This is a genomic window from Arthrobacter sp. PTI12, assembly GCF_056679915.1.
In genome coordinates this window covers 283,202-338,085 of record NZ_CM155256.1, presented here as the reverse complement: position 1 = coordinate 338,085, position 54,884 = coordinate 283,202, and the positions used below count along the sequence as shown (strand labels likewise).

At 63.0% G+C, this 54,884-nt stretch carries 58 protein-coding genes, 1 pseudogene and 1 riboswitch (2 of these 60 running past the window's edge); of the genes and pseudogenes, 31 read left to right on the top strand and 28 right to left on the bottom strand.

Features of this window, described 5'->3' with window-relative positions:
• A protein-coding gene (locus tag AC1MBU_RS01660) for a response regulator (RefSeq protein ID WP_277358970.1) crosses the window boundary here: on the top strand, positions 1 to 164 show its 3' end. It extends 565 nt beyond the left edge of the window; only the last 164 of its 729 coding nucleotides appear in the window; its start codon lies off the left edge, out of view; it ends in the stop codon at positions 162 to 164.
• Here the strand turns inward: AC1MBU_RS01660 and AC1MBU_RS01655 are convergent.
• Positions 161 to 559: pseudogene (locus AC1MBU_RS01655) on the bottom strand (AAA family ATPase); the annotation flags it as partial. The gene AC1MBU_RS01660 and the pseudogene AC1MBU_RS01655 sit on opposite strands and share 4 nt — an antisense overlap.
• A gap of 272 nt (positions 560 to 831) precedes the next feature.
• Here AC1MBU_RS01655 and AC1MBU_RS01650 point away from each other — a divergent pair.
• Genes AC1MBU_RS01650 through AC1MBU_RS01640 form a run of 3 tightly spaced genes read left to right on the top strand, consistent with a single transcriptional unit; the run spans position 832 to position 2,510 of the window.
• The gene (locus AC1MBU_RS01650; protein WP_277358969.1) at positions 832 to 1,077 is read left to right on the top strand and encodes a hypothetical protein; all 246 of its coding nucleotides are present in this window, start codon (positions 832 to 834) and stop codon (positions 1,075 to 1,077) included.
• Positions 1,078 to 1,080: 3 nt separating this feature from the next.
• Entirely contained in the window at positions 1,081 to 1,983 is a 903-nt protein-coding gene (locus AC1MBU_RS01645; protein WP_479788281.1) for an FHA domain-containing protein, read from the top strand.
• An 11-nt stretch (positions 1,984 to 1,994) separates the two neighbouring features.
• Positions 1,995 to 2,510: a 2'-5' RNA ligase family protein gene (locus AC1MBU_RS01640; RefSeq protein WP_479788280.1), complete on the top strand. Its 516-nt coding sequence runs from the start codon at positions 1,995 to 1,997 to the stop codon at positions 2,508 to 2,510.
• On the opposite strand, the gene purB is transcribed toward AC1MBU_RS01640, so the two are convergent.
• Positions 2,507 to 3,946: an adenylosuccinate lyase gene (gene purB, locus AC1MBU_RS01635; protein WP_346027746.1), complete on the bottom strand. Its 1,440-nt coding sequence runs from the start codon at positions 3,944 to 3,946 to the stop codon at positions 2,507 to 2,509. The genes AC1MBU_RS01640 and purB overlap by 4 nt on opposite strands.
• 170 nt (positions 3,947 to 4,116) lie before the next feature.
• Here purB and AC1MBU_RS01630 point away from each other — a divergent pair, with 170 nt between their 5' ends.
• Together AC1MBU_RS01630 and AC1MBU_RS01625 are read left to right on the top strand one after the other, a co-directional pair.
• The gene (locus tag AC1MBU_RS01630; protein WP_277358965.1) at positions 4,117 to 4,416 is read left to right on the top strand and encodes a hypothetical protein; all 300 of its coding nucleotides are present in this window, start codon (positions 4,117 to 4,119) and stop codon (positions 4,414 to 4,416) included.
• Positions 4,413 to 5,687: a hypothetical protein gene (locus AC1MBU_RS01625; RefSeq protein WP_479788279.1), complete on the top strand. Its 1,275-nt coding sequence runs from the start codon at positions 4,413 to 4,415 to the stop codon at positions 5,685 to 5,687. Before AC1MBU_RS01630 ends, AC1MBU_RS01625 begins: the two co-directional genes overlap by 4 nt.
• Here AC1MBU_RS01625 and AC1MBU_RS01620 read toward each other — a convergent pair.
• On the bottom strand, positions 5,649 to 6,053 hold the full coding sequence (locus AC1MBU_RS01620; RefSeq protein WP_471672583.1) for a phage holin family protein: 405 nt from the start codon (positions 6,051 to 6,053) through the stop codon (positions 5,649 to 5,651). The two genes, AC1MBU_RS01625 and AC1MBU_RS01620, sit on opposite strands and share 39 nt — an antisense overlap.
• 104 nt (positions 6,054 to 6,157) lie before the next feature.
• Between AC1MBU_RS01620 and AC1MBU_RS01615 the strand changes: the two genes are divergently transcribed.
• From AC1MBU_RS01615 to AC1MBU_RS01600, 4 genes are all read left to right on the top strand, one after another.
• Positions 6,158 to 7,297 (top strand): histidinol-phosphate transaminase, encoded by a 1,140-nt coding sequence (locus tag AC1MBU_RS01615; RefSeq protein WP_277358962.1) that lies wholly within the window; start codon positions 6,158 to 6,160, stop codon positions 7,295 to 7,297.
• 123 nt (positions 7,298 to 7,420) lie between these two features.
• Positions 7,421 to 8,593, top strand: coding sequence for a thiamine pyrophosphate-dependent dehydrogenase E1 component subunit alpha (locus AC1MBU_RS01610; RefSeq protein WP_479788278.1), 1,173 nt, complete (start codon positions 7,421 to 7,423; stop codon positions 8,591 to 8,593).
• The gene (locus tag AC1MBU_RS01605; RefSeq protein ID WP_346027741.1) at positions 8,593 to 9,567 is read left to right on the top strand and encodes an alpha-ketoacid dehydrogenase subunit beta; all 975 of its coding nucleotides are present in this window, start codon (positions 8,593 to 8,595) and stop codon (positions 9,565 to 9,567) included. Before AC1MBU_RS01610 ends, AC1MBU_RS01605 begins: the two co-directional genes overlap by 1 nt.
• Before the next feature lie 10 nt (positions 9,568 to 9,577).
• Positions 9,578 to 10,993, top strand: a complete 1,416-nt coding sequence (locus tag AC1MBU_RS01600; RefSeq protein ID WP_479788277.1) for a dihydrolipoamide acetyltransferase family protein — start codon at positions 9,578 to 9,580, stop codon at positions 10,991 to 10,993.
• A gap of 52 nt (positions 10,994 to 11,045) precedes the next feature.
• On the opposite strand, the gene AC1MBU_RS01595 is transcribed toward AC1MBU_RS01600, so the two are convergent.
• Positions 11,046 to 12,347 (bottom strand): aminotransferase-like domain-containing protein, encoded by a 1,302-nt coding sequence (locus tag AC1MBU_RS01595; protein WP_479788276.1) that lies wholly within the window; start codon positions 12,345 to 12,347, stop codon positions 11,046 to 11,048.
• A gap of 46 nt (positions 12,348 to 12,393) precedes the next feature.
• A complete protein-coding gene (locus tag AC1MBU_RS01590) occupies positions 12,394 to 13,362 on the bottom strand; it encodes a helix-turn-helix transcriptional regulator (RefSeq protein WP_277357585.1) in 969 nt (322 codons plus the stop codon).
• Positions 13,363 to 13,978: 616 nt separating this feature from the next.
• Between AC1MBU_RS01590 and AC1MBU_RS01585 the strand changes: the two genes are divergently transcribed.
• Entirely contained in the window at positions 13,979 to 14,941 is a 963-nt protein-coding gene (locus AC1MBU_RS01585; RefSeq protein ID WP_277357584.1) for a lantibiotic dehydratase C-terminal domain-containing protein, read from the top strand.
• Between the two features lie 53 nt (positions 14,942 to 14,994).
• Positions 14,995 to 15,186: a hypothetical protein gene (locus tag AC1MBU_RS01580; RefSeq protein WP_056545370.1), complete on the top strand. Its 192-nt coding sequence runs from the start codon at positions 14,995 to 14,997 to the stop codon at positions 15,184 to 15,186.
• Between the two features lie 37 nt (positions 15,187 to 15,223).
• Here the strand turns inward: AC1MBU_RS01580 and AC1MBU_RS01575 are convergent, their stop codons facing one another.
• Complete coding sequence (locus tag AC1MBU_RS01575; RefSeq protein WP_479788275.1) at positions 15,224 to 15,724, bottom strand: hypothetical protein; 501 nt, start codon at positions 15,722 to 15,724, stop codon at positions 15,224 to 15,226.
• Positions 15,725 to 15,862: 138 nt separating this feature from the next.
• Here AC1MBU_RS01575 and AC1MBU_RS01570 point away from each other — a divergent pair, with 138 nt between their 5' ends.
• Positions 15,863 to 16,885: a Gfo/Idh/MocA family protein gene (locus tag AC1MBU_RS01570; RefSeq protein ID WP_056545367.1), complete on the top strand. Its 1,023-nt coding sequence runs from the start codon at positions 15,863 to 15,865 to the stop codon at positions 16,883 to 16,885.
• Here AC1MBU_RS01570 and ald read toward each other — a convergent pair.
• The gene (gene ald, locus AC1MBU_RS01565) at positions 16,882 to 17,994 is read right to left on the bottom strand and encodes an alanine dehydrogenase (protein WP_277357581.1); all 1,113 of its coding nucleotides are present in this window, start codon (positions 17,992 to 17,994) and stop codon (positions 16,882 to 16,884) included. The genes AC1MBU_RS01570 and ald overlap by 4 nt on opposite strands.
• 307 nt (positions 17,995 to 18,301) lie before the next feature.
• Here ald and AC1MBU_RS01560 point away from each other — a divergent pair, with 307 nt between their 5' ends.
• Positions 18,302 to 19,513 (top strand): PucR family transcriptional regulator, encoded by a 1,212-nt coding sequence (locus AC1MBU_RS01560; RefSeq protein WP_479788274.1) that lies wholly within the window; start codon positions 18,302 to 18,304, stop codon positions 19,511 to 19,513.
• Here the strand turns inward: AC1MBU_RS01560 and AC1MBU_RS01555 are convergent.
• The gene (locus AC1MBU_RS01555) at positions 19,493 to 19,876 is read right to left on the bottom strand and encodes a helix-turn-helix domain-containing protein (RefSeq protein WP_056545362.1); all 384 of its coding nucleotides are present in this window, start codon (positions 19,874 to 19,876) and stop codon (positions 19,493 to 19,495) included. The two genes, AC1MBU_RS01560 and AC1MBU_RS01555, sit on opposite strands and share 21 nt — an antisense overlap.
• A 493-nt stretch (positions 19,877 to 20,369) precedes the next feature.
• The gene (locus tag AC1MBU_RS01550) at positions 20,370 to 21,134 is read right to left on the bottom strand and encodes an SDR family oxidoreductase (protein WP_479788273.1); all 765 of its coding nucleotides are present in this window, start codon (positions 21,132 to 21,134) and stop codon (positions 20,370 to 20,372) included.
• 203 nt (positions 21,135 to 21,337) lie between these two features.
• Here AC1MBU_RS01550 and aceE point away from each other — a divergent pair, with 203 nt between their 5' ends.
• Positions 21,338 to 24,037: a pyruvate dehydrogenase (acetyl-transferring), homodimeric type gene (aceE, locus tag AC1MBU_RS01545; protein WP_479788272.1), complete on the top strand. Its 2,700-nt coding sequence runs from the start codon at positions 21,338 to 21,340 to the stop codon at positions 24,035 to 24,037.
• A gap of 136 nt (positions 24,038 to 24,173) precedes the next feature.
• Positions 24,174 to 24,289: riboswitch (SAM riboswitch) on the top strand.
• A gap of 43 nt (positions 24,290 to 24,332) precedes the next feature.
• Positions 24,333 to 25,658, top strand: a complete 1,326-nt coding sequence (locus tag AC1MBU_RS01540; protein WP_479788271.1) for a bifunctional o-acetylhomoserine/o-acetylserine sulfhydrylase — start codon at positions 24,333 to 24,335, stop codon at positions 25,656 to 25,658.
• A gap of 16 nt (positions 25,659 to 25,674) precedes the next feature.
• On the opposite strand, the gene AC1MBU_RS01535 is transcribed toward AC1MBU_RS01540, so the two are convergent.
• Positions 25,675 to 26,694: a PHP domain-containing protein gene (locus AC1MBU_RS01535; RefSeq protein WP_479788270.1), complete on the bottom strand. Its 1,020-nt coding sequence runs from the start codon at positions 26,692 to 26,694 to the stop codon at positions 25,675 to 25,677.
• 255 nt (positions 26,695 to 26,949) lie between these two features.
• On the opposite strand from AC1MBU_RS01535, the gene uraD reads away from it, so the two are divergent.
• From uraD to AC1MBU_RS01505, 6 genes are all read left to right on the top strand, one after another.
• A complete protein-coding gene (gene uraD, locus AC1MBU_RS01530) occupies positions 26,950 to 27,444 on the top strand; it encodes a 2-oxo-4-hydroxy-4-carboxy-5-ureidoimidazoline decarboxylase (protein WP_479788269.1) in 495 nt (164 codons plus the stop codon).
• On the top strand, positions 27,441 to 27,782 hold the full coding sequence (uraH, locus tag AC1MBU_RS01525; RefSeq protein ID WP_277357574.1) for a hydroxyisourate hydrolase: 342 nt from the start codon (positions 27,441 to 27,443) through the stop codon (positions 27,780 to 27,782). Before uraD ends, uraH begins: the two co-directional genes overlap by 4 nt.
• Positions 27,783 to 27,784: 2 nt before the next feature.
• On the top strand, positions 27,785 to 28,738 hold the full coding sequence (gene pucL, locus AC1MBU_RS01520; protein ID WP_277357573.1) for a factor-independent urate hydroxylase: 954 nt from the start codon (positions 27,785 to 27,787) through the stop codon (positions 28,736 to 28,738).
• 132 nt (positions 28,739 to 28,870) lie between these two features.
• The gene (locus AC1MBU_RS01515; RefSeq protein WP_479788268.1) at positions 28,871 to 30,442 is read left to right on the top strand and encodes a nucleobase:cation symporter-2 family protein; all 1,572 of its coding nucleotides are present in this window, start codon (positions 28,871 to 28,873) and stop codon (positions 30,440 to 30,442) included.
• A 171-nt stretch (positions 30,443 to 30,613) separates the two neighbouring features.
• A complete protein-coding gene (locus AC1MBU_RS01510) occupies positions 30,614 to 31,960 on the top strand; it encodes an 8-oxoguanine deaminase (RefSeq protein ID WP_479788267.1) in 1,347 nt (448 codons plus the stop codon).
• Between the two features lie 187 nt (positions 31,961 to 32,147).
• Positions 32,148 to 33,344, top strand: a complete 1,197-nt coding sequence (locus AC1MBU_RS01505; protein WP_479788266.1) for an ATP-grasp domain-containing protein — start codon at positions 32,148 to 32,150, stop codon at positions 33,342 to 33,344.
• A 45-nt stretch (positions 33,345 to 33,389) separates the two neighbouring features.
• On the opposite strand, the gene murJ is transcribed toward AC1MBU_RS01505, so the two are convergent.
• From murJ to AC1MBU_RS01490, 3 genes are all read right to left on the bottom strand, one after another.
• Positions 33,390 to 34,922 (bottom strand): murein biosynthesis integral membrane protein MurJ, encoded by a 1,533-nt coding sequence (gene murJ / locus AC1MBU_RS01500; RefSeq protein WP_479788265.1) that lies wholly within the window; start codon positions 34,920 to 34,922, stop codon positions 33,390 to 33,392.
• Between the two features lie 214 nt (positions 34,923 to 35,136).
• Positions 35,137 to 35,724: a DinB family protein gene (locus tag AC1MBU_RS01495; protein ID WP_479788264.1), complete on the bottom strand. Its 588-nt coding sequence runs from the start codon at positions 35,722 to 35,724 to the stop codon at positions 35,137 to 35,139.
• A 23-nt stretch (positions 35,725 to 35,747) separates the two neighbouring features.
• On the bottom strand, positions 35,748 to 36,509 hold the full coding sequence (locus AC1MBU_RS01490) for an IclR family transcriptional regulator (RefSeq protein ID WP_277357567.1): 762 nt from the start codon (positions 36,507 to 36,509) through the stop codon (positions 35,748 to 35,750).
• Between the two features lie 270 nt (positions 36,510 to 36,779).
• On the opposite strand from AC1MBU_RS01490, the gene AC1MBU_RS01485 reads away from it, so the two are divergent.
• From AC1MBU_RS01485 to AC1MBU_RS01465, 5 genes are all read left to right on the top strand, one after another.
• A complete protein-coding gene (locus AC1MBU_RS01485; RefSeq protein ID WP_277357566.1) occupies positions 36,780 to 38,195 on the top strand; it encodes an NAD-dependent malic enzyme in 1,416 nt (471 codons plus the stop codon).
• A 9-nt stretch (positions 38,196 to 38,204) separates the two neighbouring features.
• A complete protein-coding gene (gene aceB, locus AC1MBU_RS01480) occupies positions 38,205 to 39,803 on the top strand; it encodes a malate synthase A (RefSeq protein WP_479788263.1) in 1,599 nt (532 codons plus the stop codon).
• A complete protein-coding gene (locus AC1MBU_RS01475) occupies positions 39,804 to 41,069 on the top strand; it encodes a DUF6986 family protein (RefSeq protein WP_479788262.1) in 1,266 nt (421 codons plus the stop codon). It abuts the gene before it with no gap.
• 10 nt (positions 41,070 to 41,079) lie between these two features.
• The gene (locus AC1MBU_RS01470) at positions 41,080 to 41,892 is read left to right on the top strand and encodes a bifunctional allantoicase/(S)-ureidoglycine aminohydrolase (protein ID WP_277357563.1); all 813 of its coding nucleotides are present in this window, start codon (positions 41,080 to 41,082) and stop codon (positions 41,890 to 41,892) included.
• 72 nt (positions 41,893 to 41,964) lie between these two features.
• A complete protein-coding gene (locus tag AC1MBU_RS01465; RefSeq protein WP_471672564.1) occupies positions 41,965 to 42,180 on the top strand; it encodes an AsnC family protein in 216 nt (71 codons plus the stop codon).
• On the opposite strand, the gene AC1MBU_RS01460 is transcribed toward AC1MBU_RS01465, so the two are convergent.
• Together AC1MBU_RS01460 and AC1MBU_RS01455 are read right to left on the bottom strand one after the other, a co-directional pair.
• A complete protein-coding gene (locus AC1MBU_RS01460; RefSeq protein WP_277357561.1) occupies positions 42,177 to 42,311 on the bottom strand; it encodes a hypothetical protein in 135 nt (44 codons plus the stop codon). The two genes, AC1MBU_RS01465 and AC1MBU_RS01460, sit on opposite strands and share 4 nt — an antisense overlap.
• Positions 42,263 to 42,703, bottom strand: a complete 441-nt coding sequence (locus AC1MBU_RS01455; protein WP_479788261.1) for a VOC family protein — start codon at positions 42,701 to 42,703, stop codon at positions 42,263 to 42,265. The genes AC1MBU_RS01460 and AC1MBU_RS01455 overlap by 49 nt, the downstream gene beginning before the upstream one ends.
• Positions 42,704 to 42,956: 253 nt before the next feature.
• Between AC1MBU_RS01455 and AC1MBU_RS01450 the strand changes: the two genes are divergently transcribed.
• Entirely contained in the window at positions 42,957 to 43,169 is a 213-nt protein-coding gene (locus AC1MBU_RS01450; RefSeq protein ID WP_479788260.1) for a TetR/AcrR family transcriptional regulator C-terminal ligand-binding domain-containing protein, read from the top strand.
• Between the two features lie 253 nt (positions 43,170 to 43,422).
• Here the strand turns inward: AC1MBU_RS01450 and AC1MBU_RS01445 are convergent, their stop codons facing one another.
• A complete protein-coding gene (locus AC1MBU_RS01445) occupies positions 43,423 to 43,932 on the bottom strand; it encodes a hypothetical protein (protein ID WP_479788259.1) in 510 nt (169 codons plus the stop codon).
• A 30-nt stretch (positions 43,933 to 43,962) separates the two neighbouring features.
• Between AC1MBU_RS01445 and AC1MBU_RS01440 the strand changes: the two genes are divergently transcribed.
• Positions 43,963 to 44,421, top strand: a complete 459-nt coding sequence (locus tag AC1MBU_RS01440) for a hypothetical protein (RefSeq protein ID WP_277357560.1) — start codon at positions 43,963 to 43,965, stop codon at positions 44,419 to 44,421.
• Positions 44,402 to 44,722, top strand: a complete 321-nt coding sequence (locus AC1MBU_RS01435) for a transcriptional regulator (protein WP_277357559.1) — start codon at positions 44,402 to 44,404, stop codon at positions 44,720 to 44,722. Before AC1MBU_RS01440 ends, AC1MBU_RS01435 begins: the two co-directional genes overlap by 20 nt.
• Here AC1MBU_RS01435 and AC1MBU_RS01430 read toward each other — a convergent pair.
• The 4 genes from AC1MBU_RS01430 to AC1MBU_RS01415 form a co-directional block, all read right to left on the bottom strand.
• Positions 44,719 to 45,477 (bottom strand): class I SAM-dependent DNA methyltransferase, encoded by a 759-nt coding sequence (locus AC1MBU_RS01430; RefSeq protein ID WP_479788258.1) that lies wholly within the window; start codon positions 45,475 to 45,477, stop codon positions 44,719 to 44,721. The genes AC1MBU_RS01435 and AC1MBU_RS01430 overlap by 4 nt on opposite strands.
• Positions 45,478 to 45,517: 40 nt before the next feature.
• Positions 45,518 to 46,078: a hypothetical protein gene (locus AC1MBU_RS01425; RefSeq protein ID WP_479788257.1), complete on the bottom strand. Its 561-nt coding sequence runs from the start codon at positions 46,076 to 46,078 to the stop codon at positions 45,518 to 45,520.
• On the bottom strand, positions 46,075 to 47,679 hold the full coding sequence (locus AC1MBU_RS01420; RefSeq protein ID WP_479788256.1) for an alpha/beta fold hydrolase: 1,605 nt from the start codon (positions 47,677 to 47,679) through the stop codon (positions 46,075 to 46,077). Before AC1MBU_RS01420 ends, AC1MBU_RS01425 begins: the two co-directional genes overlap by 4 nt.
• A gap of 567 nt (positions 47,680 to 48,246) precedes the next feature.
• On the bottom strand, positions 48,247 to 48,411 hold the full coding sequence (locus tag AC1MBU_RS01415) for a hypothetical protein (protein WP_277357555.1): 165 nt from the start codon (positions 48,409 to 48,411) through the stop codon (positions 48,247 to 48,249).
• 387 nt (positions 48,412 to 48,798) lie between these two features.
• Here AC1MBU_RS01415 and AC1MBU_RS01410 point away from each other — a divergent pair, with 387 nt between their 5' ends.
• A complete protein-coding gene (locus AC1MBU_RS01410; RefSeq protein WP_479788255.1) occupies positions 48,799 to 49,170 on the top strand; it encodes a thiol-disulfide oxidoreductase DCC family protein in 372 nt (123 codons plus the stop codon).
• Between the two features lie 172 nt (positions 49,171 to 49,342).
• Here the strand turns inward: AC1MBU_RS01410 and AC1MBU_RS01405 are convergent, their stop codons facing one another.
• The 8 genes from AC1MBU_RS01405 to lipA all read right to left on the bottom strand — a co-directional run.
• Positions 49,343 to 49,549, bottom strand: coding sequence for a hypothetical protein (locus AC1MBU_RS01405; RefSeq protein ID WP_479788254.1), 207 nt, complete (start codon positions 49,547 to 49,549; stop codon positions 49,343 to 49,345).
• A complete protein-coding gene (locus AC1MBU_RS01400) occupies positions 49,549 to 50,334 on the bottom strand; it encodes an NAD(P)/FAD-dependent oxidoreductase (RefSeq protein WP_479788253.1) in 786 nt (261 codons plus the stop codon). Before AC1MBU_RS01400 ends, AC1MBU_RS01405 begins: the two co-directional genes overlap by 1 nt.
• Before the next feature lie 318 nt (positions 50,335 to 50,652).
• Positions 50,653 to 51,726, bottom strand: coding sequence for an alkene reductase (locus AC1MBU_RS01395; RefSeq protein WP_479788252.1), 1,074 nt, complete (start codon positions 51,724 to 51,726; stop codon positions 50,653 to 50,655).
• 101 nt (positions 51,727 to 51,827) lie between these two features.
• A complete protein-coding gene (locus tag AC1MBU_RS01390) occupies positions 51,828 to 52,133 on the bottom strand; it encodes a winged helix-turn-helix domain-containing protein (protein ID WP_479788251.1) in 306 nt (101 codons plus the stop codon).
• Entirely contained in the window at positions 52,130 to 52,594 is a 465-nt protein-coding gene (locus tag AC1MBU_RS01385; RefSeq protein ID WP_471672458.1) for a hypothetical protein, read from the bottom strand. The genes AC1MBU_RS01390 and AC1MBU_RS01385 overlap by 4 nt, the downstream gene beginning before the upstream one ends.
• A 58-nt stretch (positions 52,595 to 52,652) precedes the next feature.
• Entirely contained in the window at positions 52,653 to 53,585 is a 933-nt protein-coding gene (purU, locus tag AC1MBU_RS01380; RefSeq protein WP_479788250.1) for a formyltetrahydrofolate deformylase, read from the bottom strand.
• Positions 53,548 to 54,357, bottom strand: a complete 810-nt coding sequence (locus AC1MBU_RS01375; protein WP_346027716.1) for a methylenetetrahydrofolate reductase — start codon at positions 54,355 to 54,357, stop codon at positions 53,548 to 53,550. Before AC1MBU_RS01375 ends, purU begins: the two co-directional genes overlap by 38 nt.
• 37 nt (positions 54,358 to 54,394) lie before the next feature.
• Positions 54,395 to 54,884, bottom strand: partial view of a lipoyl synthase gene (gene lipA, locus AC1MBU_RS01370; protein WP_479788249.1) — the 3' portion only. 518 nt of this gene lie beyond the right edge of the window; the window shows 490 of its 1,008 coding nt (coding positions 519-1,008); its start codon lies beyond the right edge, outside the window; its stop codon occupies positions 54,395 to 54,397.

The window sequence follows — 54,884 nt, the reverse complement described above, 5'->3', positions numbered from 1 at the left end:
GCTTCTCTGCGTCCGAGGTTGCCGCCCAGCTCGGTCTCGCAAGGGTGAGCGCGCGGAGGTACCTTGAGTACCTCGTGACGAAGGGCAGCGCGCGCATTGTGCCGAAGTACGGTGCGGCGGGCAGGCCGGAGAAGTTCTATGTGTGGACGGGTGCCCAGCGCTAGACATGGCGCAGGTACCGGTCAGGCGCCTTCAGGAATTCACGCCAGTTGTCCACGAGCGCCAGGTCCTCCCATTCCCGCTCCCGCAGCCCCCATTCGCCCACCTCGAGAATCTGCGCCTCCGGCAGGGCGGCGAGAAGCGGGGAGTGGGTCGACAGGAGCACTTGGGACTTGCCGTCCGCGAGCAGCTGCTTGAGCACCCCCACCAGCGCCAGGCATCCGGAGAAGGACAGCGCTGATTCCGGCTCATCCAGCACCCATAGGCCGGCTCCGCGGAAACGGTCGACGACCAGTTCCAGGAAGGATTCCCCATGGGACATGTCGTGGAACGCTGCATCCCCACGGCTACTGGGGTTTTTCTCCAGGTAGGTGAAGAATCCGTGCATGGTCTCCGCTCGAGGTCCAGCCCTTCCTGCAGAACCTGCGCAACCGGCGCCAGCGTGGCTGGCCATACAGTGCGTGCCAAGGTCTTGTCCCGGGCCTCCTCCACGCGCCGGACGGGGTACCGGTCGAATGCCATGGCCCCATTCTGGCAGTCCGCACTGACAGCTTCTGCCAGTCTGTGGATGAAGGGTTCACTTGTGGGCCGGCGCGGGTTAGGCTCGGACTTGTCAGGTCAGGCGGGTAGAGGGCGCCGGACAGAACCGAAAGTACGCAAGGAAAATTCGCCATGTCTGAAAACACCTCTGTTGATAACAACCGCAGCATCCGGGACTGGGCAGACCTCGCCGAGGAAATGTGGTCCTACCTCACCGGTAAGGGCGCTGCCGTCAATTACAGCTTCATCGACATGACCGTCGAAGTGCCGCGGGACATCGGCCCGGACGCACCCCGCGCAACCTGGAAGCTGAACGGAACCGTACGGGTCACCACCAGCGACAACGACGCCGCGGGCTCCGACACCCACCGGAGCTGACCCGTGTCACAGCGGGTACGCCTCGACATCGATCTCGCCTTCTCATTCTCGGAGAACGACGACGGCGGATCCACCCGCGCCACAAGCGGCACCGTCAGCGCGGCCGGGTCCGAGGTGACCATCTACTGCGAGGATCCAGCGGTAGCAGGCTTCGGGGGTATGCCCTCTCTGGAGAGTGTCCGCGAGCTCGCAGCGAACCTGGCCACCAAGGGCCTCACCGTGACCATCGCCGGTCCTGCCGGAACCCTGGTAAGCATCGGCAAGGTGGAAACGTCCATGGCCCAGCGCCTGATGACGCGGTCAGCGCACATCCGTGCGGGCTCAATCACGGCACTGGCTCCTCTGATCCGGGGCGGCAGCCGCAAATCCAGCGTGCCGCTACTGCCGCCGTCGACCCCGTTTCCCCTCGTTCCCACGGTGAACCGCCGCATCCGTCGCCAGGTGACCACCACCCACCACACGAGGGGCAGCGGGCGTCCGCGCCTCATCTTCGTGCAGGATTCCGAGACCTGGAACGGGCAGGTCCCTCGTGAAGTGAATCTGGTTGGGGAGAAGCTGGTGATAGGAAGCTCGCCGGACGCCGACCTGGTGCTCGACGGCCTGCTTCCCGTGCATGCCACAGTAGAGCACAACGCCGACGACGAGTACGTGCTCATACCGCATGGACCCGTTCGGGGAAGTGTGCGGTCGGACGGACCGTCCATCCTGCGGACCGGCGCACGTGTCCAGCTCGGTGACTGGTGCCTCGCATACTTCCGCGAGGAATATGCCGACCACGGGCGTCCATTCGGCGGCCGCAGCGGCGGCGAGATGGCGTACCAGCGGCCGCAATACGATCCAAGATCAGGCACGGTCGAGGAAGACGGCTCCTTCGGCATCGGAGACTACCGGCAGAATCCGCGCTGACGATGGACAGTGTGGAACTCCTCCTCGAAGCAACCGGGGAGGAGCTTCTGCGCTCAGATTGGGACATCCTCAAGCGGGCCGGCTTACCTTCCCAGGCACGGCATACCGCGGCTTCGAACCGCGCTCATATCACCCTGCTGGCTGCGCCACGGATTCCGGCTGAGTATGACAGCACTCTTGCGGCGCTCGCCGAGGCGCTGCCGTTTCCCATCCACACGGCGGGTCTGGTGCTGTTCAGGACCGGCCGGGGCCAGGTGCTGGCGCGCCTCGGCGTCGTCAGTAGAGCACTTCTTGACTTTCATCAAACCGTGCACCAAGCTCTCGACGGCGTGCCGGGTGTCACCGGGAACTGCGTCCCTGACCGCTGGGTACCGCACATCACGCTCGCCCGCGGCATGACGCCGGGGCAGGTGGCTGAGGCATTGGACTTGCTGCCCGGCGATCACGGCCAGCTCATTCTCCCCACCCTGCGGCGCTGGGACAGCCATGAAAAAACGACGACGGCGCTTGGCAGCACGACCGGTTAGCGGAGGTGGTCCACAAGATGTTCCGCAATGCCCGTGTAGGTTGCTGGAGTGAGAGCGAGCAGCCGTTCCTCGGCCTCCGCTGAGAGCCCCAGTTCGAGAACGAATTCACGCATTCGAGCTGCGTCAACGCGGTGTCCACGGGTGAGGTCCTTCAGCCGCTCGTAGGGGTCTTCCATGCCCGGAGTTCCAGCGATCGCCTCGGCACGCATCACCATCTGGACGGCTTCCCCAAGGACCTCCCAGTTGGTGTCCAGGTCAGCAGCCAGCACGGACTCCGCGACATCCAGGCGATCGAGCCCCTTGGAGACGTTGGAGATGGCCAGCAGTGAATGCCCGAAAGCCACACCGATGTTGCGCTGGGAGGAGGAGTCGGTCAGATCGCGCTGCCACCGTGAGGTCACCAGGGTGGAGGCCAGGACATCCAGGAGCGAGCAGGAGATCTCAAGGTTGGCCTCTGCGTTCTCGAATCGGATGGGATTGACCTTGTGCGGCATGGTCGAGGAACCGGTTGCTCCCGCTACCGGCACCTGCGCGAAGTAACCGATCGAGATGTAGCTCCATACGTCCGTGCAGAAGTTATGCAGGATGCGGTTGAAGCGGGCAACGTCGGCGTACAGTTCGGCCTGCCAGTCGTGGGATTCAATCTGCGTGGTCAGCGGGTTCCACGTCAGGCCCAGCCCTTCCACAAATTCCCTGGCGATGCTCTGCCATTCCGCGCCCGGCACGGAGGCGACGTGGGCGGCAAAGGTGCCGGTTGCCCCGTTGATCTTCCCCAGGTACTCCGTACGGCGGACGCGTTCGAGCTGCCGGGACAGGCGGTGCGCAACGACGGCGAGCTCCTTGCCCAGCGTGGTGGGCGTGGCGGGCTGTCCATGGGTCCGCGACAACATGGGGACGGCCCGGGATTCTTTGGCCATTGCCTTGACCTGGTTCACGAGCGCCTCCGCCGCAGGAAGCCAGACATTCTCCACTGCGCCCTTCACTCCGAGAGCGTAGGACAGGTTGTTGATGTCCTCTGAGGTGCAGCCGAAGTGGACGAGGGGTTTCAGACGGCTGATGCCGATGCCTTCAAGCCGGCTTCCAATGAAGTATTCAACGGCCTTGACGTCATGCACGGTGACCCGCTCAATTTCGCCAAGCTCGCTGACGGCGCTGCCGTCGAACGTGCTGACAATCTCCCGGAGCGCTGCTTCCTGCACGTCTGTGAGCGGAGCCGTTCCAGGCAGGACACTCTTGCCGGTGAGGTGGATGAGCCACTCCACTTCAACGTGAACGCGATCCCGGTTGAGTGCAGCTTCAGACAGGTAATCGACCAGCGGAGCAACTGCTGGACGGTATCTCCCGTCGAGGGGCCCAAGGGCGATCGGCACCTGGCTGTCACCCTGGTGAATCGATACGGACGCAAGGTTGACCCGGGAGGAAGGAGTGTGCGGCATGTGACCAATCATTCCATGACCGGCGGTATACCTCCCATGCGTGACAACTCCTCCACAGGCACAGGATTCCTGCGGGATATCAACATACGCCCCGCCTGCCGAGCTCCGGACCTTCGTCGGCGCCTAGCGTCATGGGCAGATACAACAGCGAGGTGAGGAGAGTGCGGAGCATGTATCTCAGTATGTCGTCGGGCTTAATTTGCGAGCAGGAGCCTAGCGAGGCAGCACGCGACTTCGCCAGACAACTGCGTCTACAGGCCGATGTTGTCGACGCCGTGCGCGAGCGGCTCGGTGTCGCTCGGAGTATCGGCTGGGAATCTCCGGCAGGACGCAATTTCCGCGCATATCTGATCGAGAGGGAAACCGGCCTTCGCAGCGCATCAGTTCTCTTGCGTGAGGCCGCTGTATCAATGGAGGGGTATGGGGTTGCACTGCGTATGGGCGAAACAACAAACGGCTCGCAAATATGAGCACCGAGCATGACCTGACACCCGTGCACACGTCACCGGACGTCGACGGCGTCGCAAGGGTTATTGGCGGCGTCGGAGGCATCCGCTTCCAATGGGATGAGCTGGACAGGGGAGCGCAGATTGTTGCAGACGCTGGGCAAGAACTAAGCAGTGTGGCCGAGACCGTTGCCGCTGTGGACGCCCGATTGTCGACGCTCCAGTTGATGGCAGCAGGCAACGCAGTTGCTACCGCCGCGTCGTTCTCAACTGGCGCAGCGGCCGCAGAAGCGATCAACCTGGCGCGCCGAAGGCTCCTTGACAGCAGTTCTGAGCTCCGGAGCACCGCGGACAAGATCCGGTTGAGCCGCTTTGCGTATGAGGCGGCTGATGTCGTGGTTCGTGGGCTCATCGGTGACACGCGAACTGCTGGAGATCCTTTTGGTTCGCTCCCACTGGTGGCTGCTCCGTTGACCGTCGAGCACACACGATCGGAGACCGCACGCCTGGATGGAACCGTCGACAACTTGTTGGCGCAGGTCTCCCACGCCAGCGCAGAGCCAGGAAGCGCCTTCGAGATCCTTGAAGTGGCGGGCGAATCAGAATCTACCTATGTTGTGGTGATTCCAGGCTCGGAAGGGAGTAGTTGGGAAGAACCTTTCAGTTTCCATGGCGTGGCAGAGGCGCGAGAAATGAACAGTGCGTACGTCGGCGATGCTGTGGCTCGCGCTTTGGAAGGCGTAGATGCCGAAGAGGGCGCCACAGTGGTTCTCGTTGGCTACAGCCAGGGCGGCATGCATGCGATGAACCTCGCCAACAGCGGCCCTGTGTCTGAGAAGTACTCCATCGCTCACGTTGTGACGGCGGGATCGCCGGTGGAACTGGAGGAAACCCCCGATGAGACCACATTCCTCCATCTTGCCCATACCTGGGACATCGTGCCCCATGTAGACCTCCTTCCGCGTGAAGACCAGCCCAACCAGGTTTCCGTGGTCCTCGACCACCACGCCAAACTGGCGGAAGGAGAAGAATTTGGTTTAGGCCCGGCGCACAAGATCGACAGTTACCGAGAAGGCGCACAAGCCGTGGACCTGAGCACGCACCCTTCAATTGCACCGGTTACTGCGGCGCTCGGCGCGGCTGTTACGGGAGCCTCGGCCAAGCGTCACGTTTTCCAGATCACCCGTCCTTCGTTGCTGGGCCCGCAGCCGGCGCCGCCCAACGCACCACGCAGCGAACGGAAGCTGGGCCCGGTGCTAACGCCTGGTTCCGGTGATCGAACCCGCAACAAGTGAGACAAGGCTGATGATGATCGCTCCCAGGATCGCCGTCCAGAAGAAGTCGTCAACCACGAAGCCGATAGGCGTGAAGGAGGTCAGCCAGGAGGTCAGCATCAGCATGCCTGCGTTGATGATGATCGTGAAGAGCCCGAGGGTAAGGATAGTCAGGGGCAGTGAGAGCAGGGACACGACGGGCCTGACCAGCGCGTTGACAATCCCGAATACCAGACCAACGAAGAGGTACGAGAGCACGCTTGCGACGGTTTCATTGGTGGACACTTCAGCAGCGGCTTCCGACCCCACCTCGATGCCGGGCAGCAGCCATGCTGCCACCCAGAGGGCAAGAGCATTGATGAGTACCCTCACTATGAACCTGAGCATGCACCAATGCTGTCACATCTCCGGTTGCGGTTCATCGATCCGGCAGAAGTTCCGGTGTTCCGCCGACGCCCGACGTGCATCCCCTGCCCAGTACGCTTGTGCACATGAGTGCACCCGAACACCACACCGATGCTGCTGCGGAAGAGGTCACCCGCATCCACCCGCGCAGCGTACTTGGCCGCCTACCCCGTTACGCCGCCGGGAAACCCCCGGTAGTGATCGAGGGCCTACAAAGCTTCAAGCTTTCTTCAAACGAGAATCCGCTTCCACCGCTCCCGGCAGTACTGCAGGCGATTGGCAGTCAGACGGCAGTCAACCGCTACCCGGATCCCATGACTACAACACTGCGCACCGAACTCGCGGCTTTTCTGGGAGTGCCTCCCGAGGACATCGTCACCGGCGCCGGAAGCCTCGGAGCGCTGAATCAGATCCTCGCCGCGTTCGCAGGTCAGAACGATTACGACGCACCCGACGAGGTCATCTACCCCTGGCGGTCTTTCGAGGCATACCCGATCTGCGTCGGACTGGCCGGAGCCATGAGCGTGCAGGTCCCACTGCTTCCGGATTCGACCCATGACCTCGACGCGATGGCATCAGCAATCACCGACCGCACCCGGGTGATCCTCCTATGCACACCGAACAACCCGACCGGCCCGGCGTTGGCAGAGCAGGAAGTGCGCGGTTTCCTCGCCAAGGTGCCGAGAAACATCGTTGTGGTGCTGGATGAAGCGTACGTGGAGTTTGTTCGGAAAGAAGAGGCCGTCGAGGGCCTTCAGCTATACCGCGATTACCCCAACGTCATTGTCCTTCGCACTTTCTCCAAGGCTCATGGCCTCGCCGGGCTGCGGGTCGGGTACTCCATCTCCCGGCCGGCACTCACCGAGCACCTTCGTGTCAGTGCAACCCCTTTCGCGGTGTCCCAGATTGCCGAGCATGCGGCAGTCACCTCCCTGCAGCACATTGACGAGGTTCGGGAACGGGTTCAGACGATCGTTGACGAACGCAACCGCGTGGTCGACGGGCTGAAGCACCTCGGCTGGGAGGTGCCGGAGGCCGAGGGTAACTTCATCTGGCTCGCGCTCGGAGAAAACACGCCGGAATTCGCAGCATTGGCGGAACAGCAGGCTCTCTCCGTCCGGCCCTTCGGCGTAGAAGGCATCAGGGTGAGTATCGGCGAACCCGAGGCAAACTCACGGTTCCTCGAGCTTTGTGCAACGTACACAAAGGGTCCGGGAGTTTCCTAGCACTTCACAAATAGGACGTGGGCGCCGTCGTCGTTACTCTTGTAGGATTGCGCATGCACTGCAGTGCATGAACGGTCGAATAGATATAACGCCCACGGAATATTACCTGCGAGGATCCACAGTATGGCCACATCCCGCCTGCCTGCGGCCGAGTTTGATGCAGAGGAGCAGCTCGACGCCCGGCACCTGCCGGAGTTCCCTCGGGACCCGTCCGGCATGGTGCAGATGCTCTCTCCTGAAGGGGAGCTCAAGAGCTCGGCCTTCAGGGGCTATCTCCCCGCGGAGGATGAGCTGGCCGCGCTGTATCGGGACATGTACCTGATCAGGCGCTTCGATCAGGAAGCTACCGCACTTCAGCGTCAGGGAGAGCTTGCGCTGTGGGTGCCGATGCGCGGCCAGGAGGCAGCGCAGATCGGCTCCGCACGCGCCATGCAGGTCCAGGACTACGCGTTTCCCACGTACCGCGAGCATGGCGTCGCGGTGGCGCGCGGAGTCGCCCACGCGGACCTGCTCAAGCTGTTCCGGGGCGTCACCAACGGTGGATGGAACCCCAAGGACACCAACTTCCATCTGTACACACTGGTACTCGCGGCCCAGTGTCTGCACGCCGTCGGTTACGCCATGGGCATGCAGCGGGATCAGTTCGCGGAGCCATCGTTGCCAAAAGCCGCGACGGTGGCCTACTTCGGAGACGGCGCCAGTTCCGAGGGCGACGTCCATGAATCGATGGTCTTCGCCGCGTCCTTCAACGCGCCCGCGGTCTTCTTCTGCCAGAACAACCACTGGGCCATTTCGGTACCCACGGAAGTCCAGTCCCGGGTTCCCCTGGCGCACCGCGCTCAGGGGTACGGTTTCCCCGGGATCCGTGTTGATGGCAACGACGTCCTCGCCGTGCAGGCCGTCACACGCTGGGCGTTGGATCGCGCGCGAAACGGCGGGGGACCTGTGCTCATCGAAGCCTTCACCTACCGGATGAGTGCACACACCACTGCCGATGACCCCACGAAGTACCGCCTCGCCACCGAGGAGGAGCAGTGGGTCGCCCGGGATCCACTCACCCGTGTAGAACGTCACCTGCGCGCAGCCGGCACCGGTGACTATTTCTTTCAGCAACTGGAGGAGGAGGCGGTGGGGCTCGCCAAGGACCTGCGCACCGCCGTCCTGTCCATGAGCGCGCCCGGGCTTGAGCACCGCTTCGCCACAACGTACGCGGAGGCCCATCCACTCATCCAGGAGGAGCTGAAAGCCTGGAGAGACTATGAAGCGGGCTTCGACGTCGAGGGAGGTGCCCGCTAATGGCAGTGATGACCATAGCCAAGGCAATCAACGAGGGCCTCAGGGCCGCGCTCGGCGCGCACCCTAGTGCCCTCCTCATGGGCGAGGACATCGGGGATCTCGGAGGTGTCTACCGGGTCACGGAGGGGCTCAAGGCACAGTTCGGGGCGGAACGCGTGGTGGACACCCCGCTGGCCGAGTCCGGGATCATCGGCACTGCCATCGGTCTTGCCCTGCGGGGGTACCTCCCCATCTGCGAAATCCAGTTTGACGGGTTCGTGTTTCCTGGGTTCAACCAGATCACCACTCAGCTGGCAAAGATTCACGCCCGCAGCGACGGACTGTTGACCGCGCCGGTTGTCATTCGTATTCCCTACGGCGGCGGGATCGGGAGCGTGGAGCACCATTCAGAGTCGCCCGAAGCGCTCTTCGCCCACACCGCAGGCCTGCGGATCATCACCCCGTCCAATCCGCATGACGCGTACTGGATGATTCAGCAGGCGGTGGCCTGCGCGGATCCGGTGATCGTTTTTGAGCCGAAACGCCGCTACTGGCTGAAGGGGGAAGTGGACGTATCGGCGGTGCCCGCCAGCCCGTTCCAGGCAGAGGTGCTCCGCGAAGGCACCGATGCCACCATTGTGGCGTACGGGCCGCTGGTACCGGTGGCTCTCGCCGCAGCGAACGCGGCCGCTGAAGACGGCACAAGCGTCGAGGTCATCGATCTGCGGTCCATTTCACCGATCGACTTCGACACCGTCACGGAGTCGGTACTCAAGACCGGCCGCCTGGTGATTGCGCATGAAGCTCCCACTTTCGGCGGCATCGGCGGCGAAATCGCAGCCCGCATCACCGAGCGCGCGTTCCTGTCACTTGAGGCGCCGGTCACCCGGGTCGGCGGGTTCCACCTGCCGTACCCCACTGCCCGAACCGAGGAACACTACCTGCCGGACCTCGACCGCATCCTGCACTCACTCGACACGGTGCTCGCCTACTAGAAGGACTCCCATGACGCTGAACACCTTCAATCTCCCTGACGTGGGCGAGGGTCTCACGGAGGCCGAGATCGTCCGGTGGCAGGTTCAACCCGGCTCAACCGTCGCCGTCAACGACGTGATCGTCGAGATCGAAACAGCCAAATCGCTTGTTGAGTTGCCGTCTCCCTACGCCGGTGTGGTTGCCGAACTCCTTGTCCGGGAGGGCGAGACGGTCGAGGTGGGCACCCCGATCATCTCCGTTTCGGACTCTGCACTCGCCGAGCCCGGCGCCACAGACGATGCCCCGGCCGCGGCCCACGTCCCCGGTGAACTTGTCACTCCACCTGCAGCGCCAGCAACAACGGCTGCGGACGCCAACGCACCCCTGGTCGGAACCGGACCCAAGGCCGATTCCTCCCGCCGCAGGCCGCGCAGCAACCGTCCCGCCGGCACGCAGGCAACCCCCATGACGACGACGGCGCCCGCACCCCCGGCGGCGCACGTCACCGATGTGCAATCCCCCGCGACGCCGACTTCCCGCACGGCCGCAGCAATATCCGGGGCAGTGCGGCGCGCCCTCGCGAAGCCGCCCGTACGGAAGGCCGCCCGTGATCTTGGCATCGACCTGGCCGACGTTCCCGCTACCGGCGGCTCAGGTGAGGTGACCAAACAGGACCTGCTGAGCTACCAGGCCCAGCGGGACGCTGAGCAGGACCACGCGCCGTCGTTCTGGGGTGCAGCCACCCGTCCGCAGGGGGAGCGGATCGAGCGCATCCCCGTCAAGGGTGTCCGTAAGGCCACCGCGCGGGCGATGGTGGAGAGCGCCTTCTCAGCACCGCATGTGAGTATCTTCGTCGATGTTGATGCCTCCCGGACCATGGAGTTCGTGAAGCGGCTCAAAGCCTCCCGCGACTTCGAGGGCATCAAGGTGTCACCGCTGCTCATTCTCGCGAAGGCCGTCATCTGGGCGGCGGCGCGCAACCCGTCGGTCAACGCAACCTGGACGGACCGGGAAATCCTGGTCAAGCACTTCATGAATCTGGGAATTGCAGCGGCGACGCCGCGCGGACTCATGGTGCCGAACATCAAGGACGCACAGGATCTTTCCCTGAAGGAACTGGCGGTGGCGCTGAATGATCTGGCGGCCCGTGCGCGGGCCGGCAAGACCCAGCCGGCGGAGATGCAGGGCGGAACCCTGACGGTTACCAACATCGGTGCGCTCGGTATCGATACCGGAACACCCATCATCAATCCCGGTGAAGTCGCGATTGTGGCCTTTGGAACCATCAAGCAAAAGCCGTGGGTGCTTGACGGCGAGGTGATTCCCCGCTGGATCACCACCCTCGGCGGATCGTTCGATCATCGCGTCGTCGACGGCGATCTCAGCGCCCGCTTCATGGCCGACGTCGCGTCGATCCTGGAAGAACCCGCTCTACTCCTGGATTAAGTTTCCCGGACTGGATCCCTGGGCGTTCGGGGCGATACGGCCTCGCAGTGTTTTATGCGCGAGCCGCGTTTTCCTCGATCGCGGTCCTCAGGATCGGGGCGAGTCGACGGATGCCCTCTTCGATGTCTTCGGGTGAGACGGCGCTGAAGGCGAGGCGCAGCTTGTTCGACGGCTCGTCGGACGGAGTGAAGGCGGCACCGGGAATGAAGACCACTCCCGCGTCGATGGCCTGGTAGAGCAGCGGGTAGGTGTCCAAGCCGTCCGGCAGCGTGACCCACACGAAGAAACCGCCGTCCGGCGTTGTCCAGCTGACGCCCTCGGGGAGGTGCTCGGCAAGCCCCTTCAACATGGTGGAACACCGCTCGCTGTACAGCGACCGGGTGTTGGCGAGGTGGCCCTGCCAGTCGTAGTCGCTCAGATACGCCGACACCAGCATCTGGGTTAATGGCGATGGACACAGCACCACTGCCTCGCACGCAAGGTAGAACCGGCGGTGCAGATGCCGGGGCACAAGCGCCCAGCCCAGACGGACTCCGGGCGCGAAGATTTTCGAGAATGATCCGAGGTAGATGACGTCATCAGGATTTTCCGCCCGCATCGGCGGCAGCGGGTGACCGTCGAAGCGAAGCAGACCGTAGGGGTTGTCTTCAAGAATCAGGATGTTGTGCGCACGGCAGATGTCGACAATCCGTTGGCGACGGTCAGCTGCCAGTGTGATGCCGCTGGGGTTGTTGAAACTGGGAATCGTGTAGAGCAGCTTGATGCGGCGGCCCTCGGCGAGCAGGTCCGCGATCCGCTGTTCAAGAAGCTCCGGAACCAGCCCCTGCTCGTCCATCTCGATGGCTTGAACGTCCACCTGGTAAGCCTCGAAGGTGTTGAGTGCACCGACATAGGTTGGGTCTTCGCACAGGATCACATCACCCGGGTCACAAAACACCTTGGCTGCTACATCCTGAGCTGACTGCGAGCCTGTGGTCACGACGATGTCCGCGGGATCCGCATCAGTGATGCCTTCGGCGGCCATTACGTCGCAGATCTGCCGGCGCAGCTGTTCCATGCCCTGACCGCCGCCGTACTGCAGGGCCTCCAGCCCGTGTTCGGCGATGATCCGCTCGGCGGTCTTGCCGAGGTCCTGCATGGGGAGGGATTTCAGATAGGGGCTGCCGCCGGCCAGCGAGACGAGCCCTGGCCGGATGGAGATGTCGAAGACATCGCGAACGGCTGACTGCTTGATGTTTGCGGCTCGCTCGGAGAACAGATTCTCGTGCCGGTGAGCTGAATCCACGGCCCGTTCGAGGGCCACTTCAGTTTCGGCGGGCAGCAGCGTTGAGTTCAGTTCATCCTGGGAGGTCACGCGATGAGTCTAGAGGACGCGTTCACTCATAGGCAACGGAAGTTTTCTAGATCCACCCAGCCTGGTGTGCCTTGATACCTGCCTGGAACCGGCTGTCAGCGTGGAGAGTCTCGAGCATCCACGCAATGTGGCGGCGGCAAGTCCTGACGTTGATGTCCAGGCGCCGGGCGATGACCTCATCGGAATAGCCCGCTGCGAGACCTTTGAGGATAGCCTGCTGCGTGCTGTTGAGAGGGGAGACGGTCGGCTCGTCGATCAGGAAGGGCTCGCTGAGTTCCCAGGCGAACTCGAACAGCTGGGTAAAAATGTGGATTAGATGCGGGTCTCGAACCACTAGTGCGGCCTTGTCGTCATGTCCCAGCTGACGGGCTACGAGGGCGAGTTTCCGGTCGAAGATCAGCATCCGTAGCGGGACTCGCGGCAGGGCACCGAAACGCCCGCCTCCGGCGGTGATGGCAGCAACTGCCTTGCGCGTCGGAACGTGGTCACGGGTGCTTACGTCATACAACGTTTTGCGCTCCACCCCCAGTCTCAGCAGTTCCAGGTCCTTACGAACGTTTTCTTCCTGCACATCGGCCGTGGATCCCTGCCCGGGCTGGGCAATCAGCACCTTTTCCGTGACATCCCTGCCATAGTCGATCAGGACGCGATGGATCAGATGAGGATCTTCCAGCGTCTCCACCGAGGAGCTGGTGATAACACTCTTGCGGGCCTCAAGATAGGTGGGCACGAGGGTGGAGAGTTCCCGCCGGCGGGCAGCTATCCTCGCCCGCAGATCCTGCACAGCGCGCTCATCGGCGTCAACAAGATCAGCCAGAGCAACGTCCGGAGAAACGGCGATGTACGCGTGTGCGGAGGCGCCCTGCTCGCTGAGCAGCCGGCGCTCCACGAGCACTTCCATCGCCGAGTCAATCTCCCGTAGGGTGTACCCAAGCGCCTCGGAGGCCTCGGATTTCATCCATCCCGGGTGGCCAACGGCATACCGGTAGAGCTCAATGGATATGCCGTCGAGCATCCCGGTTTCCCTTTCCGACTGTCGCGTTTCTCTAGGGGTAGCCTACAGACCTCGGGGCTGGGCTCGCCGTGCCCGTCCCGAAGTTGGCCGCTGAACGCCAAAATCGGTGCTGTAAAAACATGACATGTCAGGTTAATGACATCGTCCTGTCTGCAAGCCGGTGCAGGAATGAAATGGAACGCAAACCGCGGTATTACCGGGCGGACGGGCTCGCCTTGGACAGTCCGCCGGGAACGTCTGAGACGGCATTTGTCCTCATCAGGCCATGTCCTGAATAGGGCGCCTTCTCAGCTGGACAACCCGCAACCGCCACGCACATGCTGGTTTTACCGGCTCGACGGCGAGCCGGATCGCGTCACATGCAACCTGACGAAAGGGAACGTCCAGTGAAGAAGATTATCGGCGCAGCCGCAGGGATCCTTGTCGCAGCAGCGGTTCTTGCACCGGCAACCCCGGCAGTTGGAGCAGCTAGCTGGGACTGGCCAAAGACGGTAACCGCAAGCTGGGACTGGCCGAAATAAGACCAACCACACAGCGATTCAGGTCTTCGTCGCGAAGCTGAAACGCCCAAAGACTCGCCCCAGCGGGGGTAACCATTAGCCCGAAGGAGGATGCCATGAGTCAGCTGACCGCAGTTCGAACCGCCTCACGAACCGCACTCAGCACTCAATGGTGGCATCTTTCCACTCATGCAGGCGGCTTCGATGTAGCGGACGGCATCATTGGAGACCTGGTTACCCCGCTGGCGGCGCAGGCCCACGTACTGCGGGCCGAAAGATGGTTCTATACGCGGAGTGTAGAACCATCGTCATCTGTTCAGGTACGGCTGCACATTCTGGCGCAGCCCGCCACCATCGAACGGTTGCAAACAGTCCATCAAGTACTTCTGAAGCGCAATGGCGGCGCTCTGGCCGCGGCGCCCTCCCGGCAATCTATCTCAACTCCCGCTACGCATGGGTACTATCTGCGCGGGGCGGAAGACGCGGATCCCCAGCTTGAGTCTGAGCTCTTCAAGTATGGCGGCGTTGAAGGCCTGCAGCTGGCAGAGGAAGTTTTCGAACTCTCCTCCGAGCTCGCTGCCTGGGGCACACAGCGCTTCACCAAGATGCACAGTCGGTCCGCTTTCGCCGCGCTGGTTCTCTTCGACTCTGCACGCAGCATGATGAAGGGCTCGCGATCAGCCAGTTGGGCTGATCGGCGCCGAATTTCCTGGGATTACTACTGGGACAGCCATCTCAGGACCTGCACGCCGGATCTCGGTGCCCGCGGCCCCGCCGTCCGGGAGGCCATGGCCAACCAGGTGAGCGCCAAGACGCCCGCATTCCAAAGTCTGATGGCCGCTACCGCCGCCGAGTCAGCGGTCCACAATTGGAGACGCCGGTGGTTCCGCACACTGGACGCCTATCTGTATCGCGCGGACAGGGTCCGCGTCAGCCGCAGCGCCCAGCACCTGACGGTCCATCACGCGCATATGACACTGAACCGCCTGGGTTTCAGTCCCCGTGAGGAAGCAGTACTCGGTTTGTATGCCCGTACCTGGAGCGTTGAACGGGAACGCGCCCTGTTCAGCCGGAACTGACCTTCGTCCTGCTCGATCGTCGCCACCCCAGACGAGAAAGGAAAAGTGCACGCATGGCCTACAACGAAGACGTCATCCTCGCCGCAGACGCACACGACCTGAGCGAGGCCCTGGGATGTTCCCCCGATACGGTCGAGGACCTTCGGGGCATGGGTGTGATCGCCTCCCAGGGAGAGCTCTGGGACGTGGGAGCGGCCCGCGACTATCTGCGCGATGCTGCGTGGGCAGGCAGTCTCTGGCACTAGCCGAGCAGGGCCCTCTCCGGAAGGACCGACGCTCAAGCTACTTCGGGTCGAGTACTCCGCCGTCGCGAAGACGGCTGATCAATGAGCCGAGTTCCATGCGCAGTGTTGTGCTCTTCTCGGCGAACAGATCATCCTCGAGATCACGTGCCTCGGTGAGCGCGCGGCGGCCGGCGGCGGTCATCGAATACCTGGCGTTCTCCGCCTTCACGAACTCCAATTGGCTGAGTTCGGCGAGGGAGCGTGCGGTGATCTCCTCTGACAGGAGGCACTGCGCTGCAACATCGGGGATGGAGGCTGCAGACAACTCCGCCAGACCGCTCAGGACCGACAGGTCAACCGGAGTCAGCCGGAGTTCGGCCAGCTGGGAATGCAGGTGCTCCTGGACAAAATGTGCTGCCGTGGTCAGCATGAGCCGCGTTGAATGCGTGTGCAGCGGCGCGCCGTCGTTTTCGTTGATTTCAGCAGTGCTGAAGGGATCGGGCAGGTCGATGCCAGGATCAGAAGGTGTGTGCATGCCGGGGTCCGAAGCGGTGGCCATAGGGTCCCTTAAGGTGAGAGATTCAATAGCCACTGCTTGACCGATAGATGATCATAGTATGGCTTCACCCGTCCGCAAATTCGGACCGGTGAAACAAATCCTGGTGCTCAAGTCCCGCCGTGGCCCTAGGGTTGGGCCATGGAGAAAATCAGGACTGCCCTCATCGGATTCGGCCTTGGTGGGCGGGTATTTCACGCGCCCTTCATCAGCACCAACAGCCGGTATTCACTCGATGTTGTCGTGACATCCAACGGGGACCGTATTGCGCAGGTTGAAGCCCGCTATCCGGACACGCGGACCCTTTCCACCGTCGATGAGCTGTGGCAGCAGCTGGACCTGCTGGATCTCGTTGTCGTGAGTACGCCTCCGGCCACTCACGCCCAGCTGGCCGAGCGGGCGCTGAGGGGAGGCGCCGCCGTCGTCGTGGATAAGCCCTTTGTCGTTGATTCAGCGGACGGTGAGCGGCTCATCGCGCTGGCACAGGCGGAGGGGCAGTTGCTGACGGTCTTCCAGAACAGGCGCTGGGACGGCGATTTCCTGACCGTGAGAAAGCTGCTCGAGGCGGGCAAGCTGGGCCAGGTGCGGCGGTTCGAATCCCGGATGGAAACCTATAAGCCGCTGGTCACCAAACCCTGGAAAGCAACCAGCGGAGCCGAGGAGGGCGGCGGTATCCTTTATGACCTCGGCCCGCACCTGATCGATCAGGCATTGCAGCTCTTCGGAGATGCTGAGCTCATTCATGCGGAACGTGCGGCCCACCGCGAAGCCGAAGGGCCGGACGATGACGTCTTTGTGGCCCTGAAGCATTCCTCAGGCGTGATCAGTCACCTCTGGATGAACGCACTCGCGCCGCAGGCGGCCCCGCGGTTCCGGGTCACGGGCTCCGGGTCCGCGTACACCAAGTGGGGAGTGGACGTTCAGGAAGCAGCCGTTGATGCAGGCATGCTGCCCTCCGATCCCGGCTACGGTGTGGAGGACAAACTCGCCTGGGGCCTGCTCGGATTCGACCACGAGGCAACGCGGCATCCCACGGAGGACGGCAATTACCCCGCGTTCTATGACCTTCTCGCGGCTGCGCTGCAGGACGGCGGGCTCGTCCCGGTTGATCCGGCGGACAGTCTGCGTGCCCACCGGATCATCGAAGCGGCTCACGCCGTCTAGACGAGCTGGCGCCAGTCCTCGGTGAGTTCGAGGCCGTGTGCCTCGGACACTGAGGAGTGCGCCACCGCACCGCCCGCAACGTTGAGCCCGTATGCCAGGGCAGGAATAGCCTCGAAGGCACCCCGCACTCCGCGATCAGCCAGCGCCACGGCATACCGGAGGGTCACGTTGGTCAGCGCGTAGGTGGACGTGTTGGGCACGGCGCCGGGCATGTTACCTACGCAGTAGAAGAGCGACTGGTGCACGGTGAACGTGGGTTCCTCATGCGTGGTCACGTGTGAATCCTCGAAGCAGCCGCCCTGATCCACGGCAATATCCACGAGGACGCTGCCCGGTTTCATCCGCGACACCATGTCATTGGTGACGAGCTTCGGCGCCTTGGCGCCCGGGATAAGCACCGAGCCGATCACCAGGTCTGCCTCCAGCACCGCCCGCTCGATCTCGAAGGCGTTGGACGCGATGGTCCGGACGCGGCCCGCATACTGGGCGTCGAGCTCCCGGAGCCGGGCGATATTGATGTCCAGAACGGTGACGTCCGCTCCGGTGCCCACAGCCATGGCGGTGGCGTTGGTTCCGGCAACACCTGCACCCAGCACCACAACCTTTGCCGGCCGCACGCCGGGCACGCCGCCCAGCAGCAGGCCCGGACCACCCGAGGGCGCGGTCATGACCTGCGCTCCAACCTGAACCGACAACCGCCCGGCCACCTCGGACATGGGGGCCAGCAGCGGAAGTGCCCGACCATCCTGGACGGTTTCATAGGCAATTGCCGTGACGCCGGCTTCGATCAGAGCATGGGTCAACTTCGGTTCAGCGGCGAGGTGAAGATAGGTGAAGAGGATGAGGCCCTCCCGGAAGCGGTGGTACTCCTCCGCGATCGGCTCCTTGACCTTCATGACCATGTCAGCCCGCGCCCACACATCATCGGCATCGTCGACGATCTCCGCGCCAGCGGCCACATATTCATCATCGGTGATGTTGGACCCCACACCGGCCGACCGCTCCACCAGGACCGTATGGCCATGGGTGCGGAACTCGTGCACGCCTGAGGCCGTAATGGCTACGCGAAACTCGTTGTTCTTCACTTCTTTGGGGACGCCGATGATCACGGGATTCTCCGTCTGCTCTCGAATTGACTGAAGTTGACCATGGAACCTGATCAGCAGGCTTGTGGCCTGTTTCCTCAAGGATACGAGCGGTTCCCTCCGCCGGACAGGGCGCCTGCCGCTCACTGAAGGAGGGCGAGCACGACGACGCCGGGTGCCGCCGTCGTCGTTTGTCTTGCCTTCCGCGCAGGGAAGCGGAAGGCGGACCGCTGTGACTGGCATCACTAACACGGACCCGTCATCCGTTCCAGTCGACAGTTGTCGAGTTGTGGAGCGCCAAGTGTCGCCGTCGCGGTCCTAGGATGAGTCAGTGCAGACAACACAGGTGGAGCTCGAGGTGGAGCGGATTGCCGCACGCCTCGGCCGCGGCCTCTCCCTGGAGGACCTCGACGGCGTCCTCCTCGCCTACAGCAGCCACCAATCCTCCGCAGACCGCGTGCGGGTCAACTTCCTGCTCAGCAAGAAGGTCCCGGCGGACGTGAGCGCCTGGCAGGTGCAGCACGGAATAACGACGGCGGTGCGCCCGGTCGCGGTTCCGGCCAATCCCGGACTCGGGATGCTTGGGCGGGTATGCGTACCGCTGCTGGTGCGCGGCTTCCGCGTCGGCTACCTGTGGGTGCAGCAGGACGCCGGCGAAGACAGTGCCGCTCATATTCTCAAGCAGCTGCCCGGGGTACGCGAGGACGTCGAGCTGCTTGCGGCCCTGCTGTTGGAGGACAACACGGCCGGTTCCGAGCACCGCACGCGCCGGGAGCGGGTCTTCCTCGCTGCCGCCACGGGTGAAGGTCAGGCACTGGAGGAGTGTGCGGGCTGGCCGGAATTTGACGGCACTTCGCCGTGGCACGTCGAGGTGCTGCTCGATCGTTCGACGGCACACCGGGAGGAGGGCACCGATGATGGGACGCTGGCACGGCGTACCGCAGCTTTACAGGCCACCGTCGGGGCCGACGTCGTTGTCTTCAGTGCCGGTGAGGCCTCCCATTCGGTCCTGCTGGTCCGTCATGATGCGGGTCAGGCGGAGCTGGCCGCGATCCGGCGCCGGTATGGTGAGCGGCTGGCCGCTGTCGCGGGTGCAGCAGGCTTTCCGTTGACGAGCGGGGCCAGCGAGCCGTTCACTGCCCCTGATGGCCTGGCGGGTGGATACCAACAGGCGCGATCGGCGGCGCAGGCAGCCGCGGTCGATCCCTTGCTGGGCGATTCCGTGCGCTACCGCTCGATCGGCGTGTACCAGTTTCTGGCGGGCGGCGGGTGGCAGGCTTCCTCGCCGCGGTCGGTCTACTTCGAAGAACTTGAGGATTATGACCGCAACAATGAGCTGCTGCCCGTTCTGGAGCTGTTGTTCGACAAGAACGGTTCAGTGCAGGACGTAGCGGGCCAACTCCACCTGCATCGCAGTAGCGTGTACAACCGGTTGTCCCGCGTCCGTTCCGTGATCGGCGCTGATCCGCTCAGCGGGCCGGTCCGCCTTGAGCTGCACCTTGCTTTGAAGGCGCGGCGATGGTCACGGCGTCCCCGCATCTGATTTCTTCTGGGCGGCGAGCCACGCGTCGATGGCTTCCCGCCTGATGCGCCGGTGAGTTCCACGGTATTCCACCGGGATCACGCCGGCGTCGGTCAGGTTCCGCAGATAGGTATGTGAAATTCCGGCCGCTTCCGCCGCCTGCGAGGTGGTCAGCGAGTCAGCGACGGAGGTCACCGTCACGGAGTCGCCCGCCGCCAGTCTCTGCAGAAGATCGACGACGGCGTCCCTCGCTTCACCGGGAAGCTTGACGGCCGTGCCGTCCACGAACACCGTGACATCGTTGCTCTCAGCCAGGGTTCGCGCCAGCGACAGGCGCTGCGTGGTGGGGAGAGCCGGGGCGGTGCGGGAGCGGGATCGGATCATAACGCTATTCTGCCAATCCGGTTGCTTCGAAACACTAAGGACTTCCGTAATTAGCGCACAAACGCTATCGTTATTAAACCTTAACTAAGCGAGCTTAGTTGTTGCTTCTCAGAACGACTGCAGTTGGACGGTGGCAAACAATGACGATTATCAACCCGGACCATCGAAGTACCATGTTGCCCTCAACGGGGCAGCTGGCCGAGCGGGATAGCGCTTTGCCGTGGTGCGGAACCTGTGGAACCGATGAGTTCCTGATCTACGAGGACTTTGTTCCTGCGCGTGTTTCCTCTGGAGGGCGGGATCTGCTTCCTGCCAGTGTCAGTTATTCCTGCTCCGTCTGCGGATCCTTCAATGGACATCAGGTTCCACCCATGTGGAGTCCTCCGCACTGGTTCTGGTACAGCTGAAGACCGTAACTCCGCACCGTTGAAAGCCCTCCGTCTCCTCGGAGGGCTTTCCTTTTATTACCCACACTTTCCCCGCGCATGACCGCCTAGCCGCGGCCGATGAAGGGCATGCCGCTGGCCGTCATGACCACTGTGCCGATGTTGGCTGATGGCGGTAGCTGCGCCATATGCAGCACGGTGCGGGCGGCCTCTTCCACCGGGAACGTGGGTTCCACCCGACGGGAGCCGTCCGCCTGCAGCGCGCCCTCGCCAACGCCGAGGGTGGTCATAAGCCCTGTGGAGGTATTGCCGATGTCGATCTGACCGCACGTAATGCCGTAGGCGCGTCCGTCCAGTTCGATCGACTTGGTCAGCCCTGTCACTGCATGTTTTGTTGCGGTGTACGCCGCCGACCGCGGCCGTGGAGAGTGGGCAGCAATGGACCCGTTGTTGATGATGCGCCCGCCCTGCGGGTCCTGCTGCTTCATGATGCGGAACGCTGCCGCCGCGCACAGGAACGAACCCGTCAGGTTGATCGCCACCGTTGACGTCCATTCCTCCGGGCTGATCTCGTCAACTGCGCCCGCGGGACCAATGGTTCCCGCGTTGTTGAACAGGAAATCGAGCCTGCCCCAGCGTTGATGTACGTGCGCGAAGAGGTGGGTGACGTCGTCGGGCCGGCTGATATCGGTTGGAAGTACGTCAGCCAATTCCCGGCCCTGTGCGGTCGCCTCGAGCGGTTCACGACGGCGGCCCGCCAGGGTCACTGCCCAGCCGGCGTCCAGGAATGCGTGCGCCACCGCCTTGCCGATGCCGGAGCCTGCACCGGTGATGACGGCAATGCGTGGAGACTCAATCGGCAGTTCATTCATGACGTTCCGGTGCCCTTTCTGGTTGGCATTCCCATCTTGGCAGGCATTCGCCCTATAGTAATGGAATAATAGTTCCATATCGCGAAAGCGCGGGTTGGAATGGGCCCGGAGGGACAAAGGCCATCTGCCGCATTGCAAGGGTGCGATGCCGGTCAGGCAGTGAATCGAGCGGGCAGGTTCCGCGCAGCGAAAGAGGGTTTGGCATGGTTGCTGATCAGGGGATTGTGGGTTCGGGTGTTGGTGGGGATTCGGATCCTGAGGAGACGGCTGAGTGGATTGAGTCCTTTGATCAGTTGATTGATCAGCGTGGTTCTGATCGTGCCCGTGATGTTTTGGGGCGTTTGCTGGCGCGTGCTGGTGGCCGGTCGGTGGGTCTTCCCAGTGTTGTGACTACTGATTATGTGAACTCGATTCCGGTCGATGAGGAGCCTGAGTTCCCTGGGGATGAGGAGATCGAGCGGAAGTACCGGGCGTGGATGCGGTGGAATGCTGCGGTGATGGTGCATCGGGCGCAGCGTCCGGAGATCGGTGTGGGCGGCCATATTTCCACGTATGCGGGTGCGGCGACCCTGTATGAGGTGGGGTTCAATCATTTCTTCAAGGGTAAGGACCACCCCTCGGGTGGGGATCAGGTGTTCTTTCAGGGCCACGCGTCGCCGGGGATGTATGCGCGGGCGTTCCTGGAGGGCCGGCTGACCGAGGAGGATCTGGACGGGTTCCGGCAGGAGAAGTCCAAGGCCGGTCATGCGTTGTCCTCGTATCCGCACCCCAGGTTGATGCCGGAGTTCTGGGAGTTCCCGACGGTGTCGATGGGGATCGGGCCGATGAACGCGATCTATCAGGCGCAGTCCAACCGGTATCTGCAGAACCGCGGGTTGAAAGACACCAGTGATCAGCAGGTGTGGGCGTTCCTGGGGGATGGGGAGATGGATGAGCCCGAATCGCGTGGGTTGTTGCAGTTGGCGGCCAATGAGAATCTGGACAACCTGAACTTTGTGATCAACTGCAACCTGCAGCGCCTGGACGGGCCGGTGCGTGGTAACGGGAAGATCATGCAGGAACTCGAGGCGTTCTTCCGCGGTGCGGGGTGGAACGTGATCAAGGTGGTGTGGGGCCGGGAGTGGGATGACCTGCTTGCCAGGGACACCACCGGGGATCTGGTGAAGATCATGAATGAGACCGCTGACGGGGATTACCAGACCTACAAGGCGGAATCCGGTGGGTTTGTGCGCGATCACTTCTTCGGGAAGACCCCGGCCACGAAGGACCTCGTGGCGGATATGGATGATGCGCAGGTGTGGGGACTCAAGCGCGGCGGCCATGATTACCGGAAGGTGTACGCGGCGTACAAGGCCGCCACCGAGTTCAAGGGCAAACCGACCGTGATTCTGGCCAAAACGGTCAAGGGATACGGGTTGGGTTCACACTTCGAGGGCCGTAACGCGACCCACCAGATGAAGAAACTCACCCTTCAGGACCTCAAGGACTTCCGCGACCACCTGCGCATCCCCATCCCCGACGAAGCACTCGAAGCCGACCTCTACAACGCGCCCTACTACCACCCCGGACCCGACTCCCCCGAAATCAAATACCTCCTGGACCGGCGCCGTGCCCTGGGCGGATTTGTTCCTGAACGCCGTACCGAGGCGGCGGCACTGGAGCTGCCGGGGGACAAGGCGTACGAGGTTGCGAACCGCGGCTCGGGGAAGCAGCAGGCCGCCACAACGATGGCTTTCGTCCGCCTCCTGAAAGATCTCATGCGGGAGAAAGGGCTGGGGTCCCGGATTGTCCCCATTGTTCCGGATGAGTCCAGAACCTTCGGCATGGACGCCTTTTTCCCGACAGCGAAGATCTACAACCCGGACGGCCAGAACTACCTCTCCGTTGACCGGGAGTTGGTTCTCGCGTACAAGGAATCGATTCAAGGCCAGATCCTGCATCCGGGGATCAATGAGGCCGGTGCGGTGGCTGCCTTCACGGCTGCGGGTACCGCCTATGCAACCCACGGTGAGCCGCTGATTCCGATCTACGTGTTCTACTCAATGTTCGGATTCCAGCGCACGGGAGATTCCTTCTGGGCAGCAGGAGACCAGATGACCCGCGGGTTCATCATCGGCGCCACCGCAGGCCGCACCACCCTCACCGGCGAAGGCCTCCAACACGCCGACGGACACTCACCCATCCTTGCCTCCACCAACCCCGCCGTCATCACCTACGACCCGGCCTACGGGTATGAACTCGGCATCATCATGCGTGCAGGACTGGAGCGCATGTACGGCGCGAATTCCGACGATCGAAACGTCATGTACTACCTGACCGTCTACAACGAGCCGATCATCCAGCCGCCGCTTCCCGCCGGGTTGGATGCCGACGCCGTGGTGCGCGGCGTGTACAGGCTGAAGCCCGGCAACGATGACGGCGGCCGGCCGAAGGCGCAGATCCTCGCCTCCGGCGTGGCCGTCCCGTGGGCGCTCGAGGCGCAGGAACTCCTGGCAGACCACTGGGGTGTTTCGGCCGATGTGTGGTCGGTGACTTCGTGGACGGAGCTGCGGCGTGACGCACTCGCCGCCGAGGAGGAGGCCTTCCTCAACCCCGATGCAGAGGCCCGCGTTCCCTTCGTCACCCAGCAGCTTGGGGACGCACCCGGACCGATCGTGGCCGTCACCGACTACATGAAGGCTGTTCCGGATCAAATCCGCCAGTTCCTGCCGCAGGACTTCGCCACACTCGGAGCGGACGGGTTCGGCTTTTCCGACACACGCGCCGCAGCCAGGCGGTACTTCAAGATCGACCCAGCCTCCGTCGTCGTACGCACTCTTCAGCTCCTCGCGAAGCGGGGAGAAATTGACGCGGACGCACCACGCCAAGCGATGGAGAAGTACGCACTCCTCACCCTCCCCTGACGTTTTTGTCGCCTAGTTGCGGCCTGGAAACACTTTTACCTGCAACTAGGCGACAAAAACTTCTGCAACTCAACGGGTGGATTACATGGAACGTCATCTTCGTGCGGCGTGATACTCCTGTGCCTACACTGGCCGTGGTCATGAGTGCCAGCACCAAGCCCCGGCTTGCTGGCCAGCAACCCTCCAGCTGCGGTGGGGTGCTCCGGGTGAAGACCTGGCCGCCCGGCACCAGCCGGACGGCAAGCGCGGCCCGCGGTGCTCCCACCATGCCGGGCCCATGCCAAAGGAGCCTTGAATGTCCAACCAATGGTCTTTCGAAACCCGCCAGATCCACGCCGGCCAGGAACCCGACAGCGCCACGGGAGCCCGCGCCCTGCCGATCTACCAGACCTCGTCTTTCGTCTTTCCCAGTGCCGAAAGCGCCGCCAACCGATTTGCCCTTGCCGAACTGGCTCCCATCTACACCCGGATCGGCAACCCCACGCAGGATGCTGTCGAGCAGCGGATCGCCAGCCTCGAAGGCGGGTTGGGCGCGCTGCTGCTCAGCTCAGGTCAAGCGGCGGAGACCTTTGCGATCCTGAATGTCGCAGAGGCCGGCGATCACGTAGTTGCCAGTCCCAGCCTGTACGGCGGAACCTACAACCTGCTTGCCCATACGCTGAAGAAGTTCGGCATTTCGGTCACCTTCGTGGCGGATCCGGACAATCTGGACCAGTGGCGGGACGCTGTGCAGCCCAACACCAAGCTGTTCTTTGCGGAGGTCGTCTCCAACCCGCGGCAGGACGTACTCGACATTGAGGGCGTGTCCCGGACTGCGCACGACGCCGGTGTGCCGCTGATCGTGGACAACACCCTTGCCACCCCTTACCTCATCCGGCCCCTGGAGTGGGGCGCGGACATTGTTGTCCATTCGGCCACCAAGTACCTGGGCGGCCACGGTACGGCGATCGCCGGCGTCATCGTTGACTCGGGAAAGTTTGATTTCGGCAAGGATCCCAACCGTTTCCCGGGCTTCAATACGCCGGACCCGACATACAACGGTCTGGTGTACGCACGGGATCTGGGTGCGGATGGTGCCCTCGGGGCCAACCTGTCCTACATCCTCAAGGCCCGGGTCCAGTTGCTGCGGGACCTCGGCTCGGCGGTATCCCCGTTCAACGCGTTCCTGATCGCCCAGGGCCTGGAAACCCTGAGCCTGCGGATGGAGCGGCACGTCTCCAACGCTGTCGAAGTGGCTCAGTGGCTGGAAGCGCGTGAGGATGTCGAGTCGGTTGCCTATGCCGGGCTGCCCTCAAGCCCCTGGTATGAGCGCGGACGCACGTACGGCCCGAAGGGAATCGGCGCCATCGTGTCCTTCAACCTGGCCGGCGGTGCGGAGGCCGGGAAGCGCTTCGTCGATGCCCTTGACCTGCACTCGCATGTGGCGAACCTCGGCGACGTGCGCTCGCTGGTGATCCACCCGGCGTCGACCACCCATAGCCAGCTATCGCCGGAGCAGCAGGTCATTGCCGGCGTTAACCCCGGGCTGGTGCGGCTCTCAGTGGGTATTGAACACATTGATGACATTCTGGCGGACCTTGAAGCCGGTTTCAGGGCAGCCAAGGAATTCCTGGACGCCTAAGGAGCTTGGGAAGCTCTCAGGAGCGCGCCCAGGCGAGCAGCTTGTCCAGCGGCCACGTCGTAATGATGCGGTCCGCCGGCACGCCGTTCGTTTCGGCGCGCTCCGCCCCGTACTGGAGGAAATCCAGCTGACCGGGGGCGTGCGCGTCGCTGTCGATGCTGAAGAGACATCCGGCTTCGAGTGCCAGCTGGATCAGGTCATCCGGCGGATCCTGCCGCTCGGGACGTGAATTGATCTCCACCGCTACGTTGTTCTCGGCACAGGCGGTGAACACCTTCCGGGCGTCGAACTCGGACTGTGGACGCTGGCCGCGGGAACCCTGGACAAGACGGCCCGTGCAGTGGCCAAGGACGTTGGTATGGGGATCGCGAATGCCGCCCAGCATGCGTGCGGTCATGGTGCGGCGGTCGGAGCGCAGCTTGGAGTGGACACTGGCGACAACGATGTCCAGCTCATCGAGCATCTCCGGCGACTGATCCAGTGTTCCGTCTTCAAGGATGTCCACCTCGATGCCCTTCAAAAGGCGGAAGCCGTTGCCGCCGTCGTCGTTGTTGATCTGGTCCACGATCTGGAGTTGCTCCGTGAGGCGCTCCGCGCTCAGGCCGTTCGCGATCTTCAGGGTGGGGGAGTGGTCCGTGAGCGCCAGGTATTCATGATTGAGCGCACGCGCGGCGTCGACCATGAGCGGGATGGGACTCCCGCCGTCGGACCAGTCGCTGTGACTGTGCAGGTCACCGCGGAGGAGGGCCCTCAGCTCCGAGCCGCCGCTGACCAGGGCTTCTTTCGAGCGCTCGCGGAGGTCGGCGAGATAGGCCGGCACTTCACCGTTGAGCGCTTGGGTGATGACCTCATGGGAGCGCGCTCCGATGCCCTTCATCCGCTTGAGCCGGCCGTCGCGGGCGCGTTGTGCGAGTTCGTCGGGCTCCAGCTCGGCAATGGCCGCTGCGGCCTTGCGGAACGCCTGAACCTTGAAACTCGGAGCCAGTTCCCGTTCCAGCCAGAAGGCGATCTCATTCAATGCGGCGGTGGCATCCATAGGCCCATCTTCCACCATTTACGCGGTGGTGGCCTGGTGCAGGGAAGCAGCTCTATCATGTGATCCAGGTAACGCTTGACAGCTACCATGTGATCAGGGCTACAATGAAATCGGAATAAAAATTCCACCATATAGAAACTGAACCAGAGCCACACGGTTCCTGGACTGTCGCCGGAAACATCGAGTCAAATCGAATTCGTTCGAGGGTAAGGGTGTTCAGCGCTGGCGATAGCGCTTCATAGAAAGCTGACACCCATGCCTCTTGCAACCCTCAATACCTGTACCCCCGAAGTGGCCGCTGCCCAACTCACGCCATGCGTTGACATCCCGCGCTGGGTTGAGGCCATCGTGGACGCGCGGCCCTTCTCCTCGGAAGCCGACCTGATTGCGTTCGCCGAAAAGGCAGCCTATCCCTGGACGGAAGTCGAGATCGACGGCGCCCTGGCGCATCACCCGCGCATCGGTGACCGGGCGCAGGGGAATACCACTGAAGCCACCATGTCGCGTGGTGAGCAGGCCGGCGTCAGCACCGCCGTCGAAACCCAGACCGCGCTCCAGGCAGGCAACCGTGCCTACGAGGAGAAGTTCGGGAGGGTTTTCCTCATCCGGGCCGCCGGTCGAAGCGCCGAGGACATCCTCGCCGCTCTCGATGAGCGGCTGCAGAATACGCCCGCGCAGGAGCTGGAAATCATCGCCCAGCAACTGCGTGAAATCGCCATCCTTCGACTCAAGGGGGTCCTCGCAGCATGAGCCGCAGCCACATAACCACCCACGTGCTCGACACCGGTACGGGACGTCCCGCCGCCGGCGTCGCTGCCGCACTGCACCGGCTGGGTGCGGATGGTTGGGAGGACATCGGGGAGGGAAACACCGACGACGACGGCCGCATCACCTCCCTGGGCCCTGAAGCGCTGGAGGCGGGCACTTACCGGATTGACTTCCAGACCGGCACCTACTTCGCGGCGACCGGCACGGAAACATTCTTCCCCTCCGTCTCACTGATCTTTGAACTTACCGACCCGGCGCAGCACTATCACGTGCCGCTCCTGATTAGTCCCTTCGCCTATTCCACCTACCGAGGAAGCTGACAATGACGACACCGACCATCGAAACAAACGCCAACACCAACGAGAACACCGCGGGCAACAGCGGCCGCATCGTCCTGGGCCGGAACCAGTACGGCAAGGCCGAATGCAGGCTCGTGAAGATCACCCGCGACACTGCGCGGCACCAGATCGAGGACCTGAACGTCACCTCACAGCTGCACGGCGACTTCGAGACCGCCCACACCGAGGGAGACAACTCACACGTTGTCGCCACAGACACGCAGAAGAACACGGTGTACGCGTTCTCCCGTGAAGGTATCGGCTCTCCTGAGCAGTTCCTCCTGCGCCTCGGCAAGCACTTCACCGAAAGCTTCGACTGGGTTTCCGGCGGACGCTGGGAGGCGGAGCAGTACTTCTGGGACCGCATCAGCGACCACGATCACGCGTTCTCGCGCAACAAGTCGGAGACCCGCACGGCTGTGCTGCTCATTGAGAACGGCACGCGCCACATCGTCGCCGGAATCGAGGATCTGACCGTATTGAAGTCGACCGGCTCTGAGTTCCACGGGTTCCCGCGGGATCAGTACACCACTCTGCAGGAAACCACGGACCGCATCCTCGCGACCGATGTGACCGCCCGTTGGCGCTACGCAGCAAATACCACGGACATCGACTTCAACGCGGTGTATGCCAGCGTTCGCAAGATCTTCCTCGATGCTTTCGCCCAGACCCACTCGCTCGCTCTGCAGCAGACCATGTTCCAGATGGGCAAGCAGGCACTGGAGGCACATCCGGAAATCGAGGAGATCAAGCTCTCCCTGCCGAACAAGCACCACTTCCTCGTGGATCTCGAGCCGTTCGGCGTCGACAACCCGGGCGAGGTCTTCTTCGCGGCCGACCGGCCGTACGGACTGATCGAGGCGACCGTAGAACGCGAGCGCGCCGAAGGATCAACCAACGAAGCAGCAATCTGGGCAAACATCCCCGGCTTCTGCTGAGAAAACGGCTGGGGCGGACCGTCAGGGGTCTCCGAACTCGGAGGAACCGCTGCCCCAACCGCGAATGGCCGGACACAAGCCCGTGTCCGGCCGTTCACCCCACTACTCATGTGAGACAAGGAAGTCATACTCATGAAAGCAGTCAGCTCTATGAAACATCAGGCTAAACCCCAGCGCCCCGAGGATGAACGGCTGCCCCTCGGACGATCGTTCGCCTACGGGTTCCAGCACGTCCTCACCATGTACGGCGGAATCATCGCCGTTCCGCTCATCGTCGGAACTGCCGCCGGCGTATCCCAGGACGACATCGCCGTCCTGATTGCCTCCTGCCTCTTCGTGGGCGGCGCCGCGACTATCCTGCAGAGCTACGGTGTGAAGTTCTTCGGCTCGCAGCTCCCGCTGGTGCAGGGCGTCTCCTTTGCAGGCGTTGCCACCATGACTGCGATCATCAGCGGCGGTGGAGGGCTACAGACCATCTTCGGCGCAGTCCTCGTGGCCTCCGTAATCGGTCTGGTCCTTGCGCCGTTCTTCGCGAAGATCATCCGATTCTTCCCGCCGGTAGTGACCGGCGTGATCATCACCACCATCGGGCTGACCCTCATGCCTGTCGCTGCCAACTGGGCAATGGGCGGAAACCGCAACGCTGACAACTACGGCAGCCTCACGAACATCGGGCTGGCCGCCGGAACGCTGGCTCTGGTTCTCCTCATGAGCAAGCTGGGCAGCGCGGCTATCTCCCGCCTGTCGATCCTGCTCGCCATTGTGGCAGGCACCATCATCGCGGCGCTCCTGGGTCTCGCCGATTTCTCCAACGTCGCTGAGGGCGCCATCTTCGCCTTCCCGCAGCCGTTCGCCTTCGGCTGGCCTGTCTTTGATATCGCAGCGATCATTTCGATGACCATCGTGATCCTGGTCTGCATGACTGAAACCACGGCGGACATCCTCGCCGTCGGTGAAATCGCTCGGACCAAGGTCGACTCACGCCGTATCGCCGACGGCCTCCGCGCCGATATGCTCTCCAGCGCCGTCGCCCCGATCTTCAACTCGTTCCCCCAGACTGCCTTCGCGCAGAACGTGGGCCTGGTGGCAATCACGGGTATCCGCAGCCGCTACGTCGTGGCCGCGGGCGGCCTCATCATGGTTATCCTTGGGCTCCTGCCCATCCTCGGACGCCTGGTTGCCGCAGTTCCGACGCCGGTACTCGGCGGAGCTGGCATCGTTCTCTTCGGCACTGTGGCAGCGAGCGGCATCCGCACGTTGGCAAAGGTGGACTACGAGGGCAACATGAACCTCGTGATCGTTGCGGTGGCGCTCGCGTTCGGCACAATTCCCGTTGTGTCTCCCACCTTCTACGACGCCTTCCCCACCTGGTTCGGCATCATCTTCCACTCTGGGATCAGCTCGGCGGCCATCATGGCAGTGCTGATGAACCTGCTCTTCAACCACCTCAAGGCCGGTAATCCGGAGCGCGCTTCCGTCTTTGTTGCCAGCCCACCGCGCATGGTGCGGGAAGATGAACTCACCGCCCTCCAGGACGGCGACAGCTTCCAGGGCGGCAAGCTCGTGGCAGCGGACGGTACCGAGATCCCCGTAGTGACCGCGGCGCAGTACACCGTAGTCAAGCAGAAACTCGATAACGGCGAGATCAGCTGCGTCGAGGACATTCGCAAAATCTGCGACGAGACTCCAAGGCACCAGCACTGACTTGGATCCCTGCCTGCCCTGGCGAGAGTCAGGGCAGGCAGGGACCACAAACCTGGATCAGCAGACAGGACCACTGAGCTGACGGCACACCCCGCCGTCACGCGGTGGTCCTGTGCCGTTTCGTGCCCCTTAAACGTCATCCCCTGACAATCACGGAACGGAAATCCAATCATGCAACGCATCTGGGTGCGAGACCCGCTCGCCATCTTCACCGCGAATGAATCCGACGCCGGAGGTGGACTCGTGATCGAAGGCGCCGCCATTGTGGAACTGGTCCGGACGGGAGCAACGCCGGCCGCCCGGTACGACTCCGTCTTCGACGCCCGGAGCCACGTGGTGCTTCCCGGACTCATCAATACGCATCACCACTTCTACCAGACACTCACCCGCGCGTGGGCGCCGGTGGTCAACGTGCCGCTTTTCCCCTGGCTGGTGAACCTCTACCCGGTATGGGCGCGGCTCACGCCCCGTGATCTCGAACTGGCGACGACTGCGGCGCTCGCTGAGCTCCTCCTCTCCGGGTGCACCACGGCCGCGGATCACCACTACCTGTTCCCGGGCGGCATGGAGGAATCGATCGATGTGCAGGTGTCGGTGGTGCGCAGGCTCGGCATGCGCGCCACCCTGACGCGCGGTTCCATGACACTGGGGGAGGACGACGGCGGCCTGCCGCCCCAGCAGACAGTGCAGGACCCGGAAGTGATACTCGCCGACAGCGAGAGGCTTATCCAGCAGTACCACGAGCGCTGTGCAGGCGCTCAGGTCCAGATTGCGCTGGCGCCGTGCTCACCATTCTCGGTCACGACGGAGATCATGAAGGCCAGCGCGGCGCTGGCCAGCTCTCACGACGTCCGGTTGCACACCCATCTCGCTGAGACGCTCGACGAGGAAGACTTCTGCCGGGAGCGGTTTGGCATGAGGACGGTCGAGTACCTCGACAGCGTCGGCTGGTTGGGGCCGAGAACCTGGTTGGCGCACGGCATCCACTTCGACGCCGGCGAGATTGCCCAGCTCGGAGCCGCGGGAGTCGGCGTAGCGCATTGCCCAACGTCGAATATGCGCCTGGCCTCAGGGATCTGCCGGGCCATCGAACTCGAGGAGGCCGGCGTAGCGGTGGGCCTTGGTGTGGATGGGTCCGCCTCCAACGATGCATCCAATCTGATCCTCGAAGCGCGCCAGGCTCTCTATATCCAACGGCTGCGGTACGGCGCCGAGCGCGCCACCCCTTCCCGTGCTCTGGGGTGGGCAACGCGCGGATCGGCCGCCGCGTTTGGCCGGAGCGACATCGGGGAACTGGCTGTGGGCAAACAGGCTGACCTTGCGATGTTCCGGCTGGATGACCTTCGATTCTCGGGCAGCCACGACCCTCTGTCGGCGCTGCTGCTCTGCGGTGCTGACCGCGCCGACCGGGTGATGATCGGTGGCCAATGGCGGGTGGAGGACGGCGTCGTTGTCGGGCTGGATCTCGAATCGCTGATCGCTGAGCACACGGCAGCAGCACGGCGGCTGGTTGGCTGAAAGCTGCAGCACCCCTGATCCTGGCAGGCGCATGCAGTGCATGCAGAGGATGCACTTTTCCGGAAGACCTTCCGCCTGCCAGGGCGGTTCCGGTGCTTGCGACTCGCCGTTCAATCGCTCTATCATCTGTTTCTCATCTGCGCTTCCTAGGCTGGGACAAGACGTTTCCCGCCTATCGGAAGGCCGTGTGGACACGCAGCCCAGAATTGATGACGCTTCACACGCGCACCGCCGTGCACTGATCGTCAGCACATCCCGTGACCGCGGTGCGCTCGCGGCCGCTCGTTCGCTGCGCGCAGCCGGTTGGACCGTGGGGGTGGGCACGCCTGAGGGAAGGGGGATGCTCTGCTCCTCACGCGCCGTCGCCGTCTGTCACACAGTTCCTCGTCCCCGAGGCGACGGTAAGGCCTTCATCAACGGAGTAGCGGCCGCGGTGAAGGCCGGCGGGTATGACGTGGTTTTCGGCGGCGGCGACGACTGGATGGCTGCGCTCGCAACCTACCGGCACCAAATCCCGACGACGGTGGCACACCCTTCCCCGGACGCGGTCGAGCGGGCGCTGGACAAGGTCCTGCTCGCGGAGAGCGCCGGCCGGGTGGGACTGGCGGCGCCCCGCACAGTGCCTGCCACGCCGGAGGCGATCGCTGACTGGGAGGGTCCCGTTGTGGTGAAGTCGCGTGCGCACTGGTCTCCGGGGCAGACGAGGCCGCACCGCATCGAGGCGCGGTTGTTCGACAGCATGACCGCCGCCAAGGAACGCGTCAACCACATGGAGGAACTCGGCGCTGAGCCGCTCCTCCAGGAGCCCATACGAGGACAACTCGGTGCGCTCATCGGCTTTTTCCGCGACGGCCGCCTTGAAGGAAGGGTCCAGCAGGAAACGCCGCGGCTCTGGCCCACACCCAACGGAGCGTCAGCTCGTGCACAGACAGTCGCAGTCGACGCGGTGCTGGCGCAACAGGTTGACGCGCTGCTTACGGAGATCGGCTGGTGGGGACTGGTGGAGTTACAGTTCTTGACAGACGACGACGGCGTTTCCCACCTGATCGACTTCAACGGCCGGTTCTTCGGGTCCATCGCTCTCACCAATGCAGCCCGCCCCGGCCTGGCCGACGCATGGGGCAGGCTGGCTCTGGGCGAGACGGTGCCGCATCTTGCGGACGCGCCCGCCGGCTTTAGGTACGCGTGGACTGCGGGAGATTTACGCCGCGCGCGCATCGAGCGGCGGGGCGGGCTTGCCGCGGACCTCATCGACACCGTCCGTTGGGCAAGCCGTGCACAGCACAGTGTGTGGGACGTGAAGGATCCGGGCCCCACCCTGAACCTGATTTTTGCGCGGTTCACGCGGGACAAACCGGTGACGCTTCGCCCGTCCGCCGCATAAGCAACAGCGTCTAGTAAGCAACAGCGTCGAAGGCAGCACCCCCGCTCAGCGGCGTCGTGCCGCCCGCAGCATGTCGAGGGGCACCCGGCCCTCCGGAGCACGCAGCACAACCAGCCCGAGCGCGTAGGTGCCGCACACCCCAAACACCACGACGACGGACGTCATCAGCGCCGGACCGGCAACGAGGCTCGCCAGGACAACCCCGACAGCACCGGCAACAGCCGCCAACAGGGCAGCGCGGAGAAGGAGGACGAAAGCCTCGCGCAGGTTCACGCCGTCGTGCCTGCTTCTGAGAAGCCACGCATTCGCAACGGCGGCGAGGACCAGTGAGGCGCTGGTGGCCAGCGCAATGCCTGCGACTCCCATCACCGGTGCCAGCAGAATGTCACCCACAACGTTGACCACCATGGCCAGCACGGAGATCACTACGGGAGCCCTGGCGTCGCCCAGGGCGTACGCGGTACTCACTACTACCTGGCGGATGCCCAGGGCCAGGAGTGCCGGCGCGTACCAGAGCACTGCGGTGGCGGTGGCCTCGATGTCCTCCGGGGAAAAGGCGCCACGGCCGAAGGCCACTTCCACGAGCGGCTCCGCAGCGACCGCCAGGACAACGCAGAGTGGAACCAGGATGGTCACAGTCACTGAGAGGCCGCGGTTCACGAGCCGCCTGAGCTCTGGAAGATCGCGCACCGAAGCGCTGATCGCCGGATACAGCGGCACGAGCAGGGACGCGATCAGCAGCTGTTCGGGGAGGTTTACTAGCCGCCAACCGTAGGACAGCGCAGTGATAGCGCCCTCCTCAAGCGTGGAACCCACCGCCCGGTCCACCAGTGTGTTCACATTCCCGACGGCGCTGCCGACCAGCATTGCCGGGACCAGTACGGCGATCTCCCGGAAGCCTGGATCCTTCAGCTGCAGGCGGGGGCGCACCCGTGTGCCGAGGCTGCGCAGCGGGGGCAACTGCAGCAGGAGCCGTGCGCCGGAGCCCACAACGAATCCCACGGCGAGAGCCGCAATGCCGTAGCGGGGGCCGAAGAGCCCGGCCGCCGCGATCATGATCAGGTTGAACGGGACGCCCTGGAGGGATGCCCAGGCGAAGCGTCCGTGCGACTGGGCCAGTGCGGCCAGCAGATCGGTACCCGCCACGAGCACCGTTGCCACCAGCACGATGCGCGTGAGCGTGGCAGCTGTGGCTGTGGTCTCGGCGTCGAATCCTGGTGCGAGCAGCGAGGCCACAGGACCGGCGAAGATCGCCATGACCACGCCGCCGATCCCGAGCACCACCATGGTGAGGGTGAAGGCGACATCGAAGCCGGTGTGTCCCCTGCAGTTGCCGTCTTCAACCGCTGCTTCCCGGGAGACCACGGGTGTTGCGGAGCGGGCCATCGCGTAGGCAACCAGGCCCAGCACGATGTTCATCAGCCCCTGCGCCACGAGATAGGCGTCGAGCTCGGCACCCGCCCCGAAGATTGCTGCTATGACGACGTCGCGCAGGAACCCGAGGAGCGTGGAAACTGCAGTCAGCCCGGCGACAAGGACGGCAGCCCTGGAGATCGACTTACCTCCGAGTCTGGCCACGGGATCCCACGCTATCCTGTCTGGGCGGTGAAGCGCTGCATCCACGCCCGTTCCGCGCACGATTGGCGGGATACGAAACCGCTGTGTGCAGGTTTGCTGGCCAACGCCCCCTATCTTCGGCGTGTCTTGGAGGACACGCCGTACCAGCGCTCCAAACCTGCATGGAATGGTATGCGGCCGGCGATACTTCCGCAGCAGCTTTGCGGCGAGGGGGTCAGGTGGCGCCCTGCTCGGCATGGCGTGCCGCCGTCTCGATCCGCTCCCAGTGCTCAGCCCATTCATCGGCGCTGCGCTGCGGCATATTGGGGTCATCCGGCCCGCGGCCAGTGGCGCCGTCGAGCTGTTCACGCAGAATGTCAGCGTGCCCGAGGTGCTGGGCCGTCTCAACGCACATGTGCACGAGCATCTGCTGCAAGGTCACCTGCCGGCGCTCAGGTGCCCACCATGGGACCTCCCCGACGGCGTCGAGCGGCAGTGCCTCGATGGTGGCGTCAGTGTGCGCCGCGGAGAAGTGGTGCAGCTCGATGATCTCCTCCCGGGTCTCCTCAGCGGTGAGCCACAGATCGGCTTCCGGGGCGGCGTCGTCGTCGAACCACGGCAGCTTCCGGCCGCTGGGCCGGTTGAAAACCTCACCGAAGTAACCCAGCTGCACGCTGGCGACGTGCTTCACGAGGCCCAGCAGGTTGGTGCCCGTGGGGGTCAGTGGCCGGCGCGCGTCATAGTCGCCGAGGCCGTCCACTTTCGCGAGCAGGTCAGCGCGGCGCAAGCGCAGGTAGCGGTGCAGAACCTTCTTGTCATTCATGGGTGGCACTCTACTGGCTGCACCTAACTTGCGAGGTTGAGGTCATCCGAGATCGCCTGCGCGGCGGAGCGCAGCAGTGGAATGGCCTTGTCAGCGAACCCTTCGTCCACGCGGGAGATTGGTCCTGAGACGGAGATGGCAGTAGGGGTAGGAGCGTTGGGCACGGCCATCGCGAAACAGCGAACCCCCAGTTCCTGCTCCTGCTCATCAATGGAGTAGCCGCGCTCGCGGATGTTGTCGAGCTCGGAGAGGAGCTGGTCCACGGACTTGATGCTCTTCTCCGTGGGCGTGGGCATGCCAGCCCTGGTCACGATGTTGCGCACGGTCTCATTGTCGAGCTGGGCCAGGATGGCCTTCCCGACGCCGGTGTCATGGGTATGCGCCCGGCGCCCCACTTCGGTGAACATGCGCATGGAGTGCGACGACGGCACCTGAGCAATGTAAACGACCATGTCGGAGTCGAGCACCGCCATGTTCGAGGTCTCGCCCAACCGGTCCACGAGCATTTTCAGCTGGGGACGCGCCAGCGCGCCGAGCTGCTTGTTGGCGCCCTCGCCGAGGCGAATCAAGCGGGGGCCTAGGGCGTAGCGTCGGTTGGGGAGCTGCCGGGCGTAGCCCTTCATCACCAGGGTGCGCAGGAGCCGGTGGATCGTGGGCAGGGGGAGATCCGTAGAGGAGGAGAGCTCGCTCAGCGTGACCTCACCGCCGGCGTCGGTAATCAACTCCAGCAGTTCAAACACGCGCTCCACCGACTGGACGCCGCCACCTGCAGCCTTCTCGGCCATTTGGCACTCCTTGCTAGAAACTATCCGCACAGCGGAATAACTTCTCCAAAGATACCCTACTTCCGCAGAGTGGAAATTGGTGTTGGGGCCGTGGGCCCGTGCGGCCCTCGGCGCAGAAACTGCCCGCAAGTGCGGCCCCGCCGGTTCGAACCGGCAGTCCTGCACCTCCGGGCCGTTTCTATGCTCCGGCCCCCAAGGCGCCCCGCTTGCAATTCCACTTAGTAGATAATAATATCCACAATACGAAATAACTTATCTGGAGGATCATCAATGGCGAGTCCTAGCCCCGGTTACTCAATCACCCTGCGCGTTCAGGCGCCGTCGAGCTTCACAGCTACTGCTGAGCTGGCCGCCGCCGTCGGCTCCGCCGGTGCATCGATCACTGCGCTCGATGTCACTGAGTCGCACCATGACAGCATCGTGGTGGACGTCAGCTGCAACACCACCGACGCTGCTCACGGCGAGCGCGTCCGTGACGCCCTCAACGCCCTCGACGGCGTGAACGTGAAGAAGCTGAGCGACCGCACCTTCCTGATGCACCTCGGCGGGAAGCTCGAGGTTGTCCCCAAGGTTCCCCTGCGTAACCGGGACGACCTCTCCCGCGCCTACACTCCCGGCGTCGCACGCGTCTGTATGGCAATTGCAGAAAACCCCGACGACGCCCGCCGCCTCACCGTCAAGCGCAACACCGTCGCTGTGGTGACGGACGGCTCAGCGGTGCTCGGGCTGGGCAATATCGGCCCCGCCGCCGCACTGCCCGTCATGGAGGGCAAGGCCGCACTCTTCAAGCAGTTCGCCAACGTGGATGCCTGGCCGGTCTGCCTCGATACCCAGGACACCGAAGAGATCATCAGCATCGTCAAGGCACTCGCGCCCGTCTACGGCGGAGTGAACCTCGAAGACATCGCAGCTCCCCGGTGCTTCGAGATTGAGAACCGGCTGCGCGAGGAGCTGGATATTCCCGTCTTCCACGATGACCAGCACGGCACCGCCATTGTGACGCTGGCCGCGCTGACCAATGCCCTCCGCGTTGTGGACAAGAAGATCGAGAACGTGCGGATTGTCGTTTCCGGCGTCGGCGCCGCCGGATCAGCCATCATCCAGCTGCTGCAGGCCCAGGGTGCGAAGAACATCGTGGCGTGTGACCGCAAGGGCGCCATCCACAGCGGGCAGAACTACACCGACGAGCACCGCCGCTGGATTGCCGAGAACACCAACCAGAATGCTTTCTCCGGGACGCTGCATGAAGCACTGAACGGCGCGGACGTCTTCATCGGTGTCAGTGCTCCGAACCTCCTCGGTGAGGAGCAGGTGAAGTCCATGGCTGACAAGGCGATCGTCTTTGCCATGGCCAACCCTGACCCGGAAATCGACCCCATCGTCGCTGCCCGGCACGCCGCGGTAGTGGCCACCGGCCGCAGCGATTTCCCGAACCAGATCAACAACGTGCTCGCCTTCCCGGGCTTCTTCCGTGGGCTGCTCGACGCAGGGGCGTCCGACATCACGCCGCAGATGCTGGTTGCCGCAGCGGATGCAATCGCCGCTCGGGTGGACGATGATGAACTCAATGCCAGTTTCATCATCCCGAGCGTGTTCGATCCGCACGTGGCAGGTGATGTGGCAGCAGCGGTTGCCGCAGCGGCGCACGCCGCTCATCAGGGTTCAGCCGCAGAATCAGCAGAGTAGGAGCAGGACATGTCGATTGAAGTCACAGATACGACGCCGGCACCCGGCGCGGAGGCCATCCTCACCACAGAGGCGCTCCAGTTTCTTGAGAAGCTGCACCAGCAGTTCCGTGACACACGGAACGAGCGCCTGGCCGCGCGCGGCAAGCGCCGCGAGGACGTGGCCCAGAGCGGCCGCCTCGATTTCCTTCCCGAAACGGCCGAGATCCGCGCAGGCGACTGGACCGTCGCCGAAGCGCCTGCCCAGCTTCAGGACCGCCGCGTCGAAATGACCGGCCCGGCGTCGCCCGCCAAGATGGCCATCAACGCTTTGAACTCCGGCGCCAAAGTCTGGCTCGCCGACCTCGAGGACGCCAGTACCCCCACCTGGCACAACGTCATCGACTCACAGCTCAACCTCCACGGTGCCGCCCGTGGCACACTCAGCTACACCTCACCGGAGGGCAAGGAGTACGCGCTGCGCACGGACGCACCGCTGGCTGTCGTTGTTGCCCGTCCCCGTGGCTGGCACCTGCCCGAGAAGAACATCACCATTGACGGCGAGCCGGCCATCGGCGCCCTGGTGGACTTCGGTCTGCATTTCTTCCACAACGCCAAGCACCTGCTGGAGAACGGCAGCGGCCCGTACTATTACCTGCCCAAACTGGAGAGCCATCTCGAGGCCCGGCTGTGGAACGACGTTTTCGTGTTCGCGCAGGACTACGTGGGAGTTCCGCAGGGCTCTATCCGTGCCACCGTGCTCATTGAAACCATCCCTGCCGCCTTCGAGATGGACGAGATCCTCTACGAGCTTCGCGACCACGCCTCGGGCCTGAACGCCGGCCGCTGGGACTACCTGTTCAGCATCATCAAGTACTTCCGTGACGGCGGGGAGTCCTTCATCCTCCCGGACCGTGCGTCCGTGGTGATGACGGCACCGTTCATGCGGGCGTACACCGAGCTGCTTGTCAAGACCTGCCATCGCCGGGGCGCTTTTGCCATGGGCGGTATGGCGGCGTTTATTCCCAACCGCCGCGAACCTGAGATCACCGCCCAGGCCATCGATAAGGTCCGCGCGGACAAGACCCGCGAAGCCAACGACGGATTCGACGGCTCCTGGGTTGCGCACCCTGACCTCGTGCCCGTGTGTCGCGAAGTGTTCGACGCCGTTCTGGGGGATAAGCCGAATCAGATCGACCGGCAGCGGCCTGAGGTTGAGGTGACCGCCGAGCAGCTGCTCGACGTCGAATCCGCTGACGGCGATGTCACCGAGGTGGGATTGCGTGCCAACCTCTATGTCGCCGTCGCGTACGTGGCGGTATGGCTCTCGGGTAATGGAGCTGTTGCCATTCACAACCTCATGGAGGATGCCGCGACGGCTGAGATCTCGCGCTCGCAGGTCTGGCAGCAGATCCGGAACAAGGTGGTGCTCGCGGACAGCGGCAACACGGTCACGCCGGAACTGGTGAACTCGATCCTCGCAGAGGAAACCGAGCGGCTGCGCGGCGAAGTCGGCGACGAAGCCTTCACGAAGTTCTACGAGCCGGCCAGCCGCCTCATCGCGGACATCTGCGTCTCAGACGAGTACACGGACTTCCTGACTCTTCCCGCCTACGAGCTGGTGAGCTGAGTGGAGTTCGCTCTCGGTTTCGACGACTACGCCGCGATCGATTCGAAGCTCGCGGACACGGACCAGCTTCTGCGCTTCAGTTATCCCGGCGACAACGGCTCGCGCCAGCCGGTCCACACGGTGTACGTACCGGCGGACCGGTACCAGCCCTCGCTTCCCGGTGACTGGGGCAGGGAGGCGGCTGCCGCCGTCGAGCGCTCCGGTGGCATGAATGCGCTCTGCGCTGCTCTGGGCGTAAGCGACGACGTCGGCACGCTGGTGAGCGCGAAGCTCACCGCTGAGCCGATCGAGGACCTGCGCCTCGACTTCGAGGACGGTTACGGCAACCGGCCCGACGACGAGGAGGACGCCGACGCTTCCCGCGCCGCCATCGCGGTGGCCCGGGCTGTGCGCGACGGGATTGCTCCGCCGTTCATCGGCATCCGGTTCAAGTGCTTTGAGGAGCCAACCCGCCGACGCGCGCTGCGCACGCTGGATCTCTTTGTGGGCGGACTGTTGGCCGAGGGTCCGCTGCCCGACGGCCTGGTCCTAACGTTGCCGAAGGTTTCGACGGTGTCCCAGGTTGAGGCGATGGTCTTCGCCTGCCAGCGGCTGGAAGCGGTGCATGGACTCGCCCCGGGCAGGCTGCGGTTCGAGGTACAGATGGAAACGCCGCAGCTGATCCTGGCCGCTGACGGCACCGTACCTGTTGCGCAGCTGCTGCACCGGGCCGAGGGCCGTGTCTCTGCACTGCACTACGGCACCTACGACTACAGCGATTCACTGCAGATCGCCGCGGAATACCAGTCGATGGAGCATCCCGCAGCCGATTACGCGAAGCAGGTCATGCAGGTGGCGGTTGCGGGTACCGGTGTCCGGCTGTCCGATGGCTCAACGAACATCCTGCCCGTCGGCAGCGATGCCGAGGTATCCGCGGCGTGGGGTCTACATGCCCGGCTGGTGCGGCGCTCGCTGGAGCGTGGCTACTACCAGGGATGGGACCTCCATCCCGCCCAGCTGCCGAGCCGGTTCATCGCCACCTATGCGTTTTACCGGGAGGGACTGCCGGCAGCGGCGAAGCGTCTTCGCAACTACGTGCATCAGATCGAAAGCGCAATCCTCGACGAGCCTGCAACGGCCCGTGCGCTGGCACGCTTTGTCCACCGCGGCGTGCTGTGCGGCGCCGTGACGGAGGCTGAAGTGAACGAGCTGGCCGGCATCTCCTTTCCTGACCTGGAAGCACTTGCGCATCCGCGGAAACTTCCCGAAACAGCTGAAAACATCTAAGGACTGAAAGTTGAGCAACTACTACGCACCTGAAACCGTCCTGCCTCCGCAGACAGATCTGCTGACCGGCCGCGCCGTCGTCACCGAGGCCTATACCGTGATTCCCCGCGGGGTCCTGCGCGACATCGTCGTGAGCGAACTCCCCGAATGGACCGGTACCCGCACCTGGGTCCTGAACCGGCCGGTGGCAGGCGGCGCGACGACCTTCGCCCAGTACCTGCTGGAGGTCTCGCAGGGCGGTGGCTCCACCAACCCCGAGCCCGAGGCCGGGGTTGAGTCCTTCGTGTTCCTCCTTGAGGGTGCATTGACCATCAAGCTTGAGGGTGAACTGCACGACCTCACTCCGGGCGGCTTCGCCTTCATCCCGCCGGGTGCTGAATGGGAAGTGTCCAACTCCGCGCCGGAGCTCGCCAAGTTCCAGTGGATCCGCAAGGCGTACCAGCCGTTGGCCGGGCACACGCCGAAGGCCCGCGTCGGCAATGAGAAGGACATCGAGCCCGGCGCCATGCCCGGCACCGACAACAAGTGGCGCACCACCCGCATGCTGCCCACCGATGACATGGCGTACGACATGCACATCAATGTGGTGACTTTCGAGCCTGGAGCCGTCATCCCGTTTGCCGAGACCCACGTCATGGAGCACGGCCTTTACGTGCTGGAAGGCAAGGCCGTATACCGGCTGAACCAGGACTGGGTGGAGGTCCAGGAGGGCGACTACATGTCCCTGCGCGCGTTCTGCCCGCAAGCCTGCTACGCCGGCGGGCCGTCCAACTTCCGCTACCTGCTGTACAAGGACGTGAACCGGCAGATCAAGCTGACCTGAGCGGCAGCGGCTTATGGAGGGCCTGTCAACAAGTGTTGACGGGCCCTTCCTGCGTCAACTAATGTTGACGTTATGGAGGTGGAGCGAATGAAAACACTGGTGGCGTCAATGGATGGAAAAGGTCCCGCCGACGCACTGCATGCTGTCGCGCAGCTGCAAAAGGAAGTCTCACGGACGGAAGCATCCCTGGTTCGCGCGGGGCGGCAGGCCGGCCTGTCCTGGGAAGCTATCGCGCTCTGTCTCGGCGTCAGCAAGCAGGCAGTGCACCGCAAGTACGGTAAGCGCTAACGCCTTCCCAGTTGGTCGCGCAGCTCGCGAACATCGGCTCCCTGCCCGAAAGCGCCAGACACCACCGCACCGCCCATCAGCGCTAGCCCAGCAAGGGCGGGGTAGGGAACCCGCCGGGTTCCTTGCCCCACTTCGGGAATTCTATGGGTTCGCGGTGGCAGCCTCCTCCGCAACATCGCCCAACCTTTTGCGGACCGCAGTTGGGGCTGACGTATGGGCCGTTATCGGCATCGCTCGAATTCCTAATCAGGGAGTGCAGACTTACCCTGTTTGGACGGGAGTTGATGGCCAGATTCGACCAGCGCAGCAACGACCCGTATGCCGAATACTGGTTCGCCGAGGGCCTTCTAAATCTGGTCGGAACTAAATCGGTCGGACCGCGGTAAGGCGGAAAGGGACCGGCGGGATCCAGTAGCACTCGCCATTGATCCGGGGAAGCTTGGTGCTCCGCCGTTCTCGCACCCAGTGCGCTAGCAGTGTGGGTAGCAGAGTCGAGGTCTTCTACAGTGACATCCAAGTACATCTGCTGATGTTATGGTCCTTCCGGCCAGGACGGGGCAGCGTAGTTATCGACGCGCATTAGCTAGTGCGGGGTCGACGCTAAGATCCGTACTGCGCAGCAGTGCCGCGGTATTGACTATCGCGCCGATCGCGCTACAAACCGTCGTTGGAGGTTGCGTTCCATGAGTGGGCATAGATTTCGTGGTGAGTACTTCGCTTCTGCTGGGAGATCCTAAGACTCGAACGGCTGTTCGGCCTCATTGGAGCGTCCCGCCGTGAACCGACTGTGCCGCGCCCAGGAGGAAGATCAGCTCGCTCAAGATGTTGATCCCGAAGTCATGGTCGATCAGCTATGGGGTGCCTGCTATCACCGGCTCTTGATTCCGGATGAATCGCTGACCGGGGTTTTCGCAGATGCATTGACAAGGAACATTCTGCGCAGCGTCACGCCGAGGGAACGCCCGGCGCCCGGCACCCGGTGCCGTTGACGCCGAGACGTGACGCCGGGTGGCTGCCCAAAAAGTTGTCCAGCGTTTCCGCACCGGGGTTTTTGGCACGGTGGAAGGGCCCGGCGGGAATAGGACCATGCTATGGGCAGGCTATCGCTGCCTCGTTCGCGCCGATGGAGCTTGCGGACGGGGTTCCGCGCGCTGGTGTCCTTTGTGTAGGAAATGGGCTCTGGTTTGGTTCTGATCCCGACGCAACGGCCCTTCATCGACCTGCGGGCTGGAAGGGGCTCTCCTAGATAAGCGTGAGGCCGGCACTGGCCAAGGCGCCGAACGCGATCCCCCACAGGACGATGGAAATGCTCTGCCACAGAATGACTTTCTGTTTAGACGCGCCAGCGGTGACCATGAGCATCGAGGTGATCTGGCTGGGCAGGATTGCCTGACCAAGCAGGCTCACTCCGGCCACCCCATATTGGTCGAATCGGCGCATGAACTTCTCATGTCTTGGTGACGGCTTTGTGCGTTTTTTGGACCACCAGGAGTAAATATTGTGCCCAAAGGAGACCAGGAGAAACATGCTGATAAAGTTCCCCAGGACCGCAGCGCTCAGCGCGACCACGAACGGGAGCCCAGCAACAAGCCCCAACACCGTCCCAAAGTAGGACTCAACAAAGGGTAAGGCCCCGGCCAGGAATATTATCGTCCATTGAAGCAAAGGCGGCACACCGATGGTGGCATCCTGCAGTCCGTCGATCAGCTCTTGCACTTGGTCCCCTTCACTCAGCTTCTTGGTCCTCTTCATGAAATATTTTAGAAGTGCTAAAGTCAACTTATGAATCGTGACTACGAGGAGGCACAGGTGTCTTCAAATGAGCAGCCAGTCAGCCTGCAGGAACGTCAGCTCTACTCTGTTCAGCGCTCTCAATACCGCCTCACGAGGTGGTTCGGCGTATGGATGTGCGTCGTGGGTTTTGTCCTCATTCCCTCCGGTTTCGTGCTTCCGTGGCCGCTCGAACTGAGACTTCTCGTCATCGGCGTAACGATGGTTGTCCTATGGGCGGCTTCTTTGTTTTTCCGCGCACGCAAGGTTATTCCTAATTCCTGGCATGTAGGGCTGGCCATCGTGTTGTGGGTCTTGCTGTCGATAGCTCTCGATGTGCTGGTTCCGGCGAACTCCTCTCTTGCCGTTGCGGTTTCCGCTGCCGTCGCAGCGACGCTGCCCTTCTACGTGATCGGTTCCTACTTCCTTATTCGCCGGCCGGCAGGTAACCATGACACATACACGGCATGAGATAGATCCGGTTATCCATTCGCCGGTGCGTTTCTCCATAGTGGCGTTCCTCATCGGGCTTGATGAGTGTGAGTTCAGTGCGCTTCGTGATGCCATCGAGCTCAGCGACTCGAGCCTGTCCCAGCACCTGACGGTTCTGGAAACTGCGGGTCATATCGAAATTTCGAAGCGGAAGGTCGGCCGCCGTTCGCGCACATATATTCGTTGCACCGATGGTGGCCAGGGAGCCTTTCGGAAGAACCTGCAGGCGCTGGCTACCATCGCGTCGAGTAACGCGGAATCCCTGTCGGCGCAGAGTTAGGTATGGGTGCGCTTGAAGGCAGCGACGAACATGGCCGTTGTGAACTCGTCGTAGGGCGAGCGAGACCAGTCGCCGTAGAGGCCGGATAATTCGAGTCCGTTCTCCTGCACGATGCTTGAGATGATGTGTGGGTCGATGAGGTGAACCTGTTCGAGGAAGTTCCGGTCACCGCCGCCGTCGCTCCATGTGTGGTCCAGTGTTACCGACAGCCGATTATCGTCCAGTTTCCCTAGTGAGTGCAGCTGGGCGGCAGCATGCGGATATTCGGCTTTGGCTTCGAAGGAGGGGACCTGATCGAATACCCGGAGCAGCGGTGGAGGGTTGTAGGACTCGATGACTAGGTGTCCTTCGTCGGCCACGTTCGCGCAGGCCCGGATCAGGGCTGCCCGCTGCTGGTCCAGGGTGGGTAGGCAAGCGATGCTGCCTAGCACCGAATAGACCAGCTCAAATTTTTCCTCCCCTAGGGGTTCCCATGTGGCCATGTCACCGAGGTGTACCTCGACCGCGTACGTGTCAAACTCCGTCAGTTTTTCCTGCAGGACATCCAGCATGCCTTGTGAGGCGTCAACTCCGACTATGGGATGGCCTTTGGCGGCAAGGCGCAGGGCTACCCGCCCTGTGCCGATTCCGAGTTCCAGCGCTTTTGCCGAGTGCTCGGGCATTAGAGCGCCCAGGAAGTCCGCTGTGGAGCGCGCCATGTCTTCCTGGTGGAAAATCTGGTCGTACACGTTGGCGTAGTGCCCGTCGTAACTCATGCGTAGCTCCGCTCGAACGGTAAGGAGGGCTGTGGCGGGATCATGCGGCGATCCGTAGCGTTTGGTGTTCGCGCTGCACAGCTCGGCTGCTTTCGCGCGAAACGAACAGGATGCTCGGGCGGATGGTTTCGTCGTACCCGCCGGAGCCGACTATGCAGAATTGGTAGCGGTCGAAGCGTTCTATTTCGCTGGCGGATTCAGCCTTACTGAGAACGTAATCTTCGAGCACCCTGTAGGCGCTCAATTTGTGGATGGATTCTCCATCTACGTAAGGGAAGGCCCGCAACAGATCGGCCATGACGTCGAACATCCCTTTCTCTGTTCGATGTTCGGGGTGCCAGATCAGTTGTAGGGGTCGTCGTTGGCCGACTTGGTGGACGTCCACCCATCCAGAGAGCTCCTCGTCGTTCACGCCACGGCAGAAGAGGTGGTAGTCGGATCGTGCCGGTGTCGGCGCGAAGAACCTCCAGCTGGGCACGAGCGAGAAGAAATCGTGCGATTTCATCCTTGAGAACGCGTCGTTGGGGAACTGGGCCAGAAGGGTCGTGACAATATGCCCGCCCAAAGCGGCTGCTAGGACGTGCCGTACCGGTATGTTCATGCTGCTGTCTCCTCGTTCGTCGTTTGCGGTATCGCGGTGATGAACTCGTGAATGTGCTGAGCACATTTCAGGGAGTGTGCCCGGTTGCTGAGCATGGATTCGTGCGTGACGTCATCGACAACGACATGGCGCTGACCGGCGAGTTCCTGGTGGAGCCGGTCAAGGACACTGTCCGAGGTGATGGTCCGGCCAGCGGATATGACCAGGCTGGAATCGATCGTTGCGACTTCCGACGCGTCGTCGGGCATTTCTCCCAGCACAGCGTTCCACTCCATTTGGCCGCCGTACCAGAGAGCAGGGTCCGCGTACTGATCAAACGCTTCCTTCTTGACCTGGTCGGGAAGGGTTCGTACCCAGTCCGGGTGTACGAGAAATTCGCCGAGCCGCGCCGTGATCAGCGAACGAAAGAGTACAAGGTGGTCGGTGAAAGTTTGCTTGCTGTCCGCCTGAAGGGCCGAGGCGCGGAACTGATTGGGATGGGTGGGGTCCAACGCCACCGTCCCCACAACGGATTCGGGTGCTCTCAAACCAGCGCGCCTGATGAGTTCAGCGCCGAAAGAATGGCCGATAAGGATCAACGGGCGACCCTCCCGGCGACTCCGGACGTGCTCGATAACATCGACCAGCTCATCGACCGCATGATCAATCTGGTAGTGGCCCTGGGCTGTGCCCGCATCGGGAAGATATGCGGCACGGATGTAGGTTGCGCTGGATACGCCGCGGCTGTGGAGATCTTGCTGGATCCAGTGGAACTGTTCGGGCAGGCCAAGCAACCCGTTTTCGAAGACCACAACCGGACCGGTCCCGGTGTCAGCAGTCAGCTCAAGCGGCAAAACATTCCCGTGACGGGTTGCTACTTGCTCCCTCTTGGCCAGAACGTCCCGCAAGCGGCTCCGACGCCGCCCGTAACCTACCCATCCCATGGTGAGCGCCGCCGCCATTCCGGCGGTACAGTATGCAGCCAGGGTGCGCAACGCCTCCCGCCGCGGGCTGCCTTCAATGGTATACCGCAGGGCGGGATGAAGGGATCCGAACGCGAAAGCAAACCGCCACAATCCCATGGCCGGACCGTTCACGATATGGAACAGCATGCCCGTAGCTGAGAAGGCCCGCGACAGGGGAGTGGGCAGGAAGTATATCGCCGGGAATGCGCACTCCCACACGAGGACTCCGTAATTGGCGGCCTTGGAGATCAGCGGGTGGCTTTCAAGTAGCTTCCAGAGCCCCTCATGGCCGTACGTCTTAGTTCGCACAATGTCCTTGACCGCGCTCCCGTCGCGCCAGGGCCTGCCACACATCTTGGCCCACCCGGCCACCGCGTAGGACATGGTGCACTGGATGGATTGGAACCACAGAATCACATCGCGGGATGCGTCATCGCTGACCAGGCGCGCAATCGCGTTCGTGCCCTGGGTGACGGTCGTGGCCTGGTCCGCGCCATCGGCCCCGTATCGGTCGATCGGAGAAAGCAACCCCGAAATGAGCGTGGAAACAACACTGGCCGCGGCCCGCGAACCGTTGTTGGTTGCGGTCGGCCAAGATGGCCCGGCTAGGAGGAACAGGTTCGCGCTGGCGCGCACCACGTGCAGGATGGTGTTCACTGTGGGTTGCGCAAGAGGATTCAGGACGGATACCAACCGTGGTGCCCGGACCGATTCGCTCTCTCGGCTGATCTGCCACGCGCCGATATTTTTGCGCTTCGTTGCACGGTTATACAAGACCTCACAGCTGGAGGCCAGAGCCGGTATGGCACCGATCCGCTCTGAAAGTGTTAAGACGCTGTTGTGAGCCGGGCTCACCACAAAATTGGGTATGGTCACGTTTCCCCCATGGGTGACATTGATATTCGCTCGATGCAATGATGGAACGTGAGCGGCCCAAGCGTTGACCAGGACCGCTCACGTCGTGAGTGCATCCTAGAAGCTGGCCGAATTATCCCGTGCGGCCGCGTTCGTAGGCCTCCACCAGGAGGCAAATGACGCCGTAACCGGCAAAGACCGCGGCCGGGCATCCAAGAACCGGGTCCGTGCTGGCCTGCTCGGGCAAGATGCGGCTTTGCCCTCCGGTCCTCTGATCACCGATTCTCTGCAAGGACTGCGCAAGTACGCTTCCTGCTGTCAGTGAATCCCGCTTGTGGCCCCCCATGGAATGACGCATTCCGCTGCCTTTCATCCGTACCACCGTCCAATCTCCTCCGCGGCGGCGACCAGAGTCATTCCGCCCCAGAACGCCAGCCCGGGCGTTGCCATCTTCGGACTTGCTTCATCGACATAGATCTTCGAATGAACACCTGGGCTGAGGCGTTCGGGAGCCAGCTCCCCAAGGTAGCTCACGATCGTTCCTGACATATTCCCCCCTTGTTTGAACCCTGAACGGGTTGAGACCGATTCAGTCTCCGGTCAGACGGCTGATCAGGTCGCAAGCGACCATGCCGAGCGCGAATAGGGCCGGGTATCCAAGTTTCGGTTCGACCACATCCATTTGGATGCGCGAAGCTCCGGTCGGACGCGGAATCCCTGCTAGCTCGGTACCTAAGGCAGCATTCATTTACCTATCTCCTCTCAAAAATTGGATCCATAGGCCGATTGCCTATGCCCATTCAATTCGAACCGCGCCCCAGCGGCCCGTCAATGGGTACCTCGCTGAAATGATTTAGTGGTTATAAAATCGTTACATCATGGGGGATCGCGGGACGGTTTCTGCCGCTCTAGTCTGGAAGCATGCTCACCACTTCACTGGGGATCCTCGTCTACGATGCCGACTGCGGATTTTGTAAACGTTCAGCGTCCGCGATCGCCCACCCCGGCATCGTCGAAACCAAACCATGGCAAAGTATCCGCGACCTTTCTGCGCTCGGCCTTCCTACCGAAACCAGCTGCTCAGCCGCCTACTGGATTCCCCCTCAAGGGCAGGTTCGGCGTGCAGAAGCGGCGATCTCGGCCGCGCTCGTCGCCCGAGGTGGGCTGTCCAGGATCCTCGGCGCTGTCATTGGCGTGAAACCGCTGCAACCGTTGGCCGCGTCCATCTACCGACTGATCGCGCGGCACAGACACTCCCTTCCTGGCGGTACAAACGCCTGCCGCCTGCCATGAAAACTGCCACGATCAGGAGTACGACAAGAGCCCTGGCATCGAAAGTCGTGTCGGTGCTGGGCGCCCTCAGCTGGCTTTGACGATGGGCAGTTCAGACCACTCGGTGGCGTAGCGGGGGATTGTTGTTTGCGACTTATGGTCCAGTCCGGTGGTTTGAGCAGGCCGGCGGTCCCTAAGTCGATGCTGGTAGGGCCGTACTTGTCTTTGATTTCGCCCATGAGGTTTCCGATTTCTCGGCGTTCGTGGACGGTGACGAATTCTCGAACAGGTTGCTGCCGGGTTCGATGGGAACTTCGGTCCCGGCATCGATGAGGTCAGCGAGCTGTGTGTCGTTGAGGCCGTTGAAAAGGCTGATTCCCCGGAGCTCGTTGACGTCCATCAGATTGTCCCCAGATACCGGTGCACCAAATAGACGGACATTGCGCCCTCGCCGACCGCTGACGCCACCCGCTTCATTGAGTCGAGCTGCACATCTCCGGCCGCGAAGACGCCGGGGACACTTGTCTCGAGCGCGAACGGCGCCCGCGTCAGCGGCCAGCGCTGGGGATGACCGGCGTTGAGCAGGTCATGCCCAGTGACCACGAAGCCTCTGCTGTCGCGAACGACGTCGTCGCCAAGCCAGCTCGTGCGCGGTGAGGCACCAATGAAGATGAAAAGCCAGCTTGAAGCGACCTCCTCAGTCAGCCCGGTGTCCCTGTCCGTGATCTCCAGGAATTTCAGGTGTCCGTCCCCGCGAACGGCCCTCACCTCGCTTCGGTAGCGGACCTCAATGGTGGGCGAGGAGGTGATGCGCTGAATGAGGTAGGAGGACATCGTTGCCTCAAGAGTGCCGGATCGGACCACGAGCACTACCCGTTTTGCGAAGCGGGCCAGGTTCAACGCTGCCTGTCCGGCGGAGTTCGCGGCACCGACTACGTAGACATCGTCGCCCTCGCACTGGCCGGCTTCGCTCGCGTTCGCGCCGTAGTAGACGCCTCGTCCGCTGAGCGTCTCCAGGCCTTCAGCTTCAAGCCGACGGTAGGACACTCCGGTCGCGATGATGAGCGCCCGTGCCTCGATATCCCTGGAGCCGAACAGCACGGCGCGTACCTGGCCCCGGGATTCGAAACCCACCACGTCGTTAGCGAGCACCACTTCCGCTCCGAACCGGGACACTTGCGCCATGGCACGCTGGGTGAGGTCGGAGCCGCTCAACCCCTTCGGGAAACCGAGGTAGTTCGACTTCCAGTGCTTCAGCGCCCGACGACGCCCGCAGGATTCTGAACTCGGCCCATACCTGCTGCGGAGGTCCCGGGCGACCGCCGCGGAAACCTGCGGAACGTCGTCGACCGTCAGGATGCTCGGCTACGTCATGACCGACGGTCCCTGGTACCAGCCATGTGGCATGACCCATCTGCTCAGGAGACCTAACGTGAAGCCTATCCAGAGCAGTTCCGCGAGTCCATGACTCTGTCCGTCTTGTTTGCAGGTCCCCTTACGGGATCATGCCGGCTGATAGACGGGATAGTCCGTATAGCCCTCGGCGCCGCTGGTGTAGAAGGTAGCCATGTTCGGCTCATTCTCCGGCAGACCCTCCTTCCAGCGGTACACCAGATCCGGATTGGCAATGGCCGCACGGCCGACGACGACGGCGTCAGCCAGGTCATTCTCGACCAGTGAGATGGCCTCATCCCGGGTAGTCATGACGCTGAAGCCGGTGTTCAGGAGGAATGGACCGTCAAACTGCTCACGCAGTTCCCGGACCAATTCACCGGCAGGCTCGTTATGAAGGACGCTGAGGTACGCCAGTCCCAGCGGTGAGATGGCCTGGGTCAGGGCGGAGTAGGTCCGGCGGAGATCCTCGCGGTCCAGCTCTGTTGCGCCCTGGACATTGTGCTCGGGTGAAACGCGGATGCCCACCTTCTCGGCTCCGACTGCCTTAGCGACGGCTTTGACCACCTCAACGACGAACCGCGCGCGGTTCTCCGGTGAGCCGCCGTACTGGTCCTCGCGCTGGTTTGCCGCGGGAGACAGGAATTCGTGCAACAGGTAACCATTGGCGCCGTGGAGTTCAACGCCGTCGAACCCTGCCCTGATCGCATTCAGTGAGCCCTGAACAAACTCCTCAATAACTCCGGGAAGCTCGTCTTCCGTAAGCGCGTGGGGGACCGGATAGGGCTGCTTTCCCTTGTAGGTGCGGGTCATGCCGTCGATCGCGATGGCGCTCGGTCCAACGACCGTGCGGCCTCCGTTGGTGTCCTCGTGTGTAACCCGCCCGGCATGCATGACCTGGGCAAAGATGCGACCGCCCTCGGCATGGACGGCGTCAGTGACCTTGGTCCAGCCTTCGATCTGCTCGTCCGTAACGAGGCCGGGCTGACCCGGAAAGCCCTGGCCGGCATGGCTTGGGTAGGTTCCTTCGCTGACGATCAGGCCGAGCGACGCGCGCTGGCGGTAGTGCTCGACGACGATAGGTCCCGGAACGCCGTCCTGGCCGGAACGGCAGCGGGTGAGCGGAGCCATTACCAAGCGGTTGGGCAGTTTCAGTTCGCCTACGGTGATCGGGGAGAACAGCATGGGGGAGTCCTTTCGCGGAAGCTTTCACTGTGAAAGCGCAGTTGCCCCGGCAACTATTCCGAATGGGACGTGGATCACAGTGGGCGCAACTGATGCTGCAGCTACGTCAGCCCGTTCGCGATTTCCTGCAGCGCGCTGAGGTGCTTCCTGAAAGCGGCTTCACCCTCGCGGGTGAGCTGAAAGACCGTTTGCGCCCTCTTGCCGACGAATGACTTCTCCACGCTGACATAGCCGGCTTCTTCGAGAACGGAGGCATGCTTGCTCAACAGGGGGTAACTGACGTCCAGCGCTTCCTTCAGTGTTTGGTAGTTTGCGCTGTCGACGCTTGCCAGCGCGGCGAGGATGGAGAACCGAAGCGGTGAGTGAACCACATCGTCGAGTTTGGCCCGCGATTCTGAGAGGCTCATCGCCCGCGTGCCACCAACCAGATGCCGCAGGCGATAGTCGGCGCCGCGCACAGTACCGCCAAGAGAATCGACCACCACAGATTTACCTGCCCGTCGCTTTCATGCGTCAGGAAAAGTGAGGCCACCAACATCACGCCTGCCCAGATCCCCGCGGCTCGCCACATCTGCGAAAAGTATTTTGGTCTGACGGTCCGGGCGGCTGATCGCCTCCAGTTCACTATTCCTACCACTACGTAGAACGCGATCAAGAGCGCTATTCCTGCCGCACCTTCCCACCAGGCAAATCGCTGGAGCACTGTGAAGAGACCAAGCCCGAGAAGGATTCCCCACAGGACGGTCCAGAAACCTTCGGCACGCGTGGAAGTGGCGCGCAGACGTGTGGACCCGGCGTCGGCGGCGTGCAGCATCCGCCGCGCCTCCGCGGCCTCAGTGCTCTTCGGCTCTTCCCCATGACGTGCCATGGCACCACGGTAGCAAGCACTTAACGATTTGGAAAGTACTTGTTCACCAGTGGCGCTGCTACCGCAGAACGACCGTGCGGTTGCCGAGCAGCACGATCCTTCCCTCACAGTGCCAGCGCACCGCATTGCGCAGCGCGGCGCATTCGGCGTCGCGGCCCACGGCAACCAGGTCCTCCGGCCCGTAGGTGTGGTCCACCTCGATAACCTGCTGGGAAATGATCGGGCCCTCGTCCAGTTCCGCATTGACGTAGTGGGCGGTGGCCCCGACGGTCTTTACGCCCCGCTCGTAGGCCTGGTGGTACGGCTTGGCGCCCTTGAAACTCGGCAGGAAGGAGTGGTGAATGTTGATGACCCTGCCCGCCATCCTGTTGGAGAGCTCATCGCTGAGGACCTGCATGTAGCGGGCAAGGACCACCAGCTCGACATCGAACTGGTCGACGATGTCCAGGAGCCTTGCCTCGGCCTCCGGCTTGGTGTCCTTTGTGACGGGCACATGGAAGAACGGAATTCCATGCCATTCGACCAGTCCTTCCTGGTCACGGTGGTTGGAGACGACGGCGACAATCTCTACCGGGAGCTCGCCCGTGCGGGTGCGGTAGAGCAGGTCATTGAGGCAGTGGCCCATCTTTGACACCATGACCAGGACACGGCGTTTGCGGCCCTGCGGCTCAAGCTGCCAGTTCAGCTGCCACTGTTCGGCCACCGGCGCGAAATCGCGGCGCAGGTCCTCCGTGGTGAAGGGGTCCGTGGCGACTGCGTCAGTTTGGGATCCAGAGGACCCGAAGGAGAAGTGGACGCGCATGAAGAAGTGCCGCTGCGCTTTGTCCCCGTACTGCTTGATATCGAGGATGTCGCAGCCGTGCTCGAACAGGAATCCCGAAATGGCGTGGACGATGCCGGGGGACTCGACGCAATCGACCGTGAGGACATGCTCTTCCTGGGACGGCGGGGTTTCAGTTAGCACGGGATGCTCCTTTGATGTCTGACCCATGGTCAGTGCCGGAGGGCGTCGGGTCAAGGCTGTTGAAGCTGTAGAGATGGATACCGGCGAGCCTCGCGGACTGGCTTTTCAGCTCGGCTATCAGGCTCTCCGGCGCATAATGGTCACCGACCAGCAGCTTGCGGGCCAGCGGCCCTTTGCGGCTGAGGAACTTCAGGGAGCTCCCGACGCCGATCTGCGCCGCCAGCGACACCAGGCGGGTTCGCGGAACCGCTCCTGCCACGCCGGCCCAGACGGGCAGCTGCACTCCTACCCGGCGCAGCAGTGCGACATAGTCAAGGATCCGCGGAGCTGAGAAGCACATCTGCGTGACTACGTGGGACGCAAGGTGCTGCTTGGCCAGCAGGGCATCCACGCCCGCCCCCGGATCGAGGAAGGGGTGGCCCTCAGGATAACCCGCGATTCCCGCCCGGATCAGGCCGCTTGAATACTGCTCGATGTCTTCCAGCAGTGGCAGCGCCGAGTCATACGGGCCGGCAGGATGTTTCCGGTCCCCGCCGATGACAAACACTTCCCCGATACCGGCGTCGCTGCAGTTCCGCAGGATCCCGGTGAGCTCCGCCCTGCTCTGAACGCTTCGCGCGGCGAGGTGCGGGATCGCCGTGTACCCGAGACCAGCCAGCTGCGTCGCGGTGCGAACCGTCCGTCCAACGCCGTGATGCGGAAGACAGGTCACGGTGATCGGGGTACTCGGGGCCACCGCAGCGGCAACCCGCTCGACGATTCCCTCGGAAGGGATGATTTCAATTCTGGTGGGGAACATCATTGGTCCTCTCAGTGCATCAGGATCCGGCTGGAACTCAGCCGTGTGCAGCCAGCAGGGTGCTGGCTTCCTGGCGGGTACTGCCGGAGCTTTCAATGTGCGCGAGTTCGGCGGGGATCTCCCACCCCTTCTTGCGCATTGCGGTGGCCCAGAGCCGGCCGGCGCGGTACGAGGAGCGCACCAACGGCCCGCTCATGACGCCGAGGAAGCCGATCTCGTCCGCTTCGTTCTGGATGTCGACGAACTCCTGGGGCTTCACCCAGCGGTCTACCGGCAGGTGGCGTTCGCTGGGACGCAGGTACTGAGTGATGGTAATCAGGTCGCAGCCGGCGTCGTGAAGGTCACGGAGTGCCTCGGAAATTTCTTCCCGGGTTTCGCCCATGCCCAGAATGAGGTTGGATTTCGTGACCATGCCGAGATTCCGCCCCTGCGTGAGCACGTCGAGGGAGCGCTCATAACGGAATGCCGGCCGGATCCGCTTGAAGATGCGCGGCACGGTCTCGACGTTGTGGGCAAAAACCTCCGGT

Excerpts from the sequence above, each read along its gene's own strand:
- AC1MBU_RS01615 (WP_277358962.1), top strand. The coding sequence starts at position 6,158 with ATGAGTGCACCCGAACACCACACCGATGCTGCTGCGGAAGAGGTCACC.
- AC1MBU_RS01490 (WP_277357567.1), bottom strand. The coding sequence starts at position 36,509 with ATGGCCGAGAAGGCTGCAGGTGGCGGCGTCCAGTCGGTGGAGCGCGTG.
- AC1MBU_RS01600 (WP_479788277.1), top strand. The coding sequence starts at position 9,578 with ATGACGCTGAACACCTTCAATCTCCCTGACGTGGGCGAGGGTCTCACG.
- pucL (WP_277357573.1), top strand. The coding sequence starts at position 27,785 with ATGACGACACCGACCATCGAAACAAACGCCAACACCAACGAGAACACC.
- purB (WP_346027746.1), bottom strand. The coding sequence starts at position 3,946 with ATGCCGCACACTCCTTCCTCCCGGGTCAACCTTGCGTCCGTATCGATT.
- AC1MBU_RS01540 (WP_479788271.1), top strand. The coding sequence starts at position 24,333 with ATGTCCAACCAATGGTCTTTCGAAACCCGCCAGATCCACGCCGGCCAG.
- AC1MBU_RS01435 (WP_277357559.1), top strand. The coding sequence starts at position 44,402 with ATGACACATACACGGCATGAGATAGATCCGGTTATCCATTCGCCGGTG.
- AC1MBU_RS01495 (WP_479788264.1), bottom strand. The coding sequence starts at position 35,724 with ATGAATGACAAGAAGGTTCTGCACCGCTACCTGCGCTTGCGCCGCGCT.
- AC1MBU_RS01445 (WP_479788259.1), bottom strand. The coding sequence starts at position 43,932 with ATGAAGAGGACCAAGAAGCTGAGTGAAGGGGACCAAGTGCAAGAGCTG.
- AC1MBU_RS01535 (WP_479788270.1), bottom strand. The coding sequence starts at position 26,694 with ATGGATGCCACCGCCGCATTGAATGAGATCGCCTTCTGGCTGGAACGG.
- purU (WP_479788250.1), bottom strand. The coding sequence starts at position 53,585 with ATGGGTCAGACATCAAAGGAGCATCCCGTGCTAACTGAAACCCCGCCG.
- AC1MBU_RS01580 (WP_056545370.1), top strand. The coding sequence starts at position 14,995 with ATGGCCTACAACGAAGACGTCATCCTCGCCGCAGACGCACACGACCTG.
- AC1MBU_RS01625 (WP_479788279.1), top strand. The coding sequence starts at position 4,413 with ATGAGCACCGAGCATGACCTGACACCCGTGCACACGTCACCGGACGTC.
- AC1MBU_RS01395 (WP_479788252.1), bottom strand. The coding sequence starts at position 51,726 with ATGCTGTTCTCCCCGATCACCGTAGGCGAACTGAAACTGCCCAACCGC.
- AC1MBU_RS01405 (WP_479788254.1), bottom strand. The coding sequence starts at position 49,549 with ATGGACGTCAACGAGCTCCGGGGAATCAGCCTTTTCAACGGCCTCAAC.
- AC1MBU_RS01440 (WP_277357560.1), top strand. The coding sequence starts at position 43,963 with ATGAATCGTGACTACGAGGAGGCACAGGTGTCTTCAAATGAGCAGCCA.
- AC1MBU_RS01585 (WP_277357584.1), top strand. The coding sequence starts at position 13,979 with ATGAGTCAGCTGACCGCAGTTCGAACCGCCTCACGAACCGCACTCAGC.
- AC1MBU_RS01430 (WP_479788258.1), bottom strand. The coding sequence starts at position 45,477 with ATGAGTTACGACGGGCACTACGCCAACGTGTACGACCAGATTTTCCAC.
- AC1MBU_RS01485 (WP_277357566.1), top strand. The coding sequence starts at position 36,780 with ATGGCGAGTCCTAGCCCCGGTTACTCAATCACCCTGCGCGTTCAGGCG.
- AC1MBU_RS01425 (WP_479788257.1), bottom strand. The coding sequence starts at position 46,078 with ATGAACATACCGGTACGGCACGTCCTAGCAGCCGCTTTGGGCGGGCAT.
- AC1MBU_RS01465 (WP_471672564.1), top strand. The coding sequence starts at position 41,965 with ATGGAGGTGGAGCGAATGAAAACACTGGTGGCGTCAATGGATGGAAAA.
- AC1MBU_RS01510 (WP_479788267.1), top strand. The coding sequence starts at position 30,614 with ATGCAACGCATCTGGGTGCGAGACCCGCTCGCCATCTTCACCGCGAAT.
- AC1MBU_RS01550 (WP_479788273.1), bottom strand. The coding sequence starts at position 21,134 with ATGAATGAACTGCCGATTGAGTCTCCACGCATTGCCGTCATCACCGGT.
- AC1MBU_RS01570 (WP_056545367.1), top strand. The coding sequence starts at position 15,863 with ATGGAGAAAATCAGGACTGCCCTCATCGGATTCGGCCTTGGTGGGCGG.
- AC1MBU_RS01385 (WP_471672458.1), bottom strand. The coding sequence starts at position 52,594 with ATGGCACGTCATGGGGAAGAGCCGAAGAGCACTGAGGCCGCGGAGGCG.
- aceB (WP_479788263.1), top strand. The coding sequence starts at position 38,205 with ATGTCGATTGAAGTCACAGATACGACGCCGGCACCCGGCGCGGAGGCC.
- AC1MBU_RS01620 (WP_471672583.1), bottom strand. The coding sequence starts at position 6,053 with ATGCTCAGGTTCATAGTGAGGGTACTCATCAATGCTCTTGCCCTCTGG.
- AC1MBU_RS01605 (WP_346027741.1), top strand. The coding sequence starts at position 8,593 with ATGGCAGTGATGACCATAGCCAAGGCAATCAACGAGGGCCTCAGGGCC.
- uraH (WP_277357574.1), top strand. The coding sequence starts at position 27,441 with ATGAGCCGCAGCCACATAACCACCCACGTGCTCGACACCGGTACGGGA.
- uraD (WP_479788269.1), top strand. The coding sequence starts at position 26,950 with ATGCCTCTTGCAACCCTCAATACCTGTACCCCCGAAGTGGCCGCTGCC.
- AC1MBU_RS01375 (WP_346027716.1), bottom strand. The coding sequence starts at position 54,357 with ATGTTCCCCACCAGAATTGAAATCATCCCTTCCGAGGGAATCGTCGAG.
- AC1MBU_RS01590 (WP_277357585.1), bottom strand. The coding sequence starts at position 13,362 with ATGCTCGACGGCATATCCATTGAGCTCTACCGGTATGCCGTTGGCCAC.
- aceE (WP_479788272.1), top strand. The coding sequence starts at position 21,338 with ATGGTTGCTGATCAGGGGATTGTGGGTTCGGGTGTTGGTGGGGATTCG.
- AC1MBU_RS01390 (WP_479788251.1), bottom strand. The coding sequence starts at position 52,133 with ATGAGCCTCTCAGAATCGCGGGCCAAACTCGACGATGTGGTTCACTCA.
- AC1MBU_RS01575 (WP_479788275.1), bottom strand. The coding sequence starts at position 15,724 with ATGGCCACCGCTTCGGACCCCGGCATGCACACACCTTCTGATCCTGGC.
- AC1MBU_RS01555 (WP_056545362.1), bottom strand. The coding sequence starts at position 19,876 with ATGATCCGATCCCGCTCCCGCACCGCCCCGGCTCTCCCCACCACGCAG.
- AC1MBU_RS01410 (WP_479788255.1), top strand. The coding sequence starts at position 48,799 with ATGCTCACCACTTCACTGGGGATCCTCGTCTACGATGCCGACTGCGGA.
- AC1MBU_RS01610 (WP_479788278.1), top strand. The coding sequence starts at position 7,421 with ATGGCCACATCCCGCCTGCCTGCGGCCGAGTTTGATGCAGAGGAGCAG.
- AC1MBU_RS01630 (WP_277358965.1), top strand. The coding sequence starts at position 4,117 with ATGTATCTCAGTATGTCGTCGGGCTTAATTTGCGAGCAGGAGCCTAGC.
- AC1MBU_RS01650 (WP_277358969.1), top strand. The coding sequence starts at position 832 with ATGTCTGAAAACACCTCTGTTGATAACAACCGCAGCATCCGGGACTGG.
- AC1MBU_RS01455 (WP_479788261.1), bottom strand. The coding sequence starts at position 42,703 with ATGTACTTGGATGTCACTGTAGAAGACCTCGACTCTGCTACCCACACT.
- AC1MBU_RS01400 (WP_479788253.1), bottom strand. The coding sequence starts at position 50,334 with ATGGCGCAAGTGTCCCGGTTCGGAGCGGAAGTGGTGCTCGCTAACGAC.
- AC1MBU_RS01515 (WP_479788268.1), top strand. The coding sequence starts at position 28,871 with ATGAAAGCAGTCAGCTCTATGAAACATCAGGCTAAACCCCAGCGCCCC.